Annotated in this window: 51 protein-coding genes, 2 pseudogenes and 1 riboswitch (2 of these 54 cut by a window edge); of the genes and pseudogenes, 29 read left to right on the top strand and 24 right to left on the bottom strand. The window is 62.6% G+C overall.

Annotation, left to right across the window (positions count from 1 at the left end; all coding sequences use genetic code 11):
- Positions 1-895: the 3' portion of a DHA2 family efflux MFS transporter permease subunit gene (locus P3T24_RS26335; protein WP_429439401.1), read on the top strand. Its footprint begins 593 nt before the window's first position; only the last 895 of its 1,488 coding nucleotides appear in the window; its start codon lies off the left edge, out of view; the stop codon is at positions 893-895.
- A gap of 80 nt (positions 896-975) precedes the next feature.
- Here the strand turns inward: P3T24_RS26335 and P3T24_RS26340 are convergent, their stop codons facing one another.
- A complete protein-coding gene (locus P3T24_RS26340) occupies positions 976-1,716 on the bottom strand; it encodes a FadR/GntR family transcriptional regulator (RefSeq protein ID WP_083611352.1) in 741 nt (246 codons plus the stop codon).
- 221 nt (positions 1,717-1,937) lie between these two features.
- Between P3T24_RS26340 and dgoD the strand changes: the two genes are divergently transcribed.
- From dgoD to P3T24_RS26360, 4 genes are all read left to right on the top strand, one after another.
- A complete protein-coding gene (gene dgoD / locus P3T24_RS26345; protein WP_429439277.1) occupies positions 1,938-3,086 on the top strand; it encodes a galactonate dehydratase in 1,149 nt (382 codons plus the stop codon).
- A gap of 156 nt (positions 3,087-3,242) precedes the next feature.
- A complete protein-coding gene (locus P3T24_RS26350) occupies positions 3,243-4,475 on the top strand; it encodes an MFS transporter (protein ID WP_429439404.1) in 1,233 nt (410 codons plus the stop codon).
- Between the two features lie 233 nt (positions 4,476-4,708).
- On the top strand, positions 4,709-5,011 hold the full coding sequence (locus P3T24_RS26355) for a hypothetical protein (RefSeq protein WP_074263423.1): 303 nt from the start codon (positions 4,709-4,711) through the stop codon (positions 5,009-5,011).
- A 111-nt stretch (positions 5,012-5,122) separates the two neighbouring features.
- Positions 5,123-5,335 (top strand): YodC family protein, encoded by a 213-nt coding sequence (locus tag P3T24_RS26360; RefSeq protein ID WP_074265931.1) that lies wholly within the window; start codon positions 5,123-5,125, stop codon positions 5,333-5,335.
- Between the two features lie 129 nt (positions 5,336-5,464).
- Here the strand turns inward: P3T24_RS26360 and P3T24_RS26365 are convergent, their stop codons facing one another.
- Positions 5,465-6,394 (bottom strand): CopD family protein, encoded by a 930-nt coding sequence (locus P3T24_RS26365; protein ID WP_429439280.1) that lies wholly within the window; start codon positions 6,392-6,394, stop codon positions 5,465-5,467.
- Positions 6,395-6,822: 428 nt separating this feature from the next.
- Between P3T24_RS26365 and P3T24_RS26370 the strand changes: the two genes are divergently transcribed.
- The 4 genes from P3T24_RS26370 to P3T24_RS26385 all read left to right on the top strand — a co-directional run bounded on the left by P3T24_RS26370 (position 6,823) and on the right by P3T24_RS26385 (position 11,410).
- Positions 6,823-7,554, top strand: a complete 732-nt coding sequence (locus tag P3T24_RS26370; protein ID WP_074263421.1) for a c-type cytochrome — start codon at positions 6,823-6,825, stop codon at positions 7,552-7,554.
- A 21-nt stretch (positions 7,555-7,575) separates the two neighbouring features.
- A complete protein-coding gene (locus P3T24_RS26375; protein ID WP_074263420.1) occupies positions 7,576-8,874 on the top strand; it encodes a c-type cytochrome in 1,299 nt (432 codons plus the stop codon).
- Between the two features lie 122 nt (positions 8,875-8,996).
- Positions 8,997-9,617 (top strand): PAQR family membrane homeostasis protein TrhA, encoded by a 621-nt coding sequence (gene trhA, locus P3T24_RS26380; RefSeq protein ID WP_074263419.1) that lies wholly within the window; start codon positions 8,997-8,999, stop codon positions 9,615-9,617.
- Between the two features lie 182 nt (positions 9,618-9,799).
- On the top strand, positions 9,800-11,410 hold the full coding sequence (locus P3T24_RS26385; RefSeq protein ID WP_429439283.1) for a DEAD/DEAH box helicase: 1,611 nt from the start codon (positions 9,800-9,802) through the stop codon (positions 11,408-11,410).
- 16 nt (positions 11,411-11,426) lie between these two features.
- Here the strand turns inward: P3T24_RS26385 and P3T24_RS26390 are convergent, their stop codons facing one another.
- From P3T24_RS26390 to P3T24_RS26405, 4 genes are all read right to left on the bottom strand, one after another.
- Positions 11,427-11,948, bottom strand: a complete 522-nt coding sequence (locus P3T24_RS26390) for a hypothetical protein (protein WP_429439285.1) — start codon at positions 11,946-11,948, stop codon at positions 11,427-11,429.
- Positions 11,949-12,108: 160 nt separating this feature from the next.
- Positions 12,109-12,936, bottom strand: coding sequence for a ferritin-like domain-containing protein (locus P3T24_RS26395; protein ID WP_074263416.1), 828 nt, complete (start codon positions 12,934-12,936; stop codon positions 12,109-12,111).
- A 342-nt stretch (positions 12,937-13,278) separates the two neighbouring features.
- On the bottom strand, positions 13,279-14,643 hold the full coding sequence (locus P3T24_RS26400; RefSeq protein ID WP_429439288.1) for an MFS transporter: 1,365 nt from the start codon (positions 14,641-14,643) through the stop codon (positions 13,279-13,281).
- Between the two features lie 96 nt (positions 14,644-14,739).
- The gene (locus P3T24_RS26405) at positions 14,740-16,377 is read right to left on the bottom strand and encodes a gamma-glutamyltransferase family protein (protein ID WP_429439290.1); all 1,638 of its coding nucleotides are present in this window, start codon (positions 16,375-16,377) and stop codon (positions 14,740-14,742) included.
- A 293-nt stretch (positions 16,378-16,670) separates the two neighbouring features.
- Here P3T24_RS26405 and P3T24_RS26410 point away from each other — a divergent pair, with 293 nt between their 5' ends.
- Together P3T24_RS26410 and P3T24_RS26415 are read left to right on the top strand one after the other, a co-directional pair.
- Positions 16,671-17,450 carry a DeoR/GlpR family DNA-binding transcription regulator gene (locus tag P3T24_RS26410; protein ID WP_429439293.1) on the top strand — a complete coding sequence of 260 codons (780 nt, stop codon included), beginning with the start codon at positions 16,671-16,673 and terminating at the stop codon, positions 17,448-17,450.
- Between the two features lie 357 nt (positions 17,451-17,807).
- Positions 17,808-18,005, top strand: coding sequence for a hypothetical protein (locus P3T24_RS26415; protein ID WP_166660794.1), 198 nt, complete (start codon positions 17,808-17,810; stop codon positions 18,003-18,005).
- 233 nt (positions 18,006-18,238) lie between these two features.
- Here P3T24_RS26415 and P3T24_RS26420 read toward each other — a convergent pair whose 3' ends face one another.
- Positions 18,239-18,613: a hypothetical protein gene (locus P3T24_RS26420; RefSeq protein ID WP_429286794.1), complete on the bottom strand. Its 375-nt coding sequence runs from the start codon at positions 18,611-18,613 to the stop codon at positions 18,239-18,241.
- Positions 18,614-18,790: 177 nt separating this feature from the next.
- On the opposite strand from P3T24_RS26420, the gene glpD reads away from it, so the two are divergent.
- From glpD to P3T24_RS26440, 4 genes are all read left to right on the top strand, one after another.
- The gene (glpD, locus tag P3T24_RS26425) at positions 18,791-20,356 is read left to right on the top strand and encodes a glycerol-3-phosphate dehydrogenase (RefSeq protein WP_429439407.1); all 1,566 of its coding nucleotides are present in this window, start codon (positions 18,791-18,793) and stop codon (positions 20,354-20,356) included.
- 250 nt (positions 20,357-20,606) lie between these two features.
- Positions 20,607-22,106, top strand: coding sequence for a glycerol kinase GlpK (glpK, locus tag P3T24_RS26430; protein WP_429286793.1), 1,500 nt, complete (start codon positions 20,607-20,609; stop codon positions 22,104-22,106).
- A 70-nt stretch (positions 22,107-22,176) separates the two neighbouring features.
- Positions 22,177-22,884 carry an MIP/aquaporin family protein gene (locus P3T24_RS26435; protein WP_074263408.1) on the top strand — a complete coding sequence of 236 codons (708 nt, stop codon included), beginning with the start codon at positions 22,177-22,179 and terminating at the stop codon, positions 22,882-22,884.
- A 117-nt stretch (positions 22,885-23,001) separates the two neighbouring features.
- Positions 23,002-23,688 (top strand): HAD family hydrolase, encoded by a 687-nt coding sequence (locus P3T24_RS26440; protein ID WP_074263407.1) that lies wholly within the window; start codon positions 23,002-23,004, stop codon positions 23,686-23,688.
- A 107-nt stretch (positions 23,689-23,795) separates the two neighbouring features.
- Here the strand turns inward: P3T24_RS26440 and ribB are convergent, their stop codons facing one another.
- The 3 genes from ribB to P3T24_RS26455 all read right to left on the bottom strand — a co-directional run bounded on the left by ribB (position 23,796) and on the right by P3T24_RS26455 (position 26,945).
- Complete coding sequence (gene ribB, locus P3T24_RS26445) at positions 23,796-24,515, bottom strand: 3,4-dihydroxy-2-butanone-4-phosphate synthase (protein WP_429409353.1); 720 nt, start codon at positions 24,513-24,515, stop codon at positions 23,796-23,798.
- A gap of 143 nt (positions 24,516-24,658) precedes the next feature.
- Positions 24,659-24,840, bottom strand: a riboswitch (FMN riboswitch).
- A gap of 99 nt (positions 24,841-24,939) precedes the next feature.
- A complete protein-coding gene (locus P3T24_RS26450; protein ID WP_429439296.1) occupies positions 24,940-25,623 on the bottom strand; it encodes a helix-turn-helix domain-containing protein in 684 nt (227 codons plus the stop codon).
- 146 nt (positions 25,624-25,769) lie between these two features.
- Positions 25,770-26,945 (bottom strand): MFS transporter, encoded by a 1,176-nt coding sequence (locus tag P3T24_RS26455; RefSeq protein WP_429439298.1) that lies wholly within the window; start codon positions 26,943-26,945, stop codon positions 25,770-25,772.
- A gap of 37 nt (positions 26,946-26,982) precedes the next feature.
- Here P3T24_RS26455 and P3T24_RS26460 point away from each other — a divergent pair, with 37 nt between their 5' ends.
- The 7 genes from P3T24_RS26460 to lnt all read left to right on the top strand — a co-directional run bounded on the left by P3T24_RS26460 (position 26,983) and on the right by lnt (position 34,102).
- Positions 26,983-27,186, top strand: coding sequence for a hypothetical protein (locus P3T24_RS26460; RefSeq protein WP_429439301.1), 204 nt, complete (start codon positions 26,983-26,985; stop codon positions 27,184-27,186).
- 310 nt (positions 27,187-27,496) lie between these two features.
- A complete protein-coding gene (gene miaB / locus P3T24_RS26465) occupies positions 27,497-28,870 on the top strand; it encodes a tRNA (N6-isopentenyl adenosine(37)-C2)-methylthiotransferase MiaB (RefSeq protein WP_429439302.1) in 1,374 nt (457 codons plus the stop codon).
- A gap of 34 nt (positions 28,871-28,904) precedes the next feature.
- Positions 28,905-29,975: a PhoH family protein gene (locus P3T24_RS26470; protein WP_074263402.1), complete on the top strand. Its 1,071-nt coding sequence runs from the start codon at positions 28,905-28,907 to the stop codon at positions 29,973-29,975.
- Between the two features lie 66 nt (positions 29,976-30,041).
- On the top strand, positions 30,042-30,503 hold the full coding sequence (gene ybeY, locus P3T24_RS26475) for an rRNA maturation RNase YbeY (protein ID WP_429439305.1): 462 nt from the start codon (positions 30,042-30,044) through the stop codon (positions 30,501-30,503).
- A 34-nt stretch (positions 30,504-30,537) separates the two neighbouring features.
- Complete coding sequence (locus P3T24_RS26480) at positions 30,538-31,209, top strand: gamma-glutamylcyclotransferase (RefSeq protein ID WP_429439308.1); 672 nt, start codon at positions 30,538-30,540, stop codon at positions 31,207-31,209.
- Between the two features lie 294 nt (positions 31,210-31,503).
- Positions 31,504-32,400, top strand: a complete 897-nt coding sequence (locus P3T24_RS26485) for an HlyC/CorC family transporter (protein WP_074263399.1) — start codon at positions 31,504-31,506, stop codon at positions 32,398-32,400.
- A 31-nt stretch (positions 32,401-32,431) separates the two neighbouring features.
- On the top strand, positions 32,432-34,102 hold the full coding sequence (gene lnt / locus P3T24_RS26490) for an apolipoprotein N-acyltransferase (RefSeq protein ID WP_429439310.1): 1,671 nt from the start codon (positions 32,432-32,434) through the stop codon (positions 34,100-34,102).
- Positions 34,103-34,383: 281 nt separating this feature from the next.
- Here the strand turns inward: lnt and P3T24_RS26495 are convergent.
- The 4 genes and pseudogenes from P3T24_RS26495 to P3T24_RS26510 all read right to left on the bottom strand — a co-directional run.
- Positions 34,384-34,545 (bottom strand): annotated as a pseudogene (locus P3T24_RS26495) (helix-turn-helix domain-containing protein); the annotation flags it as partial.
- A 67-nt stretch (positions 34,546-34,612) separates the two neighbouring features.
- Positions 34,613-34,741, bottom strand: a pseudogene (locus tag P3T24_RS26500) (RHS repeat-associated core domain-containing protein); the annotation flags it as partial.
- A 40-nt stretch (positions 34,742-34,781) separates the two neighbouring features.
- Positions 34,782-35,222 carry an Imm50 family immunity protein gene (locus P3T24_RS26505; RefSeq protein ID WP_429439313.1) on the bottom strand — a complete coding sequence of 147 codons (441 nt, stop codon included), beginning with the start codon at positions 35,220-35,222 and terminating at the stop codon, positions 34,782-34,784.
- Between the two features lie 193 nt (positions 35,223-35,415).
- Entirely contained in the window at positions 35,416-35,622 is a 207-nt protein-coding gene (locus P3T24_RS26510; protein ID WP_429439315.1) for a hypothetical protein, read from the bottom strand.
- 340 nt (positions 35,623-35,962) lie between these two features.
- Here P3T24_RS26510 and glyQ point away from each other — a divergent pair, with 340 nt between their 5' ends.
- From glyQ to P3T24_RS26535, 5 genes are read left to right on the top strand one after another with little or no spacing between them, the layout of a single operon-like run.
- Positions 35,963-36,970: a glycine--tRNA ligase subunit alpha gene (gene glyQ / locus P3T24_RS26515; protein WP_074263397.1), complete on the top strand. Its 1,008-nt coding sequence runs from the start codon at positions 35,963-35,965 to the stop codon at positions 36,968-36,970.
- 15 nt (positions 36,971-36,985) lie between these two features.
- Positions 36,986-39,091 carry a glycine--tRNA ligase subunit beta gene (gene glyS, locus P3T24_RS26520; RefSeq protein ID WP_429439318.1) on the top strand — a complete coding sequence of 702 codons (2,106 nt, stop codon included), beginning with the start codon at positions 36,986-36,988 and terminating at the stop codon, positions 39,089-39,091.
- Between the two features lie 57 nt (positions 39,092-39,148).
- The gene (gene gmhB, locus P3T24_RS26525) at positions 39,149-39,709 is read left to right on the top strand and encodes a D-glycero-beta-D-manno-heptose 1,7-bisphosphate 7-phosphatase (RefSeq protein WP_074263395.1); all 561 of its coding nucleotides are present in this window, start codon (positions 39,149-39,151) and stop codon (positions 39,707-39,709) included.
- Positions 39,710-39,748: 39 nt separating this feature from the next.
- A complete protein-coding gene (locus tag P3T24_RS26530; RefSeq protein WP_429439320.1) occupies positions 39,749-40,507 on the top strand; it encodes a lysophospholipid acyltransferase family protein in 759 nt (252 codons plus the stop codon).
- 59 nt (positions 40,508-40,566) lie between these two features.
- Entirely contained in the window at positions 40,567-41,430 is an 864-nt protein-coding gene (locus P3T24_RS26535; RefSeq protein ID WP_429407167.1) for a M48 family metallopeptidase, read from the top strand.
- A gap of 35 nt (positions 41,431-41,465) precedes the next feature.
- Here the strand turns inward: P3T24_RS26535 and P3T24_RS26540 are convergent, their stop codons facing one another.
- The 6 genes from P3T24_RS26540 to P3T24_RS26565 all read right to left on the bottom strand — a co-directional run bounded on the left by P3T24_RS26540 (position 41,466) and on the right by P3T24_RS26565 (position 47,879).
- Complete coding sequence (locus P3T24_RS26540; RefSeq protein ID WP_429439323.1) at positions 41,466-41,864, bottom strand: hypothetical protein; 399 nt, start codon at positions 41,862-41,864, stop codon at positions 41,466-41,468.
- Positions 41,865-41,929: 65 nt separating this feature from the next.
- The gene (gene gloA / locus P3T24_RS26545) at positions 41,930-42,316 is read right to left on the bottom strand and encodes a lactoylglutathione lyase (protein WP_074263391.1); all 387 of its coding nucleotides are present in this window, start codon (positions 42,314-42,316) and stop codon (positions 41,930-41,932) included.
- A gap of 124 nt (positions 42,317-42,440) precedes the next feature.
- Positions 42,441-44,123: a long-chain-fatty-acid--CoA ligase gene (locus P3T24_RS26550; RefSeq protein WP_429439325.1), complete on the bottom strand. Its 1,683-nt coding sequence runs from the start codon at positions 44,121-44,123 to the stop codon at positions 42,441-42,443.
- A 41-nt stretch (positions 44,124-44,164) separates the two neighbouring features.
- Positions 44,165-45,985 (bottom strand): alkyl sulfatase dimerization domain-containing protein, encoded by a 1,821-nt coding sequence (locus P3T24_RS26555; protein ID WP_429439328.1) that lies wholly within the window; start codon positions 45,983-45,985, stop codon positions 44,165-44,167.
- A gap of 95 nt (positions 45,986-46,080) precedes the next feature.
- Positions 46,081-46,761: a TetR/AcrR family transcriptional regulator gene (locus P3T24_RS26560; RefSeq protein WP_429407161.1), complete on the bottom strand. Its 681-nt coding sequence runs from the start codon at positions 46,759-46,761 to the stop codon at positions 46,081-46,083.
- A gap of 143 nt (positions 46,762-46,904) precedes the next feature.
- The gene (locus P3T24_RS26565; protein ID WP_429439331.1) at positions 46,905-47,879 is read right to left on the bottom strand and encodes a LysR family transcriptional regulator; all 975 of its coding nucleotides are present in this window, start codon (positions 47,877-47,879) and stop codon (positions 46,905-46,907) included.
- A 228-nt stretch (positions 47,880-48,107) separates the two neighbouring features.
- Between P3T24_RS26565 and P3T24_RS26570 the strand changes: the two genes are divergently transcribed.
- Positions 48,108-49,421: an MFS transporter gene (locus P3T24_RS26570; RefSeq protein ID WP_429439334.1), complete on the top strand. Its 1,314-nt coding sequence runs from the start codon at positions 48,108-48,110 to the stop codon at positions 49,419-49,421.
- Between the two features lie 213 nt (positions 49,422-49,634).
- The gene (locus tag P3T24_RS26575) at positions 49,635-52,706 is read left to right on the top strand and encodes an autotransporter outer membrane beta-barrel domain-containing protein (RefSeq protein ID WP_429439336.1); all 3,072 of its coding nucleotides are present in this window, start codon (positions 49,635-49,637) and stop codon (positions 52,704-52,706) included.
- A 72-nt stretch (positions 52,707-52,778) separates the two neighbouring features.
- Here the strand turns inward: P3T24_RS26575 and rsmA are convergent, their stop codons facing one another.
- The 4 genes in view from rsmA to P3T24_RS26595 are tightly spaced (at most 33 nt apart) and all read right to left on the bottom strand, a layout consistent with a single transcriptional unit that may run on beyond the window.
- A complete protein-coding gene (rsmA, locus tag P3T24_RS26580) occupies positions 52,779-53,615 on the bottom strand; it encodes a 16S rRNA (adenine(1518)-N(6)/adenine(1519)-N(6))-dimethyltransferase RsmA (protein WP_074263387.1) in 837 nt (278 codons plus the stop codon).
- A 33-nt stretch (positions 53,616-53,648) separates the two neighbouring features.
- Positions 53,649-54,683 (bottom strand): 4-hydroxythreonine-4-phosphate dehydrogenase PdxA, encoded by a 1,035-nt coding sequence (pdxA, locus tag P3T24_RS26585; protein ID WP_429439339.1) that lies wholly within the window; start codon positions 54,681-54,683, stop codon positions 53,649-53,651.
- Between the two features lie 5 nt (positions 54,684-54,688).
- Complete coding sequence (locus tag P3T24_RS26590; protein WP_429439342.1) at positions 54,689-56,131, bottom strand: peptidylprolyl isomerase; 1,443 nt, start codon at positions 56,129-56,131, stop codon at positions 54,689-54,691.
- Positions 56,132-56,153: 22 nt separating this feature from the next.
- Positions 56,154-57,671, bottom strand: the 3' portion of a protein-coding gene (locus P3T24_RS26595) for an LPS-assembly protein LptD (protein WP_429439343.1). Its footprint extends 849 nt past the window's final position; the window shows 1,518 of its 2,367 coding nt (coding positions 850-2,367); its start codon lies beyond the right edge, outside the window; the stop codon is at positions 56,154-56,156.

Here is a 57,671-nt window from a genome sequence, read left to right on the forward strand (position 1 = left end):
GATCGGTGCACTGCAGGCGATGCTCGATCGGGGCGAGCAACTCGACTGGTTCGGCTCGAATGAAATCGTCACTGAGGCGTTGCTTGCGTCCATCAGTTTTGCGTTCTTTCTGGTGCACACGGCGACAGTCGGCAAAACATCGTTCTTCAAGTCCGAGTTACTGAAAGACCCCAATTTCGCCACTGGCACGTTCTTTATCTTCGTGATCGGCGCGGTGATGTATGCCACGCGCGCGCTGCTGCCGCCGATGTTGCAGACGCTCATGAACTATCCGGTCGCGACGACCGGCCTGGTCACGGCGCCAAGCGGCGCTGGCACGATGATCGCCATGCTGTTCGCGGGGCGCCTGCTCAAACGGATCGACGCACGCCTGCTACTGCTCTCAGGATTCCTTATTTCTGCGTTCGCGCTGTGGCAGATGATGCACTACACGATCGTGCTCTCCGCGTCGGATATCGTATGGCCGGGCGTCATTCAGGGATTCGGGCTCGGCCTCGTCTTCGTGCCGCTGAGCGCGCTGACGTTTTCCACTCTCACGCCACAGCTGCGCGCAGATGGCACAGCCACGTATAGCCTGATGCGCAATATCGGCAGCAGTATCGGCATTTCGATCGTGCAGACGTTAATGACGCGCGGCACGCAAGTCGCGCATTCGGATCTCGCCGCGAACGTCAACCTCTTCAATCCACTCATGCGACCGATGCTCGAAAGCGGATCGGCGTACGACCTCGCGGCGATGAACGTTTCAATCACGCAGCAAGCGGCGATGATCGCGTATCTGAACGATTTCAAGCTGATGTTCGTGGCGACGCTGCTGGTCGTTCCGCTGTTGCTGCTGATTCGGCCGGCGCGCAAGGTGCCGGATGCGACGGTGGCGCACGCGGCGATGGATTGACGCGAGCCCGCGGTTTCGGAGGGTCGGCCCCGCGCTGATCGACGCGCGCCCGCAGCCACGAAGGATCAGCGACTCGCCGCTCAGCCTTCGATCCGCCGCCGCGTCACGCCGAGCAAACCCGCCATGGCCAGCTGCGCTGCTATGGCATCACGCGCGCGGATCGCTTCGAACACGGCAGTATGTTCAGCTAACGAGGCGTTATAGACCTCCGCCCGCTTCGCATTCAGTCGCAACTGCGCTTCCAGCGTGCGCTCGATCAGCGTGCCCAGCGGAATCAGCAATTCGTTGCTGCACGCGGCCAGCACGCTGATATGAAAGCGCAGATCGGCCCGCACCCATTCATCGACGTTACGCGCGGCCACCATCGCCGCATGCGCCGTTTCGAGTGCATCGAAAGTCTCCGGACTGTGCGAAGCGGCGGCCAACGCTGCGGCATAAGGCTCGATCATCTCGCGCATTTCCTGCAGCTTGAGCGCGAACGTCATCGGCTCCGCGACGCGCGAATACCAGTCGAGCACGTCGACATCCAGCAGATTCCACGCATGCCGCGGCCGCACCCGCGTGCCGACCCGCGGACGCGACTCGATCAGCCCTTTGGACGTCAGCGTGCGCAGCGCTTCGCGCAGCACCGTGCGGCTCACGCCGAATGTCTCCATCAACTCGGCTTCGCGCGGCAGGATGGTTTCCGGCGCATAGTCGCCGCGCAGAATGGCGGTGGCCAGTTGTTGGGCGACACGCCCGTGCAGATCGTGTTGGATAGGTGCTCTCCCCGCCGTCTTCCGGCGCTCTTTATGTTTGGAACGAACGCGATTATCCGGCATCCCAACGGTAAATCCAGCGCGCCCGGCGACCGTATGCTTGGCGTCAATAGTACTATTAATAGTACTTAAAGGCGATTTTGTTGTAGGATGTGACTCCTCAGATATCGCGCCGATGGACGCGTGCGCCTCAGCAAGCAGCGCCCACCGGTATTCGCCAGCCCATGACGGGCCTCGTTTGCAGACAACCCGTGCAGCCAGGCCGCCACCAGGAGACGCTCACCATGAAAATCACCAAGCTCGAAACCTTCATCGTCCCGCCGCGCTGGTGCTTCCTCAAGATCGAAACGGATGAGGGCATCGTCGGCTGGGGCGAACCGGTCGTCGAAGGCCGCGCGCATACCGTCGCGGCTGCGGTCGAAGAACTGTCGGACTATCTGATCGGCAAAGACCCGCTGCTGATCGAAGACCACTGGCAAGTGATGTACCGCGCGGGCTTCTACCGCGGCGGCCCGATCACGATGAGCGCGATCGCCGGCGTCGACCAGGCGCTGTGGGACATCAAGGGCAAGCACCACGGCGTACCGGTTCATGCGCTGCTCGGCGGCCAGGTGCGCGACAGGATCAAGGTGTACTCGTGGATCGGCGGCGACCGTCCGAGCGACGTCGCCAACAACGCGCGCGCCGTAGTCGAACGCGGCTTCAAGGCCGTGAAGATGAACGGTTCGGAAGAGCTGCAGATCATCGACACCTTCGACAAGGTGCTGGGCGTCATCAACAACGTCGCGGCAGTGCGGGAGGCGGTGGGTCCGAACATCGGCATCGGCGTGGACTTCCATGGCCGCGTGCACAAACCAATGGCGAAGGTGCTCGCCAAAGAGCTCGACCCGTACAAGCTGCTGTTCATCGAAGAGCCGGTGCTGTCGGAGAATGCCGAGGCATTGCGCGACATCGTCAACCAGACCAACACGCCGATCGCACTCGGCGAGCGTCTCTACTCGCGTTGGGACTTCAAGCACATTCTGGCGGGCGGTTACGTCGACATTATCCAGCCGGACGCCTCGCACGCGGGCGGTATCACCGAGTGCCGCAAGATTGCGTCGATGGCCGAAGCGTATGACGTCGCGCTCGCGCTGCACTGCCCGCTTGGCCCGATCGCGCTTGCCACCTGCCTGCAGATCGACGCGGTCAGCTATAACGCGTTCATCCAGGAACAGAGCCTGGGCATCCACTACAACCAGGGCAACGACCTGCTCGACTACATCAAGAATCCCGAGGTCTTCAAATACGAAGACGGCTTCGTGTCGATTCCGCAAGGCCCGGGGCTCGGTATCGAGGTCAACGAGGAGAAGGTCCGCGAGATGGCGAAGGTCGGTCACCGCTGGCGCAATCCGGTGTGGCGTCATACGGACGGCAGCGTCGCCGAATGGTAAGCCGCTGATCCGATGAAACGCCGCCTGCGGGCGGCGTTTTTGCTTCAGGCGAGATCTGAAGCACGAACCATAAACAGGCCACTGTAAAAAGGAGTCGTGGTGGAGACATCCACATTCGAAACCCAGGCGACCGGCAAACGCCACCGCCTGCTGGTCATGCTGTTCATCACCGTCGTCATTACCTATCTGGACCGCAGCAACCTGTCGATCGCGGCCACCGCCATCGCGCAGGATCTGCAGCTCGATCCGGCTCACATGGGGCTGGTGTTCTCGGCCTTCGGCTGGTCGTACGCCTTGCTGCAGATTCCCGGCGGCATGCTGGTGGACCGCGCGAGGCCCCGGCTGATGATGGCGCTGATCATCGGACTGTGGTCGATCGCCACCGTCCTGCAGGGCTTTGCCAGCGCCTTTGCGCTGCTGCTGTCGCTGCGAGTGCTGCTCGGCGTGCTCGAGGCGCCGGCCTATCCGACGCTCAACCGCATCGTCACCACCTGGTTCCCCGACAGCGAGCGCGCCCGCGCCATTGCCGTCTACACCTCCGGCCAGTATGTCGGCCTCGCCTTCCTGACGCCCGCGCTCGTCCTGACCCAACAGCACTTCGGCTGGCATGGCGTGTTCATCCTGACGGGGCTCATCGGCGTGGCGTGGGCGCTCGTCTGGTACACGCTCTATCGCGAGCCGTCCGAAGCAGCCGGGATCAACGAGGCGGAACTCGACACGATCCGTCGCGGCGGCGGCCTCGTCGAACTCAGCAGCGCCCGCGTGTCTCGCGCACGATACAACTCGGCCGACTGGCGTGCCGTGCTCGGTAACCGCAAACTCTGGGGCATCTATATCGGCCAGATCGCCGTGACTTCGACGCTGTGGTTCTTCCTGACGTGGTTTCCCACCTACCTCGTCAAATACCGCCACATGGACTTTCTCAAGGCCGGCTTCATGGCCGCCGTGCCGTTTCTCGCCGCCTTCGTCGGCATTCTGGCCTCCGGCCTGATCTCCGACACCATGATCCGCCGCGGCGTCTCGGCTACGGTCTCGCGCAAGGTGCCCATCGTCACGGGCTTGCTGTTGTCCACGGCGATTGTCGGCGCGAACTTTGTCGACAGTCCCTCGATGGTCATCCTCTTCATGGCCATCGCTTTTTTCGGCAGCGGCTTTTCGTCGATCACCTGGGTGCTTGTCTCATCCATGGCGAAAAAAGAACTGCTCGGACTCACCGGCGGCATGTTCAACCTGATGGGCAACCTGTCGTCGATCTGCGTGCCGATCGTAATCGGCCTGCTCGTCAAGGGCAACGACTTCGCGCCGGCGCTCGTTTTCATGAGCGCGGTCGGCGTGGTGGGCGCGCTGTCGTATCTGTTTCTGGTCGGCCGCATCGAACGGATCCGCTAGGCGGATGAGACACCTCCGGCGACGTTACGTGCGCTAGCGAACGCAAGAGTCTCAGTTACGTAACATCCCGGACCGAATCGCTTTAAAAGCGCCTTCCACGCACCTCCGCGCATCCCACCGACTCGCCTGAAAGCCTTTCCGGTAAAGGCTTTCAGCTCTCCCGCCGCAACTGCATTTCCCGCTTGGCCCACTCCTTGCTTTTTAGCAGTCAAAGACGATGCGAGAGGGCAATCATGGGCGAATTTCTTCCTGACTATTTGATCCGCGAACAAGCAGCCGTGGGTGCGCTGGTGGTGTTCGGCGTACTGCGGGTAATCGGTGCGGTCATGGCATTCCAACGCGGCTGGCGCATCTCGACGGTGGAGAAGTGTTTCATCGCTGCAGCGGTCATTTACTGCGCGCCGCAACTGTTCGATTTGCTGACCCAACTCTATGGCTCGCATGCCGCCGGCGCCGAGCTCGAAGGCAAGGCGAGTGGCTGCGCGATCGCGCTGTTCTGCGCGCCGATCCTCGGTCACAAGCTGGGCTACGAATAAGTCGCGCCGATTCAAAAATGAAACGGGCCAAATCCGCGGACGACTAAACGCCCGCACCGCCCGAAGCAGCCGACGCAACGAACTGATTGGAAGACCGAAGTGATGAAAGCGATGTTTCTACCAAAACGAACGACGTACCGCGGCGGCGATGTGCTGACGCTCAAATCGGGGGGCCGTCCGATGACCGCCACGTGGGTGGGGCCGGTCGTATTTGCACCGGGCACGTGGCTGATCTGCCAGTGGTTCGACGACGACGGCGAACTGCGTCAGGAGATGTTCCCTGAAACCATGCTGGAGCGAGTGCCGAAAGCGCTCGCCGCTTAACGGGCAGTACCGGGGCAACCGGCTCCTGCCGGGCGACCGCGTGTGTTCACGCCGCACAGGCTTGCTGTGCGGCGTTTTTTTACGTGGCGCCCACCGTGGACGAGTACTTCGCGCCCTCCGAGCGACCGCTCAGCCGAGCGGGACGAAGGCCGGCACGCTGTTCGACAACGCAGCGGCCGCAATGAACACGCCGATCATTGCCAACGCTTCGAGGTAAAGCACGTTGGTGAAGGTGTGAGCGTCCATCGTCGACGCGGTGCGGCGCAGCCGCGGCAGGGCCAGGAAGCGGTTCAGGCCGCCGAGCACGAGCGCCAGAGCAACCAGCGCCAGCTTGAGCGTCAGTACGTGTCCCCATGTGCTGATCTCGATTGCCTCGAACGATCCACCCGAGCCCCGCACGGTATTGAAGATCCCCGTCAGCAGCACGAACGCGACCGCAACCAGCGACACGTTCGAGATCTGCATAGCGGTACGGATCAACATACCGCGCGCGGTCGAAGTGCCCAACGCCGGCAACACCGCGAGGCCAGCCGTCACGACCAGTCCGCCCCATACGCTGGTGGCAAGCACATGCAACGTATGCACGCCGATGGCCGCGGACGCCGGACCGGCATCGGCCGCATGCCCGAGCGACGCCTTGCCGGCGGCGATCGCAATCACCGCGAGCCACAGCAGCGCATTACGCAGCGTGCTCGCGTGCGACGACATCGCGGTCAGCAGCAGCACCAGCGCGCCGATAAACGCAACGCTCCACGCATAGCCGATGTGCGTCTGCGAAAGCACGGTTGGGATGACGCTGAAGGCCTGCGGCAACGCACTGCCGCTCATCGCCGCGGACTGGTACAACAACCAGCCGAGGTCGGCGAGGACCAGCACGACACACGCCGTCAGCATCGAGCGCTGCGCACGCAACCAGGCCGGCCGCGCCGGCGAAACTTTGGCCTGGGCATCCTTTGCAAGCCACGCGCCGAGCAACGCTGAACCGACTGCAAACGCAAACGCGACGTTCATGAGCGCGGCCATGGCGACCTGCCCGATCCACAATCCGTCTACTCTCATTTGGCCGTAAACGCGTCAGTGTCGTGGGTGGGGAGGCCGTCGAGGGCAGGGCGGGAGAAATCGGATAGCTTCATGAAAGGCGAATGGCTTGTGGAAAATACAGAGGGAAGGGTTGCACGCGCCGCAGCAAGACAGCGGCGCCCCGGGAGTGTACGCTTCGATGGTCTGCATGCGTGTGGGTTCAACCTGGTTACACGCTCGCGCAGCGAAAGCACCAGTAAAGGACGCGGCAACCGATCCAGAAAAGCAGGTTAGATATAGCCAAAACGCACACTATGTCAAACTGTCTTAACGGCTTTTACAAGGAGGAACGGGGCTCGCCCGTGCCAAATAGTCACCATTACCCATCGATGATAGAATGCTGCGTCGCCGCAGCCCCACTGCCCCCAAGCCGAGCCGTCCGAAGCCCGGTCGGGTCCCCGAATCTGATGGAGTTACGCGTGTCTTCAAGACGCATTTTCCGCCCGCTGCTTGCCCTTCTGCTGATCGGCGCTGCAGGCGTCTATAGCGCTGCGAAAGCGCAGACTCAACCGACGACCCCGGACACGATGGAAGCGCGCGTGCAGGCCTGCGCGGCATGCCACGGCACACACGGTCAGGGCACGGACAACGACTACTTCCCACGCCTCGCGGGCAAGCCGGCTGACTATCTGTTCAACCAGCTGCAGAATTTCCGCGAAGGGCGCCGCAAGTATCCGCCCATGAACTACCTCGTCACGTACCTCTCGGACGACTACCTTCATCAGATCGCGACGTACTTCTCGCAGCAACGGCCGCCGTACCCGCCGCCGGGCAAGCCCACGGTGTCGTCGGATACGCTGGCGCGCGGCCAGGACATCGTGCTGCACGGCGACGCATCGCGGCAGATTCCGGCTTGCGCCGCCTGTCATGGCAAGGCGCTGACCGGTATGCAGCCGGCTATCCCGGGTCTTGTTGGTCTGCATGCTGATTACATCAGCGCGCAGCTGGGCGGCTGGCGTTCCGGTTCGCGTCATGCCATTGCGCCTGACTGCATGCACGAGATTGCTACCCGCTTGACCGATGATGACGTGAATGCCGTCGCTTCATGGTTGTCCACGCAGACGGCTCCGCAAAACCCCGTGCCGGCTCCGGCCCGCTCGATGAAGACTCCGCTTGCCTGCGGCAGCGAACCGCAATAAGGCACCGGGAGAGACAATCAAATGAAACGCAAGTCTTTGTTCGCCCTTTCGGCAGTTGTCGTGGCTGCGGCCGCTGCCCTCGTTCCCGTCCTGTGGTCGGGCGGCGACAACCTGCACAACGGCACCGCCATGGCCGCCACACCGGCCGACCAGGCGGAACTGATCAAGAAGGGCGAGTACCTCGCCCGCGCCGGCGACTGTATTGCCTGCCACACGGTGCGCGGCGGCAAGGAATTCGCCGGTGGCCTGCCCATGGCCACGCCGTTCGGCACGATGTTCACGCCGAACATCACGCCTGACGACCAGTACGGCATCGGCAAGTGGAGCCAGGACGACTTCTACCGCGCCATGCACACGGGCCGTTCGAAGGACGGCAGCCTGCTGTACCCGGGCTTCCCGTTCACGAGCTACACGAAGGTGTCGCGCGCCGACTCGGACGCGATCTACGCCTTCCTGCGCTCGGTTCCGCCGGTCAACGTGCCGAGCCGTCCGCACGAACTGAAATTCCCGTTCAACAACCGCAACCTGCTGATTGGCTGGCGCACGCTGTTCTTCCGTGAAGGCGAGTACAAGCCGGATCCGACCAAGTCGGTCGAATGGAACCGCGGCGCTTACCTGATCGAAGGCCTCGGCCACTGTGGCATGTGCCACACCTCGATCAACGCCATGGGCGGCCCGGTCAATTCGGCAGCCTTTGCGGGCGGCCTGATTCCGCTGCAGAACTGGTACGCACCGTCGCTGACGTCGAACAAGGAAGCGGGTCTGGGCGACTGGGACATCAAGGACATCCAGGCGCTGCTGAAGAACGGCGTGTCGCAACGCGGCGCGGTGTTCGGCCCGATGGCTGAAGTGGTTCACAACAGCTTGCAATACATGTCGGACGAGGACATCCAGGCGATGTCGACGTATCTGAAGACCATCCCGCAGAAGAGCGAAGCGCCGGAAAACCTGCAGCTGGAAACTTCGGCTCAGTTCGGCACGCAACTGCTGCAGCAAGGTCAGAAGGTATATACGGACAACTGCGCGAAGTGCCACGAGGCAAACGGTCTCGGCCAACCGCCGAATTTCCCGCCGCTTGCCAACAACCAGTCAATCCAGATGCCGTCGGCTGTGAACCCGATCCGCATGGTACTGAACGGCGGCTTCCCGCCGAGCACGGAGGGCAATCCGAAGCCGTATGGCATGCCGCCGTTCGCGCAGTCGCTGTCGAATCAGGAAGTCGCTGCTGTGGTCACCTATATCCGTATGTCGTGGGGTAACCACGGTACGGCGGTGTCGCCGCAACAGGTGTCGGATCTGCGCTCAGCGCCGCTCGACTAGGCGGCGCACGAGACAAGGAGGGCGCGGCTGGCGGGAAACCGCGGCCGCGCCCTTCGTTTTTTAGGACCAGGGTTAGCCAGTACGTGCACAATGGCGTATTGAACCCAGCAGGAGAAGATGTCGTGCATGTCGGTGAGCGTTTCAACAGCATTACCCACCTCGTCGGCGCTGTATTGTCGGTGGCGGGACTGGCTACGCTCGTCACGATGGGCGCGCTGCAGGGCGACGCGTACAAGGTCGTCAGCTTCAGCGTTTATGGCGCCATGCTGCTGGTGCTGTATGCTATCTCCACCCTGTACCACAGCGTGCGCAATCCGCGCTTCAAGGCGGTCCTGCAGAAATGCGATCATTCGGCGATCTACCTGCTGATCGCCGGCAGCTACACGCCGTTCACGCTGGTTACGCTGCGTGGACCGTGGGGCTGGTCCCTGTTCGGGGTGAGCTGGGGCCTTGCGGCCCTCGGTATCGTGCAGGAACTCACGCTCGGGCGACGCACCCGTAGCGTATCGATGGTGCTGTATGTCTTGATGGGATGGCTCGCGCTCGTTGCCATTCGTCCGCTGGTCGAAGCATTACCGGCTGCGGGCACCGCATGGCTCGTGGCCGGCGGGATCATCTACAGCGTCGGCATCTACTTCTTCATCAACGACGAGCGCATCCGGCACGGACATGGTATCTGGCACCTGTTCGTACTGGCGGGCAGTCTGTGTCAATTCGTCAGTGTTGCGCGCTACGTCGCGTGACACCCCACGGCGGCGAAGTGCAACTTAAAGCCAGTCAACGTGTCTTGATAGCGCGTTGAAGCATTCGGCACACGCTGGCGTGTGCCGCCGATTTCCCTGCGACCGGATCTGGGCTTTGGCCTCGAAGCGCGCCTTTTGGCCGCGCATTCGCCGTTCGCGATACTGCATTGCAAAGAGCTTTTATGTCTTTTGATTCCCTCGGCCTGTCCGAACCGCTGGTCCGTGCTGTTCACGAACTCGGCTACACCATTCCTACTCCGATCCAGTTGCAGGCCATCCCGGCCGTGCTCAACGGCGGCGACCTGCTTGCCGGCGCGCAGACCGGCACCGGCAAGACGGCCGGCTTCACGCTGCCGATCCTGCAACGTCTGAACACCATGCCGCCGGTCACCACGGCTGCAGGCAAGCGCGTGATTCGTGCGCTGATCCTCACGCCGACGCGTGAGCTCGCCGCGCAGGTCGAAGAAAGCGTGCGTGCGTATGGCAAGTACCTGAAGCTGAAGTCGACGGTGATGTTCGGCGGCGTCGGCATCAATCCGCAGATCGACGCGCTGCGTCGCGGTATCGATATCGTGGTGGCCACGCCTGGGCGTCTGCTCGATCATATGCAGCAGAAGACCATCGATCTGTCGCATCTCGAGATCCTCGTCCTCGACGAAGCCGACCGTATGCTCGACATGGGCTTCATCCACGACATCAAGCGTGTGCTCGCCAAGCTGCCGCCGAAGCGCCAGAACCTGCTGTTCTCCGCGACCTTTTCGGACGAGATCAAGACGCTCGCCGACAACCTGCTGAATTCGCCGGCGCTGATCGAAGTCGCGCGCCGCAACACGACGGCCGAGCTCGTGGCGCAGAAGATTCACCCGGTGGATCGCGACAAGAAGCGCGAGTTGCTCACGCACCTGATCAAGGAACACAACTGGTTTCAGGTGCTGGTGTTCACACGTACCAAGCACGGCGCCAATCGTCTGGCTGAGCAGTTGACCAAGGACGGTATCAGCGCGCTTGCGATTCACGGCAACAAGAGCCAGTCGGCTCGTACCCGCGCGCTTGCCGAGTTCAAGACCAACACGCTGCAGGTGCTGGTGGCGACCGATATCGCCGCACGTGGCATCGACATCGACCAGTTGCCGCACGTGGTCAACTACGATCTGCCGAACGTGCCGGAAGACTATGTGCACCGCATCGGCCGTACGGGCCGGGCCGGGGCATCGGGCGAAGCGGTGTCGCTGGTGTGCGTCGATGAACTGCAACTGCTCAAGGACATCGAGAAGCTGATCAAGCGCGCCGTGCCGCAAGAAGTGATCGCCGGGTTCGAGCCAGATCCGACGGCCAAGCCGGAGCCGATCCTGCGTCGTGGTCAGGGCGGCGGCGGTGGCGGTGGCCGTCAACCGCGTCAGGGCCAGGGCGCGCCTCGCGGCGACGGCGCCCGGCGCGATGGCGGCGCGGCCAAGCCGGCGTCGCAACGTTCGGGACAGCGCGCAGCCGGTGGACAGCAACAGCCGAAGCCGCAGGGAGCGAAACCGCAAGCCGCCAAGCCGGCTGGCTCGCCCACGCAACCGCAGGTGCGCAAGGACAACCCGCGCCACGAAACCACGCGTCATCACGGTAAGCCGGCAGCTGCTACGCATGACGGCGCCGGTGCGACACATGCGCCGCGCAGCAAGCCGCAGGCGCAAGCCAAGCCGCAAGGTGGCAATCCTGGCGCATTGCTGGGCGGCGCCAAGCCGCGCGGCAGCGCGCCGCGCAGTGGCTCGCAACCGCCGCGTAACGGCGGCCAGCGCGGGCGTTAAGCCACTCTGACGCTGTTCAAGGCCCGCGCACCGCGGCAGCCTGCTTCAGGTGCTCGATCTGCTGTTCCCAGCGATCGAGCACCGCCGCTCCCCCCTCTTCCAGTTCGAACGTAATGCCGCCCGTCAGGCGTGCATACGGCACCCGTTGCGCCTCACCGGTATCGATCGAGCCGATGAAGTACGCGAGGCCGCTCGCATCGCCGGCCACCGGCTGCAATGCCTCGAACCGCAACTGCACCTGATAAAACACCGCCTCGTAGACAAACGTCAGCGCCGCACGGCCGCCGCGTGCCAGCACGCCCGCGGCCCGCGATTGCGGCCATAACGCGAGGCACAAGGTACGGGCGTCGGGTGCGTACAACTCGCCCACACCCAGCAGTGAGGTCCGTACGTGGCCATTCGCGTCTGCGGTCAACAACGACGCTGTAAAACCAATCTTGCCCGCGAGCGATGTGCCATCGAACAACGCCCGCACCGCCGCCGGCCATTCGTCGAACGCGGTTTGTTCGAGTGGGTGTCTGGATACAGAATCGGTCATCGCCGGACTCCGGTTGATCATTCGTCGTGAATCGAAATGGCCGCCCTGCAAAGACGAATGGCCCGCGCAGGCGGGCCATTTCGTTCTACTCTCGTTTATTACTTCAGATGGTTACGCAGGCCTCGACGAGCGAGCCGCGCCACCTTCCCAGCCTCGATCCTCAACGGAAGAATACATGCTGGGTGATCTTCGCGAGCGGATAGTGAACGCCGGGTTGAATCCGCGCGGGCAGATCGAGCGGCTTCAGCAGCATCTTCACGCACATGTCGGCCGACAGATTACGGCGCACGAGCGCATTGATGCGTGCCGCACGTTCGCGGTTATAGCCCGAATCGTTCACGCGTTCCGGATAGCGGACCGCAAACACGTGGCGTAGCGCGATCTCCGAGTCTTCGTTCTTGATCTCCAGCACACGGCGCATCAGCGCACCGAGCACAGCGAGACGACCGTTGCCTTCGATCTTGTTGTACTTCTTGAAAAACTTGAAGAAGTGCTTGTAGTGACGGACTTCGTCAGTGCGAATAAGGTCGGTGATCTCCTTGAGCACTGGTTCATCCGAGCATTCGCCAATCGCGCGATACAGCGTCGCCGTACCGGTTTCAACCACGCAGCGTGCAACCATTTCGAGCGCGCGCGTCTTCTCGAAGTCTTCGACGGAACAGGTTTTCGAGTACTCCTCGAAGAAATTACGGAAGGCCGTGTCCCAGTCGAATTCCGGCCACACGTATGCGATATAGGTCTTCAGTGCGCGGCCGTGCTGCATTTCTTCCGGCTCCCACTCGTTATTGAGCCACGCCGACACTTCAGGATCGCCGTTGAAGAAGGTACTCAGGTTACTTGTATAGAGATCTGTACCACTTTCGATAAACGAAGACGCGCACAACAGAAGCAGCAGATCTTCGTTGGCCACGGCCCGCTGCCGGTCAATCCGGCTGAGGTCGATGTCCTCAATCCGCCAAGGCATCACGTGGTTAAGCTCAGTGTGCATTTGTTCCTTACTCCGAAAGCTGTATCGACTTCGGGAGCGTGCCTGGAAGCACTCGCGTTTGCCAGGCCGCTCTCGTTCCGATACAGCGCCTTGAATTAGAGTTAACCCCTTATGTCTTGCATCTTAGCTGGTGTTCCGCAACTCTGCAGACAACACAGCACAGACCATGCCCATGTCCAGCAGTTCCGGAGGCACGATAGGCGAATTGTTCCAAAGCAAAACAAGGCCGGCGCAGCGCACAAAAAAGGCAGCCCACTGGGGGCTGCCTGAGCTTGAATCAACGGCCGGTAAGCGGGGGGGTGGCAATGCCTCAGAGCACGCGGAGGCGCCGCCCGGCAAGCCTTAGGAGGAATACAGCAGGGCTTTGTCGCGCCCGGCATGGCGCCTGCGCCACGCGACGATCACCAGCGACAACCCGGAAAGCAGCGCCGCAATCAGCACGTAATAACTTGGCGCGAGCTTGTCGCCGGTCAAATGAATGAAGGTTTCGACGATCGTCGGTGAGAAGCCGCCGAAGATGGTCACGCCGATGCTGTAAGCGATCGAAAGGCCGGTCGAGCGCACATGGGTTGGGAAGATCTCGGACATCAGAGCCGGCATCGGACCGGAGTAAGCCGCCTTGAGGATGCCGGATGTGCCCTGCAGCAGCAACAGCCAGCCGACCGTAGGGTAGCTCTGAAGCAGTGCGAACATTGGATAGATCAGCAGGCCCATCAGGATCGATGTGCCCAGCATGATGCGGATCCGGCCGATGCGATCGGACCACGCGCCCATCACCGGCGACAGGATCAGCTGCAGCCCGCCATTGAGCACCACAGCGCCGAACGATACGGCCGCCGGCATGTGCAACTGTTTCACGGCGTACATGGGCATGTAGAGTTGCAGCACGTACACGCCTACCGTCGATTGGGCGACGATGCCGATCGCGAGAAGCAGGTTCACCCATTGGCTGCCGAACGACGCGGTTGGGTCAGCTGCTGCGGCGACGGCCGTATCGCGCTGCCGGCGCATCGCCAGAAACTCGGGCGTCTCATCCAGATGCGAGCGGATGTAATAGCCAATCGGCCCAATTAGCACACCGAACAGGAACGGAATACGCCAACCCCAGTTGCCCAGATGCTCGGGCGACATCCACGCGGTAAGCATCGAGCCGAACGCGGCCGCGAGAATCGCCGCAAGCCCCTGACTCGCGAACTGCCAGCTCGCGTAGTAGCCGCGCTTCGTGGGGCTATGCTCGACCATGAAGGCCGTCGCGCTGCCGAACTCGCCGCCCACGGCAAAACCTTGCACGAGCCGCGCGACCAGGATCAATACCGGCGCCGCAAGCCCGATCATGGCGTACGGCGGCATCACGGCCATCGTCAGGGTGCCGGCCATCATCAGTGTAATGGCCAGTGTCAGCGCCGCCTTGCGGCCTTTGCGGTCCCCGTAGATGCCGAGCACCACCGCGCCGATCGGGCGCATCAAAAAAGAGATGCCGAACGTGGCGATGGCGAGCAGCGTCGACAGCCACTCGTCGTGCATTGGAAAGAACTGCTTCGCGATAATGCCGGCGAAGTAGCCATAGACCGAAAAGTCAAACCATTCGAGCGCATTGCCGATCGAGGACGAAAAGATAATGCGCCGGACCATACCCTTCGACATCGGCGGGGCGGCGGAGTCGGGAGAAACCGCCGCGGCGGCAGCGGGCGAAGCGATATCGTTCATGATCGGCTCTACAGGAAGCGCGAGGCCGCCCAGGTTGGATCGTTACCTAAGGGACCTCGCGTGCAACGACACGCTTGAAGACTGACGCAGCTACGCTCAGAAGCCGGCTGCGAGGCCGTCGCGACGGCTGTCGCTCGCCGCCACATAGCCGCGGTCCGGATCGTTGCGATCGAGTTTCCAGATGTACTGGCCGGAGCCGAAGTCCATGTACGGATCGTCGACCGACTTGATCGTATGGCCGAGGTTTTCGAGCGCGCGCGCGGTGTTCGCGTCGAGCGTCGCTTCGATGTCGATGGTGAAGTCGCGGTTCACCTTCCAGCGGGGTGCATCGCAAGCAGCCTGCGGTTGCTGGCCGTAGTCGAGCATCCGTACGATGGATTGCAGATGGCCCTGCGGCTGCATATCGCCGCCCATCACGCCGAAGCTCATCACCGCTTCCTGCCTGCCGTCGACCTGTTGCGTGAGGAAGGCCGGAATGATCGTATGGAACGGCCGCTTGCCGCCTTCGACGACGTTCGGCGACTTCGGATCCATCGAAAAACCGCAGCCGCGGTTCTGCATGGAAATGCCGCTATCCGGCACGACGATGCCCGAGCCGAAGCCCATGTAGTTCGACTGGATGAAGCTCACCATCATGCCGTTCTCGTCGGCCGCCGACATATAGATCGTACCGCCCGCTTTCGGCATGCCGAAGTCGAACTGCGTGGCGCGCTTCGGATCGATCAGCCTGGCCCGCTCAGTGAGATACGCGTCGTCGAGCATCTGCTCGGGCGTCACGTCCATGGAACGCGGGTCCGCAACATAGCGGTAGACGTCGGCGAACGCCAGCTTCATTGCTTCGATCTGCAGGTGCTGCGATTCGACGTTGTCGAGCGCGAGCGAAGCCACATCGAACTTCTCGAGGATGCCGAGCGCGATCAGCGCAGCGATGCCCTGGCCGTTCGGCGGAATCTCATGCACCGTGTAGCCGCGATAGTCCTTGCCGATCGGCTCGACCCAATCCGCGCGGTAATTGCGCAGGTCGTTCGCGGTCATGGCGCCGCCGCACTCGCGCGAGAACGCGGCGATCCGCTCGGCGATTTCGCCTTCGTAGTAGGCGCGCGGACCCTGTTCGGCCAGCTTGCGCAACGTCTTCGCATGGCCGGGGAAGCGCACCAGCTCGCTCACTTCCGGCGCCCGGCCGCGCGGCATGAAGGTCTGCGCAAAGCCCGGCAGATCCTTCAGCTCCGGGATGGCCGCGGCCCACTTGTAGGCCACGATACTCGCCACCGCATGGCCGCGCTCGGCGATCTCGATGGCGGGTTCCATCAGATCGGCGAACGGCAGCGTGCCGAATTTCTCGTGCAAGGCTTCCCAGCCGGCGATCACCCCCGGTACCGTCACCGCATCCCAGCCGCGCTTGGGCTGCTTCGCGAGACCGTTTTCTTCACCGTACTTGCGCTTGAAGTAGTCCACGTTCCACGCCGCCGGCGACACGCCCGACGCGTTCAGCCCGTGCAGCTTCGCGCCATCCCACACCAGCGCGAACGCGTCGCTGCCCAGCCCGCAGGAGACGGGCTCCACGACCGTGATGGCCGCCGCAGCCGCGATCGCCGCGTCGACGGCATTGCCGCCCTTCCACAACATGCGCAGTCCGGCTTGGGCTGCGAGCGGATGCGAAGTCGAAACGATGTTGCGCGCGAACACGGGCAGACGCGGCGTCGGATAGGGGTTTTGCCAGTTGAAGCGGGTCATGTAGGAGACTCTCGGAAAGCGCGGCCCAGCGCAGAAGATCCGCCGGAACCACTAGAAACGCGTCACAAAGGAATCGTCGATTGCAGCGCGAACCGGCTGAAAAAACAAATTCATTTATCAAATGAATAAATGCAGAAATATGCTGAATATGTCGGCCGCGATCTTATGCATGTTGCGTAGGTTGGCGGACAACCCGGCACTTGGTCTTACAATAGCTCACCGTTTCCACCATTGCTCGCTCCAGGCGCTGGCTGCCTCACCCCGCGCCAACGCCAACACTTGACCCGAGACACATGACCCGAGACCCCCGCCTGACCCTCAACGCACGTCAACAGGAACTGCTCGAGTGGGTGCAACGCGACGGCTTCGTGACCGTGGATGACCTGGCTGCCCATTTCGACGTCACTCCGCAAACTATCCGGCGCGACGTGAACTGGCTGGCCGATATGAACCTGCTGCGTCGCTACCACGGCGGTGCGAGCCTGCCGACCAGTTCCGAAAACGTCTCGTACACCGCGAGGCAACGGATGTTCCACGACGAGAAGCGGCGCATCGCAGCGCTCGTCGCCACGCATATTCCCGATCAGGCATCCCTCTTTATCAACCTCGGCACGACCACGGAAGAGGTGGCGCGGGCGCTGAACCGCCATCGCGGGCTGCGCGTGATCACCAACAACCTCAACGTTGCCAGCATGATGAGCGGCTATCCGGAATCCGAGGTGCTGGTGACCGGCGGCATTGTGCGACCTTGGGACAAGGGGATCGTCGGCGAACTGGCGATCGACTTCATTCGCCAGTTCAAGGTAGATTTCGCGATCATCGGCACCTCGAGCATTGAAAGCGACGGCACGCTGCGCGATTTCGATACGCGTGAAGTGCGGGTGGCCGAGGCGATCATCGAGCACGCGCGCACTGTGTTTCTCGCCTCCGACCACTCCAAGTTCGGCCGCCCCGCGCTGGTCCGCCAGGGTCATCTGAACCAGATCGACGCGCTCTTCACCGACAAGGCGCCGCCCGCCGACATGACGGAGACGCTGACCAACGCGGGCACTCAGGTCTATATCGCGGAGTGACGCGCTGAGGGCGGCAATCCTCCGAACGCCGTATGGCCGAATCCGCCAGGCGCGCGACGCCACCGCGTTTTGATGCAGCGCACGCAAAACCTCGCGTGAAATCAAGGATTTGCCCGCCGATCCAGACCGCATCTACGGTCTCGAATTGTCAAATGGAAAATTTTCAGGGGACGATTTGGCGTTCAGCGTGCGGTTGACTACACTCCAGTTCCCCGACGCTATTTTCGTGCCGCGTCGGCGGTGAAACGCTGTTACTCCCGCCCGATCCTGTAGCGGATCGCGCTGCGCCCCGCCGCCTCGGCCGGCCAGCCAGTCGCCTCAAAGGCAGTCCGCATTACGCTTGACATGGAGAGAACGATGCTGAGTCCGCATGAATTCGCCACGTTGTTGCTCGTCAAGGATGCTCCCCACCAGGTTGACATGGATCGGGAGGAGCTGGATGCGCTGTTCGAACGACAGCTCGTGCAACTCGAGAAGCTCGCCTCCGGCCTCAAGCAATGGCGCGTCACCGACATCGGCGACACGGCAATCCGGGCCATCAAGCGTCTGTCCTAATGCCCCACCATGGCCATGCGCCGGTTTGCCCCGGCGCGTGATCTCCCAGCAAGGTGAATCCGACGGATATCGTCTGATGTTCGAATTCGAGCATTCGAATCGTCATGCACGTCTCTCCACCTCGCCTCATACGGCTGCGAAGTGACCACTCACAGTGCGTGTCCCACCTTGGAGATAGAGGCTGAGGCGCGTCTGATTGAGCGCCTCCGGGCTTAGCCGCACACAAACTCCTTTCAACCGCTGCGCAGCGTCGGATCGACCGCTGCCCGCCAGCTAACCGCCTTCGCGCGCTGGTCCAGAAAGAATGCCACCCACTGATTGCGCGCTTGCGGGTCGCTGCTCGAGCCGAGCGTCGTGTAGTTCTGCGCGATCGCGGTCTGGAACGAGCAGTAATCCGCCGTCGACACTTTGCCGCGCCGGTTGGCAACATACGCATCATAGAAAGTCGTATAAACCGACTGCGCGTCGTTGCCGTAGTTGACCGGCGCCGCATTGCACATCTGCTGCAGCGCCGCGAACGACGGCGCACCCATGCTGCCACTCAGGCTCGGCGTACCCACACATCCGGCCAGCAACGCCGCCGCTCCCGCTACCCAAAGTCTCCGCATGTCTCACCTCGATATGGCTATTGCTATGAGTATCGTCGGTGCCGCCGCGTTACGCTACTACCCAAGAAACCGGATCACGAAACTCGAACTTTACTTTTTCGATTTTGTTCATTAAAGTTCGAAAACGAACACTATCGGTTCGATAGCATTTCATCCATGACGCAGGGGACACAGCAGGTGACGCACGGCTCTAGATACGATTTGCTCGTGGTGGGCGGCGGGATCAACGGCGCCGGCATCGCACGCGACGCCGCGGGGCGCGGCCTGTCTGTCTTGCTCTGCGAACAGGACGACCTGGCGGCGCATACGTCGTCGGCGAGTACCAAACTGATCCACGGCGGTCTGCGCTATCTCGAGTACCGCGAATTCGGCCTCGTGCGCAAGGCGCTGCAGGAACGCGAGACCCTGCTGCGCGCCGCACCGCACATCATGTGGCCGCTGCGCTTCGTGATGCCGCACATGCCGAACCTGCGGCCGGCATGGATGATCCGCGCGGGCCTGTTCCTTTACGATCATCTCGCCCGGCGCGAACTGCTGCCGCCCTCGCGCGGCATCGACATGCGCCGCCATCCGGCCGGCGCACCGCTGATCGAATCGATCAAGCGCGGCTTCGTGTACTCGGACGGCTGGGTCAACGACGCGCGCCTCGTCGTGCTGAACGCGCTCGACGCGCAGGAACACGGCGCCACCATCCTCACGCGCACCAAGCTCATCAATGCCGTGCGCGCGGGCGGCGAATGGCACGCGCAACTGCGTCGCGACGACGGCACGCAACTGGACGTGCGCGCCTGCGCAATTGCAAATGCCGCCGGCCCATGGGTAGGCGAACTGCTGCACGGCGCGCTCGGCCGCGAAGCGAACCATAGCGTGCGCCTCGTCAAGGGCAGCCACATCGTCACGCCGCGCCTGTTCGAACACGATCACGCGTACATCTTCCAGAACCCGGACAAGCGGATCATCTTCGCGATTCCGTACGAGCACGACTACACACTGATCGGCACCACGGACATCGAATACCACGACGACCCGGCGAAGGTAGCGATCAACGCCGACGAGACGCAGTACCTTTGCGATTCGATCAACCGCTATTTCAAACAGCAGATTTCGCCGAAGGACGTGCGCTGGACCTACTCGGGCGTGCGTCCGCTGCTCGAGGAAGAAGGTGCGGACAATCCGTCCGCCGTCACGCGCGACTACCGGCTCGAACTCGATGCACCCGCAGGTGAAGCGCCGTTGCTGTCGGTGTTCGGCGGCAAGATCACGACGTTCCGCAAGCTCGCGGAAGAAGCCGTCGACGAACTCGGTCGCGCACTGCGGAATCCGGCTCCGGCCTGGACGGCCGGCGCAGCGCTGCCCGGCGGCGACATCCCGCAAGCGAATTTCGAGCGCTTCGTCACGCAGTTCAAGCAGCAGAACGCCTGGCTGCCCGCCGACCTCGCGTACCGCTACGGCCGGGCATACGGCACGCGCGCGAGGCACGTGATCGGTCAGGCACGCTCGCTCGAAGACCTCGGCCGCGCCTTCGCTCCAGGTCTGTACGAAGCCGAGCTGCGCTATCTGCGCGACGTCGAATGGGCTCGCAGCGCGCAAGACGTGTTGTGGCGCCGCTCGAAGCTCGGCCTGCATGTCGAGCCGGGCACACTGGAAAGCGTCACAAAGGACATCGACGGCTGGTTTGCCAGCGCTCCCGCGCCGCTCGCGCCCGCGGCACTCGGGCAAGCTCCGGCGAGTCAGCACGCATAGACACGGACAGGTATGGTCAAGCGCGTCAGCGCGCACCAGAACCAATAAGCACAACCAGGCACCGACAAGCGCATCACGCCCAACGCAGGCGTGATCAGTACAAGCCACCGATAACACCGTATTCCGGCATGCAGATCGAGATCGGCACACCGGAATGCACGAAGCCACGGCAGTTGCAGCAGCCCAGAACAACAAGCCGTTCCCATCGCCGGATGACCGTTCCGGCGACTCATAACATGGAGAAGAGACAATGCAGGATCAGTACATACTTGCGCTCGACCAGGGCACAACCAGCTCGCGCGCGATGCTTTTCGACCGTCAGGGCAACGTCGTCTCGACGGCTCAGAAGGAATTCCAGCAGATCTATCCGCGTCCGGGCTGGGTCGAACATGACCCGCAGGAAATCTGGTCAACCCAGGCAGGCGTAGCGGCCGAGGCTGTCACGCGTGCGGGGATGAACGGCACGTCGATCGCCGCTATCGGCATCACCAACCAGCGCGAGACGACGATTGTCTGGGACCGCGAAACCGGCCATCCGATCTACAACGCGATCGTCTGGCAAGACCGCCGCACCGCCGACTTCTGCGACGAACTGAAAGCCCAAGGTCTTGAAGAGAAAGTCCGTGCGAAGACTGGTCTGCCGATCGACTCGTATTTCTCGGCGACGAAAATCCGCTGGATTCTCGACAACGTCGAAGGTGCTCGCGAAAAAGCCAAGCAAGGGCGTCTCGCATTCGGCACCGTCGACAGTTGGCTGGTGTGGAATTTCACCAAGCACGGCCTGCACGTCACCGACGTCACTAACGCATCGCGCACGATGCTCTTCAACATCCACACGCTGCAATGGGACGACGAGCTGCTTCAGGCGCTCGATATTCCGCGCAGCATGCTGCCGGAAGTGCGTGCGTCATCGGAAGTGTACGGTCCGACCAAGACCACGGTGTTCGCCTCGAAGATCCCGCTCGCCGGCATTGCGGGCGACCAGCACGCCGCGCTGTTCGGCCAGATGTGCACGCGCTCGGGCATGGTGAAAAACACCTACGGCACAGGCTGCTTCCTCGTGATGAACACCGGCGACAAGCCGATCGAATCGAAGAACAACCTGGTCACGACGATTGCCTGGCAGATCGGCGATCAGGTCAACTACGCGCTCGAAGGCAGCATCTTTATCGCGGGCGCGGTGGTGCAGTGGCTGCGTGACGGGCTCGGCATCATCAGGAGTGCCGCAGACATCGAAACGCTCGCCCGCACTGTGCCGCATGGCGACGGTGTGTATCTCGTACCGGCCTTCGCGGGCCTCGGCGCTCCGCACTGGAACGCACGCGCACGCGGCACGCTGTTCGGCGTGACGCGCGGCACGACTTCGGCGCATATCGCGCGCGCTGCGCTCGATTCGATCGCCTATCAATCGCTCGACGTGCTGAAGGCGATGGAAGCCGACTCGGGCATCCGCATCGATGAACTGCGCGTCGACGGCGGCGCCTGCGCGAACAATCTGCTGATGCAGTTTCAGGCGGACATTCTCGGCGTCGACACCGTGCGCCCGAAGGTCAGCGAGACCACGGCGCTGGGCGCAGCGTATCTGGCGGGTCTCGCGGTTGGCTACTGGAAGGACGTGAACGAGCTGCAGAGCCAGTGGGCACTGGATCGCCGTTTCACGCCGGATATGGAGCCGCGCGAGGTCAAGGACAATCTGGCCGGCTGGCAACGCGCGGTCCGCGCCGCCAAAGCCTGGGCCGATACGCCTTGATTCACTAGCGCTACGAGGCCGTATCCGCGGCGGCCTCGGCAACTAACAAATATATTATGGAGAACATATCATGTCACCTTACATTGCCGAATTTATCGGCACAGCGATGCTCGTCCTGCTTGGCAACGGGGCGGTCGCGAACGTGTTGCTGGCACGCACCAAGGGCAAGGGCGCGGACCTGATCGTCATCGTTATGGGCTGGGCGATGGCGGTCTTCATCGCAGTCTTCATGACAGCATCGTTCAGCGGCGCCCACCTGAATCCGGTCGTGACGATCAGCCTCGCGCTGGCCGGCAAGTTCGCCTGGAGCAAGGTAGCCGGTTATATCGCCGCACAGATGCTGGGCGGGATGGCAGGTGCGGGACTCGTGTGGATGGCCTACCGGCAGCACTTCGAAAAGGAAGAGGATGCCGACATCAAGCTGGGTGTGTTCTGCACGGCGCCGGCTATCCGCAGCGCCCCGCATAACTTCCTGACCGAAATGATCTGCACGTTTGTGCTGATTCTTGGCGTGCTGTACCTGGCGTCGCCGCAAGTGGGCCTCGGTGCGCTGGATGCGTTGCCGGTCGGCCTGCTGGTTCTCGGTATCGGCATTTCGCTCGGCGGCCCGACGGGGTATGCGATGAGCCCGGCGCGCGATCTGTCGCCGCGTCTGATGCACGCATTGCTGCCGATCCCTAACAAGCGCGATAGCGACTGGCGCTATGCATGGGTGCCAGTGCTAGGCCCGCTCGCGGGCGGTGCGGCTGCCGCCTGGATCTACCTGCACGTGCATTGATCTCCGTACCGGACAGAAGCGGCCGGGGCGCGCAGACGGCGCCAAAGCACGTATCATGATGCTTTCGGTTTGCGCACGGCCCGAAACGTCCACGCGCCCCTCGCTCCCTGTTCCGGCATGCTCGATCATCTTATTTGCGATTGCGACGGCGTTCTCGTCGACAGCGAAGTTATCGCTGACCACGTCATCCTCGAAACGCTGTCCGCCACTTTCCCCGGCCTCGACTTCGCCAGCGTCATGCAAACGGCGTTCGGCCAGCAGACCTCGCGCTTTCTCCAAGGCATCGAGGCGTCGTTCGGCATCACCATGCCGAACGATTTTCTCGAGACGATCGACCATAACGTCGAGCTGGCGTTGAGCTCAAAGCTCACTGCCGTGGGCGGCGTGCGCGATGCGCTACAACGCGTGACGCTGCCGGCGGCGGTCGTATCGAATAGCCGCATGAAGCGGGTGCAGGCTTCGGTGAAGCGCGCCGGGTTGCAGCAGGTGTTCGGCGAGCGTGTTTTCAGCGCCGAACAGGTGGCGAGACCCAAGCCCTACCCCGATGTGTATCTGTTCGCGGCGCAGCAGTTGGGCGTGGAGCCGGCGAGGTGCCTGGTGGTCGAAGACAGCGTCGCCGGGTTGAATGCGGCGCGCGCAGCGGGCATGAAAACGATCGCCTTCGTCGGCGCGAGTCATATTCCCGATGGCTATGCCGATGCGCTACGCAAGATGGGCATCACGCGCATCATGGAGCATATGGATGAACTGCCAGCGCTTGTCGAAGCGGGTGTGCGCGGCGAGTTTGGGGACGTGCAGTCGTAAGAACAATGCGGGTAGTGAAGCGGGCCGCTGATCAACTATCTGTGCCGGACCCGCGCTCAACACACGCACGCCCGGCACGTCCCGCTCATCCTTCAATTACGCCGAACTCACACCTCGTCCGCGCAGCACTCACGCGCCGCAGCCAGCGCTTCACGGAATTCCACCAGTTCGGCAATCGTCAGCAACGGCAGATTGTGTCGCGCCGCGAAGCGCTCCACCTCCGCGCCGCGCGTCATCGTGCCGTCGGCGTTCATCAATTCGCATAGCACGCCGGCGGGCTTGAGGCCGGCGAGAATCGCCAGATCCACCGTGCCTTCCGTATGACCGCGCCGCGCGAGCACGCCGCCGGGCGTCGCGCGCAGCGGAAACACATGGCCGGGGCGGACAATGTCGGCCGGCTTCGCCGTATCGGCAATCGCCGCACGAATCGTCGTGACGCGATCGGCGGCGGAGACGCCCGTCGTCACGCCTTCACGCGCTTCGATCGATACCGTAAACGCAGTGCCGTGACGGCTCTCGTTGTTCACAGCCATGGGCGGCAGCTCAAGTGCACGGATCTTGTCGTCGGGCAGGCACAGGCAGACGATCCCGCTGCACTCGCGGATCAGCAGCGCCATCGTTTCGTTGGTGAGACGCTCGGCGGAGACGATCAGGTCGGCTTCGTTCTCGCGGTCGTGGTCATCCTGCAGGACAACGGCGCGGCCATCGCGCATGGCTTGCAACGCAGCGGCGATGCGCGGCGGAACCGGTTCGGTGGCAAGCAGCGGGAGATCGGCGAACGCATCTTCCGCGAACGTCGAAGGGGCAGGAAAAGTAGTCAAGGACATTTGAAACGCTCTCGCAAAAGTTGGGCGAAAAACGTTTCAGGGCATTGCAAACAGGCAGCACTCGCCCCGCCGGACGTTCGCACAGAACGCCCACACCCTGCCCAGACCACCGGGCAGCGCAACGGGAACTGACATGACTATCTGCACATCTTCTTCCATCCGGACTGTGACCGTCGGCTCTGGCATCGCACCAGATCTGCTGACCCCGCTGTACCTGTCGATTCTCCCGAAAGGTCACTAGCGGGCGCTCGCGGGCTCGCTGGAAGCGCGATTGCGCTGCCTGCATACCGCCGGTGGGGAATTTCACCCCGCCCTGAAGACGCACTGATTGCCGGAAAAACCGGCAGATTAAGCATACAACAGCCGCACGCGATCTGCAGCGCAGCGGCTATGAGCCAGAACGACGCCGCGAGGCGTCACTCCATCAAACCGGTGCCGCATGCCGCGCCGCATCGTGCGGCACGTCCCAGCGCGGCGGCGTTTCCGCATTCAACGTGACGCGAAATGCGCGCGCCTCGGTGTCGCCGGGGTTGCGCAGCGTGTGCGGCTGATCGGCGTCGAAGACGATCGCGTCGCCGGTAGCGAGCAACTGCCGCTGATCGTGAACGCTCACCTCCAGCGTGCCCTCGCTCACTACCAGATTGACCGTCGTCCCTGGCGCGCGACGCACGCCCGGTTCGGTATGCAGCGGCGCGATACGCAATTCGTGGAATTCTGCGGTGGCCGGTTCCGCGTCGGGATACAGCGGCCGCGCGGAATAGCGCCCGTTCGAGCTGACGAGGCGGGTCGCCCTGTCAGCCGGCAGATGCTCGAAGCCGTTGGTCGCATGGCGCCGCAAGAACGCGGCGACCGAGACTTTCAGTGCTGCCGCGACCTTGCACAGCACTTTAATCGACGGCACGCTGCGGGCCGACTCGATCTGCGCCAGCATGGCGCGCGATACCCCCGAAGCACGGGCCAGCGCGTCGAGCGACAGTTGCCGCTCGGCCCGCAAACGGGCCAGATTGACACCGACCAGATGTTCCAGCGCATCCAACGGCTCCGCGGCACGCGGCCCATCGTGTGCATCGAGCGCGTCATCGCGAACCAGCGCAAGCGGTGAATTCATGAGTGCCTCCAGTAGCGCCGCCAGATGGCGGAGCAAAGGGTTAGTGGAGGCAAGATAGCATTGCGATTCGCTACGCCCAACGAAGTTATCTTCACACTGTTATCAGTATTGCGGAGGACGGTTCCCGCAAAGCTTGTGCGAAATTGTCATATGGCTTCGCCACAGGCGACGCGCCGGGCCGCCGGGACATCCATGCGAGCCGCAATCCACGTCAACAGCAGCGCTGCCATCGACACCGCCGCGGCCACCCAGGGCAGCGCATCGAGCCCGAGGCCATGGCCGATGGCCAGCCCGCCAAGCCACGCGCCGCCGGCGTTTCCCACGTTGAACGCGCCGATGTTCAGCGTCGAGGCCAGATTCGGCGCGGCGCTCGCCTTTTCGACCACCCGCATCTGCAGTGGCGGCACCGTCGCGAAGGCAGCGATCCCCCAGACGAATATCGTCACCGCGGCGGCCACTTGTGAGTGACTGGTGCGCGTGAAGACGGCCATGACCACGGCGAGCGCCAGCAGAATCCCCATCAGCGAAGGCATCAGTGCGCGGTCCGCGAGCTTGCCCCCCATCGTGTTGCCGAGCGTCAAGCCGGCGCCGAACAGGACCAGAATCAGCGTCACGCCACGAGGCGAGAAACCACTTACCTGTTCGAGAATCGGCGCGATATAAGTGAACACGACGAACACGCCTCCGAATCCGACAACCGTCATCGCCAGCGCCATCCACACCTGGGGGTCCTTCAGGACGCGCACTTCGTGCATGAGGCCCACGGGCCCGGTGTCGTGCTTATTCGGCACCAGCGCTGCGATGCCTGCCAGCGAGGCTACGCCGAGTGCGGCGACGACCCAGAAAGCCATGCGCCAGCCAAACTCCTGGCCGATGAAGGTGCCGAGCGGCACGCCGAGCACATTGGCCAGCGTGAGGCCGGTGAACATCAGCGCAATCGCACTGGCGCGCTTTTCCTGCGGCACGAGCGACGCTGCGACCACCGCGCCAATGCCGAAGAATGAGCCGTGCGCAAACGACGTCACGACGCGCGCAATCATCAGCACCGTATAGCCCGACGCCACCGCGCACAGCACGTTGCCGACGATAAACACGCCCATCAGCAGTTGCAGCGCGAGCTTGCGCGGCATTTTGCTGGTGACCACCGCGAGCAGCGGCGCGCCGACTGCGACGCCAAGCGCATAACCGCTCACCAGCAGACCGGCCGACGGGATCGAAACGGACAGATCGCGCGCCACCTCGGGCAGCAATCCCATGATCACGAACTCGGTTGTGCCGATGGCAAAGGCGCTAATCGCTAGCGCGAGAAGGGGGATGGGCATCGCAAGACTCCAGATTTCAGTAAAGAGCGTGACGAACATGAAGCAAGGCCGTCACACATTCGACGACGACGACGCCCGGCGCGAGCGCGACAAACAGCCGGCATTCGCCGGCGAGCGGTACTTCGGCGAGCTAGTAGCGCGCTTCGGCCGTGAGCAACCGGCCGAGCAGCACCTGTCACTCGGCGGTGACAATCGTGGCGTCACCGAGATGCATGACCAGGGTCGGTTTCGAGCCGGATAAGGGATTTCGACAGACGCATTCTCTCTGGCCAGCACCGCTTTGATAATTGGTCTAGCCTTTGAATAATTCTCAAATTAATGTTGAAAATCACGTTACGCCTCGGCCCGTCCAGGTACCTGTTGTTCAGCCGTCACCGCCGGAAACCCGCCCGCAGTGACGGGCTATAATGCTGGATTACGCTGTCGACGTGCTGCCAGGTCTCCCTAAGACTGCGTCCGGCCTCGCGCCACGCCCCGAGCCGCGCACGTTTTCGCCTCTCTTCACTTTTTAACGACGCCCCCAGATAAACCACTGCGACCGGCGAAACTCGATGACCAAGAAAGTTTATGTAAAGACCCACGGCTGCCAGATGAACGAGTACGACTCCGACAAAATGGTCGACGTACTCGGTGCGGCTGAAGGCCTCGTCAAGACCGACACCCCGGAAGACGCGGACATCATTCTCTTCAACACCTGCTCGGTGCGCGAAAAAGCGCAGGAAAAGGTCTTCTCCGAACTCGGCCGCGCGCGCGAGCTGAAGGAAGCGAATCCGAACCTGATCATCGGCGTGGGCGGCTGCGTGGCGAGTCAGGAAGGCGCGTCGATCATTACCCGCGCCCCGTATGTGGATCTGGTGTTCGGCCCGCAGACCCTGCACCGTCTGCCGCAGATGATCGACAAGCGCCGCGAAAGCGGTCGAGCCCAGGTTGATATCTCGTTCCCGGAAATCGAAAAGTTCGACCATCTGCCGCCGGCCCGTGTCGACGGCCCAAGCGCCTTCGTCTCGATCATGGAAGGCTGCAGCAAGTACTGCAGCTACTGCGTCGTGCCGTACACGCGCGGTGAAGAAGTGTCGCGTCCGCTCGACGACGTGCTGACCGAAATCGCCGGTCTCGCCGATCAGGGCGTGCGCGAGGTTACGCTGCTCGGCCAGAACGTGAACGCCTATCGCGGCGCACTGACCATCGGCTCATCGGAGATTGCAGACTTCGCGACGCTGATCGAATACGTCGCGGACATCCCCGGCATCGAGCGCATCCGTTACACCACGTCGCATCCGAAGGAATTCACGCAGCGCCTGATCGATACGTACGCCAAGGTGCCGAAGCTGGTGAGCCATCTGCATCTGCCGGTGCAGCACGGCTCGGACCGCATCCTGATGGCCATGAAGCGCGGCTACACCGTGCTCGAATACAAATCGGTGATCCGCAAGCTGCGTGCGATCCGCCCGGACCTGTCGCTCTCTACCGATATGATCGTCGGCTTCCCCGGCGAGACCGAGGAAGATTTCGACAAGATGATGACGCTGATTCACGAGATGAAGTACGACACCAGCTTCTCGTTTATCTACAGCCCACGCCCCGGCACGCCGGCGGCGAACCTGCACGACGAGACGCCGCGCGAAGTGAAGCTCAAACGGCTGCAACATTTGCAGGCGACGATCGAGGAAAACGTCGCGCGCATCAGCGAGTCGATGGTGGGCAAGGTCGAGCGTATTCTGGTCGAACGCCCGGCGCGCAAAGACCCGAACGAACTCGCCGGCCGCACCGAAAACAACCGCGTGGTGAATTTCCCGGCGCCGTTGGCATCGCACGCGCGGCTGACTGGCCAGATGGTGGACGTGAAAATCGTACAAGCGTACCCACATTCGCTACGTGGCGAGCTCGTACTGGTTCACGACGACGCGCCCACAACCACCCATTAAGCGTACTGACTACCGACAGGATCGATCCAACGCCTTGAAGACCTCTCAGCAGCATCTGGAATTCACCGCACCGCGCGAAGATAACGCGCGGCTCGCCAACCTCTGCGGACCGCTCGACGAAAATCTGCGGCAGATCGAGCAGGCGCTCGACGTCACGCTGCAACGCCGCGGTCACCGTATCTCGATCCGCGGCCGGGGCGCGAAGCTCGCGCTCACCGCCCTCGAAAATTTCTACAACAACGCGCGCGATCCGCTGTCCGTGGACGATATCCAGCTTGCGCTGGTCGAAGCACGTCATCCGCCGCGCAAAAGCAGCAACGGCGCCAACGGTGGCGAGGGCCCGGACGCGCGCTTTCGCCACGACCCGGATCATCCGTTCGACGAACCGGCCGATACCGGCGAAGAAGACCTCGAAGCGCTCGGCCCGAAGCTGTACACGCGGCGTGCCGATCTGCGCGGCCGTACCCCGGCGCAACGTGAATATCTGAAGCAGATCATCGCGCACGACGTGACCTTCGGCATCGGGCCGGCCGGCACGGGCAAGACGTATCTGGCGGTGGCCTGCGCGGTGGATGCGCTGGAACGTGACCAGGTCAAGCGCATTGTGCTGACGCGTCCGGCAGTGGAAGCGGGCGAGCGCCTGGGCTTCCTGCCGGGCGATCTTGCGCAGAAGGTCGACCCGTATCTGCGTCCGCTGTACGACGCGCTGTACGATCTGCTCGGCTTCGACAAAACCGCCAAGATGTTCGAGCGGCAGATGATCGAAATCGCGCCGCTCGCCTACATGCGTGGCCGCACGCTGAATCACGCGTTTATCATCCTCGACGAGGCGCAGAACACCACGCCCGAACAGATGAAAATGTTCCTGACGCGGATCGGCTTCGGCTCGAAGGCTGTGGTCACGGGCGACACGACCCAGGTCGACTTGCCGCGCGGCCACAAGAGCGGTCTGATCGAGGCACAGCAGGTGTTGTCGGACGTGCGCGGGATTGCCATGACGCGCTTTACCAGTGCTGACGTGGTGCGGCATCCGCTGGTGGCGCGCATCGTGGAGGCTTACGACGCGCACTCGCAGAAAAACGCCAATCCCGCCGACGCACGTTGAACCGGCCATGCCGTCACGTATTGAACGCCGCCTTCACCCGTTAAGCACGCAATAAAGCCCAGACGCATGAGCCGCACCCCGAAACTGACGTTGAACGTGCAATTCCCCGCCGCCAAGGCCTGGCCGGAGCACAAGGCGATTCTGCCGCGTGCGACGGTCGCCGGCTGGGTGAAGGCGGCTCTCTTCGCCGACGCGGAACTGACCGTGCGCTTCGTCGATGCCGAAGAGGGCCGCACGCTGAACCGCACCTATCGCGGCAAGGACTACTCGACCAATGTGCTTACCTTCGCTTACGCCGAATCGGAAGACGATCCGGTGACAGGCGATCTGATCCTGTGCTGTCCGGTGGTCGAGAAGGAAGCCGCCGAACAGGGCAAGACGCTGGCCGAGCACTATGCGCACCTTTTGGTGCACGGCACACTGCACGCGCAGGGCTACGATCACGAGGTCGAGGAAGAAGCGCAGGAAATGGAGGCGATCGAGACCGAGATCCTCGCCGCGCTCGGCTTCCGCGATCCCTATCAATAGACCCAAAACCGCACCAGGCCCATAGGCCATTCCCGTGAGCGCCCCCTACCCCGTACCCGACGACCGACCGCCCTGCCCCGGCTATCCGCCCGAGCTGGGCGAATCGCGTCTGCTGACGGACGAGGAATTGCGCGCCTCACTCGACTGCACGCTGCGCGACTGGGACCGGAAAAGCGATCTGTGGCTGTTCGGCTATGGCTCGCTGATCTGGAATCCGGGCATGCCGACGGTCGAAGCGACGCGCTCCAAGGTACACGGCTATCACCGCGGCCTGTACCTGTGGTCACGGGTGAACCGCGGTACGCCGGAACAACCGGGCCTCGTGCTGGCACTCGACCGAGGCGGCTCGTGCACCGGCATTGCCTTCCGGCTGGCCGCCGAGGGCGCGATGCCGCATCTGGAAGCGCTCTGGCGGCGGGAAATGGCGATGGGTTCGTACCGGCCCGCCTGGTTGCCGTGCAATCTCGCCGACGGCCGGCGCGTCGAGGCGCTCGCCTTCGTGATGCGCCGCGACGTGCCGTCCTACACCGGCAAACTGGCCGACGAGGTCGTGCAGACCGTGTTCGGCTGCGCCTGCGGGCGCTACGGCACAACGCTTGACTACGTCAGCCGCACGGTCACCGCGCTGCGCGAGAGCGGCATGCCGGACCGCGCTCTGGAAGCGCTGCTGGCCCGTTGCCGCGAAGCGCAGAGCGACGGCGGCTGAATTGCCGAACGGTCGCGAACGGCCGTTCACCTGGATCGCGCGCACCTCACCGCGAGCCCTGGGGTCGTGGCCCGGAACGTCTGAACCTCCAATTGGCCTTACACTGAGCTTGCGTCACGGATTTTTGCTCCACTGCCCTTTGAGCGGCGTTATCCGTTAGCATTGAACCAGGCCCTGCGCATGCGGTGCGCCCCGTTGTCCCCTGGCGAGGCCGCCGGGACACGGTCCTGCCATGTGCGTGGTGTATCCTTAACGCTCTGCAACAGCGCGCCCAGTCTTGCCGGGCGCACCACCATGAACGACACGTATCCCAGTCGACACCGAACTAGCGACAAACCACAGGAAAAACGCTCCCTGCTTGAGCGTCTGACCGACTTCATCTCGCCCGAGCCCGAATCCCGCGGCGAACTTCTGGAAATCCTGCAGGACGCGCACGAGCGCAACCTGATCGACGCAGATTCGCTGTCGATGATCGAGGGCGTTTTCCAGGTCTCCGAACTCTGCGCGCGCGACATCATGATTCCGCGCGCCCAGATGGACGCGATCAACATTGCGGAAACACCGGCGGAATTCATTCCTTTCCTGCTGGAAAAAGCGCACTCGCGCTATCCGGTCTTCGAAGGCAACCGCGACAACATCATCGGCGTGCTGCTCGCCAAAGACCTGCTGCGCTACTACGCGGAAGAAGAGTTCGACGTGCGCGGCATGCTGCGCCCCGCCGTGTTCATTCCGGAGTCCAAGCGCCTGAACGTGCTGCTGCATGACTTCCGCGTGAACCACAATCACATTGCGATCGTCGTCGATGAATACGGCGGCGTCGCGGGCCTCATCACAATTGAAGACGTGCTGGAGCAGATCGTCGGCGACATCGAGGACGAATACGATTTCGACGAGGAAAGCGGCAACATCATCGCCTCGCCGGACGGCCGCTACCGCGTGCGTGCGCTGACAGAAATCGAGCAGTTCAACGAAGCGTTCAACACGCACTACTCCGACGACGAAGTCGACACGATCGGCGGGCTCGTCACGCATCACTTCGGGCGCGTGCCGCATCGCGGCGAGAAGGTGCGCATCGACGACCTGATCTTCGAGATCCTGCGCGGCGACGCGCGGCAGATTCACATGCTGCTGGTACGCCGCGATCCGCTCGCCGGCCAGCGCGAGCGCGACGCGCAGCACGTGCAGACCTGATCTCTTTCTTCCTAAAAACGACCGCGCAATAATGGCCGACCCGATTACTTCCCGTCTGCGCCGTGGCGTGACGTCCACGGCGGCGCAAGCGCCGGGCCGGACGTTGCCGCGGTGGCACTACCTCGTCGCACTCGTGGCCGGTGCCGCGAACACGCTCTCATTCGCGCCGACGCCGCACGGCGGCTGGCTCGAAGTGGCGATCTTCGCGTTTTTCTTCGCGTGGCTCACGCGGACCACGGGATGGAAAAGCGCTGCGTTGACGGGCGGTGCGTTTGGCTTCGGCAACTTCGTCACGGGCGTGTGGTGGCTGTACGTCAGCATGCACGACTACGGCGGGATGTCGCCGCCGCTGGCCGCAGCGGCGCTGGTGCTGTTTTCGCTGTATCTCGCGGTGTATCCGGCTCTGGCTGCGGGGGTGTGGTCGTTTTGCGCTGGGCATGCGCAAAACGGCACGCTCGACGACAAACCGTTTTCTCCTACTTGGCATGGCGCGTTTGCATTCGCCAGTGCGTTGGCGGTCAGCGAGTGGTTGCGCGGCTATGTGTTCACGGGGTTTCCTTGGCTCGCCAGCGGCTATCCGCAGGTCGACGGGCCGCTTGCAGGATTTGCACCAGTGGCGGGTGTGTACGGCGTGGGCTGGATGTTGGCGCTGGTTGCTGCGTTGATCGTGCAGGCGGTGGTGCGTGTGCGTGAGCCTGCAGAGTTGCGTAAGAGCGCGACGCGCGTGGCTCGGGTTGCGCCTGCCGCTGTTGTCGCCGTAGCGTTGCTCGTCGCAGGCATGCTGCTGCCGTTGGCCACGTGGACGGTGCCGGCTAACGCGCCGCTTAAAGTGCGGCTGCTGCAAGGCAACGTGAAGCAGGAGATGAAATTCGAGCAGGCCGGCATGGTTGCCGCCATCAACGAATATCAGCAGATGATTACCGCAAAGCCGGCGGACCTGGTCGTGACGCCGGAGACGGCGATTCCGGTGCTGATCCAGGAATTGCCGGTGCCGTTTGCTACCGCGGTTCGCAACTTCGTCGATTCGACCGGCACGTCGATCCTGTTCGGGGCGATTGGCGGCACCATCACGCCGGAAGGACGACTTGTCGACTACACGAACAGTACGTTCGGCATCACGCCGGGCTCGCACGAGTTGTACCGCTACGACAAACATCATCTGGTGCCGTTCGGCGAATTCGCGCCGTGGGGTTTCCGCTGGTTTGTGAACCTGATGAATATTCCGCTTGGCGATTTCTCGCGCGGGGCGCCGGTGCAGAAGCCGTTCATGGTGCATAACCAGCCGGTTTCGGTTGATATCTGCTACGAGGATATTTTTGGCGAGGAGATCGCGAGGTCGATTCGGGAGAGCGATACGCCGGCTGGAGTGTTGGTTAACTCTACTAACCTTGCCTGGTTTGGTGACACGATCGCGCTGGATCAGCATCTGCAAATTGCACGGATGCGCTCGCTGGAGACGGGGCGGCCGATGTTGCGGGCTACTAACACTGGAATGACCGCTGCGATCGATGCGCACGGGAACGTGGTCGCGCGGCTGACGCCTTTTACAGTTGGGTCGATTGATGTGACCGTGCAAGGGACGTCGGGGAATACGCCGTATGTGGCGAGTGGAAATAATACTGTGCTGGCGGTTTCGCTCTTTTTGCTGGCGTTTGGGTTTGCGTTTGGGCCGGGGATACGGCGAAGGAACGGAGGTGGCTAGAGAAGGTGGCGCTCTGGTTTAAAGGGCGCCATTTTTTTGCCTGGATACGGTCGGAGTTTTGGCCAAGCACAAGGGGTGAATTTACACGACCTCATAAATCACACCATTAATTAGTAATGCTATATTAATGACTGCTCTGTCGCGTGTCATGCTGCGTTGACTGCGGAAAGGGATGATCGAGGCGACTGCTTGCTTCCGCAACCCGGTTACGGAGAAACCTGGTTGCGGCTAGACAAAGCGCCGCAAATTTGCGGCCCTTTGTTACTTACACTCCCAAGAGATCAACCGAAAATCTCAAGCCCGTTCTTTTGCACAAGCTGGAGCATACGCGCTGCGATTCCGCTTAGATTCTTATCGCCTTGCTCCCATTTCCGCACAGTGGACACGGCGGTATTGAGATAAATCGCGAACACGCTCTGACTGACATTCACATCCTTGCGGAGGATGAACGATAAAGCCACCCCGCGGCCCACCCGTAATGGGCATGAGTTTAGACTCGCCAAACGGGTCCGCGAACTGCACCGGGTTCCCACCCACATAAGCATACGCGTTCGTCTGACCACTCGCCCAGCCAATCGGATCCTCACTGATAAACCTGCCGGTCGCCGGACTGTAATACCGACCCCGGTAGTAATGCATCGGTAATGCAATGTTCCTAGCCAGTTTGCCGGGACGGATGCTACGTCGTAGCCGAAACAACGGGTGCCCGATATGGCGCTATACGAGTAATCTCGGCAGATACGCACGCAAGAAAAATACTTACACCGCTATTGGGATCAAGTTCGAAGAGAAGGAGGTTGTCGTCTGTCCTCGTGAAACAAACGTCGCATACCCAGTTATCTTGAACGAAGGCATCCATCGATATGTCGGCAATTTTTATGTCGAAGAGAGTCAGCGTGACCGTGCAGTCTGGTCCCCGTGCGATCCAGTTTGGGTCATCTTGCCCCCAGTGACGCAACTCGATCGTAAGATCGACGGCTCCGGTGGCACGTTTTCCATGCTCCATCTTGATAGACAGAACATGCGCATCGTGGAAGGCAGGCCAGTAGCCGAATACATTCTTCAACAAGATAGAGTTGCCTACCTCGCCCCACCCAAAGTCAATAGCTTCGCTCGTCATGTAGCCCCATTCGCCGACGGAGTTAGCGCACTCCATTTCACCAGGAATTGCGATCGGTCGCGGCAACGTTGTCACGACCGATCACAAAATTCAACCCCACCTCACTAATCCGGTAGCAAATCTTAAGGGATCGGACAAAGTGGCGGCCTTTCGTCCCGGTCAAAATTCGGACCCGCGTTATGACCGTGCGGCATCATCCCACCATGAGAATGGCTACCGTGATATTGCCCGCCGCGTCGTAATCGTAGTACGCCGTATTTCCTGAGACCGTCACGGATACCAGACGACCCAACGCGTCGTAGCCGTACGTAATGTCATCGGCATGGGATAGCGAAGAAAACAGCAGCACGCACGCCACAATGCAACCGCCGGCCAGACCCCGACTGATGCCTGATTTCACGCAACCCAATGACCCAGACGCAGTCCACCCGCGGGTACCGCCAGTAGTCTTCAATATCTCACCTCAAAGAAAAAGTAAGGTTTTCTAAATGTTTTAGAAAGATATCGAATGCCGATTTGGCTTGCTATCAGGCCGTTCTGAGATTGCGTAGGAGAGTCCGCACATCAACGCCGGTCAGCCCTCGCCTCTCGCAGCAATCACTGCCGCCCCCGGACGCCCACCCCCAAAAACCCTCACCCCCCGCCCTTTCCGTTAAAATCTACCGTTTAGCACTTTGCTCCACGGCCGCCTCGCGCGCCCCGGCGCCAGCGGCGCGGCCTCCATGCCCGAAAGGCACTTCATGCTCACGTTTCAGCAAATCATCCTGACGCTGCAATCCTACTGGGACAAGCAGGGTTGCGCGCTGCTCCAGCCGATCGATATGGAAGTCGGCGCGGGCACCTCCCACGTCCACACGTTCCTGCGCGCGGTCGGCCCGGAACCGTGGCGCGCGGCCTACGTGCAGCCGTCGCGCCGTCCGAAGGACGGCCGCTACGGCGAGAACCCGAACCGTCTGCAGCACTACTATCAGTACCAGGTGGTGTTGAAGCCGGCGCCGGAAAATATCCTCGATCTGTACCTCGGCTCGCTCGAAGCGCTCGGTTTCGATCTGAAGCAGAACGACGTGCGCTTCGTGGAAGACGACTGGGAAAACCCGACGCTCGGCGCGTGGGGTCTCGGCTGGGAAGTCTGGCTGAACGGCATGGAAGTCACCCAGTTCACCTACTTCCAGCAAGTGGGCGGTCTGGACTGCAAGCCGGTCCTCGGCGAAATCACCTACGGGCTCGAACGCCTTGCCATGTATCTGCAGAAGGTCGAGAACGTCTACGACCTGGTGTGGACCGAGTGGGAAGAGCAAGGCCCGAACGGCCCGGAGATGCGGCGCCTCTCCTACGGCGACGTGTATCACCAGAACGAAGTCGAGCAGTCCACCTACAACTTCGAATACGCGAACACCGATCTCCTGTTCACGTTCTTCAACAGCTACGAGGCGGAAGCGAAGCGCATGATGGAAGTGCCGCTCGCACTGCCGGCGTACGAACTCGTGCTGAAGGCCGGCCACACGTTCAACCTGCTCGACGCGCGCGGCGCGATCTCGGTGACCGAGCGGGCGGCGTATATCGGCCGCATTCGTAACCTGTCGCGCCAGGTGGCGCAGGCTTATTACGAATCGCGCGAGAAGCTCGGCTTCCCGATGCTCGGCAATCCGGTGCACGGTGTGCCCGGCCTCACGACTGACGAACAGGACGCCGCGATGCCCGCCTGGGCGCCGCCGCTCAAAGTCGAACGCAAGATCGACGCGGACTGACGAGAATACCAACAGATGACTCATCCCCAACACGCCACCCTCCTCGTCGAACTGCTGACTGAGGAATTGCCGCCCAAGGCGCTCGCGCGTCTCGGTGACGCCTTCGCCGAAGGGATCGCTCAACGCCTCGCCGCGCGCGACCTGATCGAAGGCGAACTGTCGTTCGAACGCTATGCCACGCCGCGCCGTCTCGCCGTCACGATCAGGAATGTTCGCGACGTTGCGCCGGAAAAGCACGTGAGGGAAAAAGTGCTGCCGGTGTCTGTTGCGCTCGATAAAGACGGCCAGCCGACCGCGCCGCTCGCCAAGAAACTCGCCGCGCTAGGCTTCGCCGATTTCTCGGTGAGCGATCTCGAGCGTGCATCGGACGGCAAGGCCGAAGCGTTCTTCCTGCGCTATACCGCCCCCGGCGCGACGCTCGCCGAAGGCCTGCAAGCTGCATTGGATGAAACGCTGACCGTCTCGAAGCTGCCGATTCCCAAAGTGATGACATACCAGCGTCCGGACGGCACCAACATCCAGTTCGTGCGCCCCGCGCAGCGGCTCACCGCCCTGCACGGCGAACAGGTCGTGCCGGTTACAGCACTCGGCATCGACTCCGACGACACCACGCTCGGCCATCGCTTCCTGTCCGAAGGCTTCGTGCAGATCCAGCACGCCGACACGTACGCCGAGACGCTGCGTCACAAGGGCCACGTGGTCGCGAGCTTCGCGGATCGCAAGGAAACCATCCGCACGCACCTGCTCGCACAAGCCGAGGGAGATCAGGTCGTGATGCCTGAAGCGTTGCTCGACGAAGTGACCTCGCTGGTCGAATGGCCGGTGGTGTACACCTGCCGTTTCGAGGACGAGTTCCTGCAAGTGCCGCAGGAATGTCTGATCCTGACCATGCAGACGAACCAGAAATACTTCGCGCTGACCGATGCCAACGGCAAGCTGCGCTCGCGCTTCCTGATTGTTTCGAACATCGAAACCGCGACGCCGGGCGACATCATCGAAGGCAATGAGCGCGTGGTACGTCCGCGTCTGGCCGATGCGAAGTTCTTCTTCGAGCAGGACAAGAAGAAACCGCTCGCCGACCGTGTGCCGCTGCTCGCCAACGTCGTGTATCACAACAAGCTCGGCTCAGCGCTGCAACGCGTCGAACGCGTCGAAGCGCTGGCTGGTGCAATCGCCACATTGATCGGTGCGGATGTCGCGCTCGCCAGGCGTGCCGCCTTGCTCGCCAAGGCCGACCTGATCACTGACATGGTCGGCGAATTCCCCGAGCTGCAAGGCACGATGGGAACGTACTACGCGCGCCACGACGGCGAGCCGGAAGAAGTCGCGCTGGCCTGCTCGGAACACTATCAGCCGCGCTTCTCCGGCGACGCGTTGCCGGCCACGGCAACCGGCACGGTCGTCGCGCTGGCAGACAAGCTCGAAACGCTGGTAGGCATCTGGGGCATCGGTCTGCAACCGACCGGCGAGAAAGACCCGTTCGCACTGCGCCGTCATGCGCTCGGCGTGCTGCGGATCCTCGTCGAAAAGCAGTTGCCGATCGACCTCGTCGAACTGCTGCGCACCACCTACGCGCAGTTCGCCGCCGTGCCGAACGTCGCCGATTCGACCCAGGCCATCTACGATTTCTGCATGGACCGTCTGCGCGGCCTGCTGCGCGAGCGTGGCTACTCCGCCGGTGAAATCGACGCCGTGCTGGCGCTGAACCCGACGCGCCTCGATGACATCGTCGCGCGTCTCGATGCAGTGCGCGAGTTCTCTGCTCTCAACGAAGCAGCGTCGCTCGCCGCGGCAAACAAGCGTATTTCGAATATCCTGAAGAAGTCGGACGGCGCGCCGGCGGGCGGTGTGCAAGTTAATCTGCTGCAGGAAGCGGCGGAAAAAGCCTTGTACGCGCAGCTCGAACAAGTGGCGCCGCGCGTCCAGTCGCAACTGGCGGCACATGATTACACGGGTGCGCTGACAGCGCTTGCTGCGTTGCGCGAACCGGTCGACACTTTCTTCAACGACGTGATGGTCAACGCTGAAGACCCAGCGTTGCGGGCTAACCGTCTGGCCTTGCTCGGCGCACTGCATCAGCAGATGAATTGCGTCGCTGACATTTCCAGACTCGCAGCCTGATCGCCGGACAATCGCTGAACAACCGACAAACAAGCTGCGCAACCAGGCGCCCGCGCTATGCCGACCAACCCTAAAAAAGTCGTTGTCCTCGACCGCGATGGCGTGATCAACGTCGATTCGGACGCGTTCATCAAGTCGCCGGACGAGTGGGTCGCGCTGCCCGGCAGTCTCGAAGCGATTGCCCGGCTCAACCAGGCCGGTTATCGCGTCGCGATCGCAACGAACCAGTCAGGCATCGGGCGCGGGCTGTTCGACATGAACGCGCTCAACGCGATGCATCTGAAAATGCACCGCATGGCAGCAGCGGTCGGCGGACGCATCGACGCAGTATTCTTCTGCCCGCACACGGCAGGGGACCACTGCGAGTGCCGTAAGCCGAAGCCCGGCATGCTGAAGACGATCGCCGAACGGTTCGAAGCCGATCCCAAGGTAACGCCAGTCGTCGGCGATTCGTTGCGCGACCTGCAGGCGGGCGCCGCACTCGGTTTCCAGACGCATCTGGTGCTGACCGGCAAGGGACGCCAGACGCTCGACGCGGGCGGCCTTCCCGAAGGCACCAAGGTTCATGACGATCTGCGCGCCTTCGCGCTAGACTTTCTTGCCACAGAACAAGCCTGACGCGAACCGAGCGCGTCCCTAATACTGACTCCCCCGCCGATGCGCTTCCTCCGTTCTCTGCTGCTGCTGATCTTCCTCGTGGTCTACACGATCCCGTACGCGATTGCCTGCTTCATCGCGTTCCCGTTCATGCGCGCCGAGCGCCGCTACTGGATGGCGGCCGGCTGGTGCAGCTCGACGCTCGCTGTGGTGCGCCGCCTGAACGGCATCGACTACCGCATCGAAGGCTTCGAGAATCTGCCTGACGGTCCGGCCGTGCTGCTATCGAAGCATCAGTCTGCATGGGAGACCGTGGCGTTCCCGGCATTGATGCCGCGTCCGCTGTGCTACGTCTTCAAACGCGAGCTTCTCTATGTACCGTTTTTTGGGTGGGCGCTCGGCCTGCTGAAGATGGTGCATATCAACCGCAAGGACGGCAAATACGCGTTCGAGTCGGTCATCAAGCAGGGCAAGACGCGCATGGACGAAGGCGCGTGGGTCATCATGTTTCCGGAGGGCACACGCACGCGCACCGGAACGCAAGGCAAATACAAAACCGGCGGTGCACGTTTCGCGGTGGCGACCGGTGCGCCGGTCGTGCCGATTGCTCACAACGCCGGACGTGTGTGGCCACGCAACTCGTTTCTCAAATATGCGGGTATAGTCACAGTGTCGATCGGCAAACCGATCGACACGAAGGGGCTCACGCCCGATGAAGTGAACACGCGCGTCGAAACGTGGATCGAAGCTGAGATGCGTCGCATCGATCCCGCCGCGTACGGTGCTGCGGACAGCACTTCCGCCGCCGCACAATTCTGACGCGCCCACGCCCTCGAAGGCGTATTTGCGCCGGGGCGTATTGCCCGAAGCCGAAACCGATGCAGAAGTCTCCTACGCCGCAGCCCGCTGCGGCGCTCGATAGCCGGCAACTCGATCTGCCGCTCTTTGCAGAGCCGGCCCTCCCGCCGTCCACGCCGCCTTCGTCGCAGAAGCCGGACACGCCGCGCGCGCCCGACGGCACGAAACTGCGCAGCCTGACACTGGGCGCGCAGACGCTTCATTACCAGCTCAAACGCTCATCGCGACGCTCGATCGGTTTTGCAATCGACAGCAGCGGTCTGATGATCACCGCACCACGTTGGGTCACGCTGGCCGACATCGAAACCGCCATCACCGAAAAGCAGCGCTGGATTTTCTCGAAGCTGATCGAATGGCAAACCCGTGTCGAGCAGCGCGCGCTGCCGCAGGTCGACTGGAAAGACGGCGCCCAGGTGCCGTATCTGGGTCAGCCGGTGCGCGTGATGCTCGGTGCGCCGCAGGGCACGCTCGCCTTCGATGCGACACAGGCGGCGCTTGCGCTGCCACTGCCGTTGCAGGCCGACCCGCAGCAGATCAAGGACCGCGTGCAAGGCTGGCTGCAAGGCGAAGCCAAGCGCCTGTTCGGCGAGCGGCTCGCGATCTACGCAGAAAAGCTGGGGGTAAATTATCGCGCCTACGCACTTTCGTCAGCGGCGACGCGTTGGGGCAGCTGTTCGAGCGACGGCAAGATCCGCCTCAACTGGCGGCTGATTCACTTCCCGTTGTCGATCATCGACTACGTGGTAGCACACGAACTCGCCCATTTGCGTGAGATGAACCACAGCCCGCGCTTCTGGGAGACGGTGGAATCGATTTTCCCGGAGTTCCGCGAAGCGCGGCAGACGCTCAAGCATCATCCACCCGAGTTGTTGCCGACGCTTTAAAGGTGATGCGACCTCGCTGTCCACAAGGCGCTCACTCACTCCGCGCAGAACGTTTCCTGCAGATGCCGCCACTGCACCTTGCCGTGCGCGTCGATTTCCAGCACCGCCGTCGAGCGCCGCACGTTGCGGTTGTGCTCGCCGTCGGACTGCCGTTCGATGTACGTCACCACTGCGCCGGATGGATACCGGGCGATGAACGCACTTTCCGTAATCTCGATTGCGAAGTTCGGCCGCTGTCCAGCATGCTCCTCGAAAATCTCGCGCAGTGTCGGCCAGTCCAGCGTCGCACCGTTCGGCAAAATCATCGAAAATTGCGGAGAGAAGTGCGCCATCAAGTGGTCCAGCGCACCGGGCCCGGCTGTGCCGGCGTACCAGGCCTGAACCTCGGCGTTCACAGCCTGGATCTCATCAAAGAAGGGATTCGAGTCGCTCATCGTTCCTATCTGTGGTAGCCACCGGTTCGCGCAATTCACTCCGCTGCGCGCGGCTCACGCAAAGCTTATTTCTTCTTCTGAATGAACTCGATCTTGTAGCCGTCCGGATCGGTCACGAACGCGATCACGGTCGTGCCGTGTTTCATCGGACCCGCTTCGCGCACCACCGTGCCGCCTTGTGCCTTGATCTTGTCGCAGGCTGCGTATGCGTCATCGACCTCGACTGCGAGGTGACCGAACGCGTCGCCCAGGTCATACGATTCCGTGTCCCAGTTGTGGGTGAGTTCGATGGCGGTGGCAACGCTCTCATCCTCATAGCCGACGAACGCCAGCGTGAACTTGCCCTCCGGATAATCGTGGCGGCGCAGCAATTTCATGCCGAGCAATTCGGTGTAGAACTTGATCGAACGGTCCAGATTGCCCACGCGGAGCATGGTGTGAAGAAGGCGCATCGTGTACTCCTGTTGCTTGATGTCGAGGACGTAAATGTACCCGGAATCGCGCGATGCTGCTGAGAGCGGCGCAGTGTGGCGGCGTGCCTTGTGCTGCTTCGCCACGACCCCGGCCGCAGTGCTTTTACCCCTTCTTTTGAGCCTCATCACGCAAGGCCCGGCGCAGGATCTTGCCGACATTTGTCTTCGGCAGTTCGGTCCGAAACTCGATGATCTTGGGCCGCTTGTAGCCGGTTAGCTGCTCCTTGCAGAAACTGAAAATGTCCGTTTCGCTGAGCGAGGGATCGCGCTTGACGACAAACAGCTTGACCGCCTCGCCGGTGTGCTCGTCCGGCACGCCTACCGCGACGACTTCGAACACACCCGGGTGCTTCGCCACGACGTCCTCGATCTCGTTCGGATAGACATTAAACCCCGACACCAGAATCATGTCCTTCTTGCGATCGACGATCTTCACGAAACCGGCTTCGTTCATCAGCCCGACGTCACCCGATTTGAAGAAGCCATCCGCCGTCATCGCGCGCGCTGTTTCGTCAGGCCGGTTCCAGTAGCCGGCCATCACCTGCGGACCGCGAATGCAGATTTCACCGGGCTGGCCGAGCGGCACTTCGTTGCCGGCGTCGTCGCGGATCGACACCTCGGTCGACGGCAGCGGCAAGCCGACCGTGCCGTTAAACGCGGTCGCGGTGGGCGGATTGGTAGTTGCGCACGGCGAGGTTTCGGACAAGCCATATCCTTCGACGATAGGCACGCCCGTCGCTGCCTGCCAGCGTTGCGCGACTGCTTGCTGCACGGCCATACCACCGCCTGTGGACTGCACGAGCTTCGAGAAATCGAGCGTTGAGAATGCCGGGTCGTTGAGCAGCGCGTTATACATCGTGTTTACGCCGGGAAACGAATTGATCGCGTAGCCGCGCAACGTCTCGATCATGCCGGAGATGTCGCGTGGATTCGGTATCAGGATGCCCATGCCGCCGCAGCGCATCGTCAACAACGCGCAGATGGTGAGGCCGAAGATGTGATACAGCGGCAACGCGACAACGGTGATGTACTGGCCGATGTCGGTGCGATCGCGGTAGATCGGTTCACGCCACACCTCGGACTGCACCACGTTCGCCACCAGATTGCGGTGCAGTAGCGTCGCGCCCTTCGACACGCCCGTCGTGCCGCCGGTGTATTGCAGGACCGCTACCTCGTCCGCCACGATCTGCACGGGTGTGAAACCCGACTCCGTGCCGTGAGCGATTGCGTCGCTCAGGCTGACTCGGGAGTGCGACTGAGAATGCAAGCGCGTCGCGTCGTCATCGGCACCTGGTTCGCCTGCGACAGACAGCGATGCTCCCATCATCTCCGCAACCGAGGTCACGACTACGTGCCGCACCGCAGTGTGTGCCTGCACGGCCTGCAACGTGGCGGCAAACGTATCGAGAATCACGATCGCCTCCGCTCCACTATCGTTCAACTGATATTCGAGCTCACGCGCCGTATAAAGCGGATTCACGTTAACAACGACACAGCCGGCACGCAGAATCGCCGCCATCGTCACGGGATACTGCAACAGGTTCGGCAACATCACGGCGATCCGTGTGCCGCGCGCAAGCCCCTGCGCCTGAAACCAGGCGGCAAGGTGGCGCGATTGCCGGTCCAGTTCCGCGTAGGTCAGCTTGCGTCCCATGCAGATAAACGCGCAGGCATCCGCATACTCGCGAAAGCTGCGTTCGAGCAGATCCGCCACGGAACCGTATTGCGTGGCGTCGATCTCCGCCGGCACGCCAGGCGGATATGACTTCAGCCAGATCTTTTCCATCTCCCAGATTCCTCCTTGTGCCCACTTCGCCGCGCTGGCGGCTAGCGGCCGGCGAGCGCCGGCATACGCCGCGCCGGCTGATCGAAGCTATTGAAGAATGCGCTCAATTGCTCGCGCGTGCCATGCTCGAGCGCAACCGTTCCGCTTTCCAGTCCAGCCGGCAAGCGTGTGGCGATATCGCGAAGCAGGTCATACAAGGTCTTCGTATCGAGCGCGAGCTGCAACTGGACCGCTGCAGGTGCCTGCTCATGCACCTGCAAGATGCCGCGCCGCAACTCCAGCGCGTAGCTCTCCTTGCGATCGGTCATTCGGAATACGAGCGTGACGTGCAGGTCGGCACAGCGGGCGGGATCGATGCAGACACTCAAACGCTGGAATACATTGCGTAGCGGTTGTGCCCGCAACACGTCACTCGAGGCAAGGCTCGCGCTGCCGGCAAATGGCAACGCCTCATACGCACGCTCCAGTTCACGCGCTGCGCTCAGATACCAGTTGCGCCAGTTGGTGTTCACCGTGAGGTAGCCCAGTTCACGCAAGGCCGTAGCCTTGATGCTGCGGGCATCGGCGTCGTCCACGTCGAGGCGGACCAGCAGCGTCACCAGTTCCGCGGCCCAGCGCCAGTCTCTGTCGCCGAGCGCAATTCGCGCGGCGGCGCGCACCTGCTCTGCACCGCCCATCATCGCGATCATGCGGCGCGTGCGCTCGCTGCGCGGCAACGGGTCGAGGGAAGCCGGATCGCCGTCGAACCAGCCTAGTTGCCCCGAGTAAACCTGGCGCACCGAATGTTTGACCGTGCCGTAGTACTCGCCGAGCCATGCATGCCGCGCAAGATGCGGTGGCAACGCAGGAATCGCTTCGGCAAGTTCATCGGGCGTCATGCCGAAGTTCATGTGACGAATCGTCTGATCGTGGATGAACTGGATCGCGTCGCGATACACGGTCAATACATCGTCGACGGCTGCCGTGCCCGAAACCGGACGACCATGCGCCGGCACCATGTGCGCAGCGCCGAAACTGCGCATCATGTCGATGGTCTGATACCAGCGCACGGGGTCACGGTAGCGTGTGCCGCGCAACGTATGCACGTTTGCCAGACACTCGCCCTGGATCACTTCAGCAGAGAGCAGCACGCCGAGTTCGGGCAGCCACATCACGATTTCATCGTCCGCTTCCGACGGCGCATAGCGAAACTCGAAACGCACGCCGGCCAGCACGATGTCGAGCCGCTCGTCGAAGACGCGCGTCGGTGCGAAGAAGCTTGCCGGTTCGGCGATCAGCACCGGACCGATCCCCGCGTTGACCTTGCCGGTCGCGCCAGCGGGCAGCAGCGTGCCAAAGCTGTAAGCTGAACGCGTGGCGAGAATCGGCGCCACCAGATTCGCGTTGTTGATCACCGTGTCCATCAGCGTGCGATGCGCGATGATTTCCACTCGCCCCGCTTCGAGTGCCGCTTCGTCGACAAACGCGCGAACGCCACCGGTATGGTCCGTGTGGTTGTGGGTGTAGACGACGGCCTTCACGGGCAGCGTAGCGTGCCGCGGATCGATTGCGCAAAAGTCTTCGTAGATGCGCTTCGCCGCCGATACCGCTTCGGTTGCATCGACCACTACGATCCCATCGTCGCCTACCACGAAGATGATATTGGCAATCGCGTAACCGACCGCGCAATACACCCGCTCGGCCACCCGATAAATGCGCTGGGCCATGCGGCGCGAGTGTTCCGTGAGGCGCGGCGGTACGGTGGGCGCTGCAATTGCGAAGGCCAGGTTGACGCCCGCATCGAAAGCAACGTCGAGCGGATCGCCGACATGCGGCGCATCAAAGGCAGGATTGCGAACCATCTCGGGGCAACATTGGGTCATACAGTGTCTCCTTGGATAAAAGCTGGCTACGCGAGGCAATTGCCAGCCCCATCAATCAGAACCGGAATTCTTGTTCCGTTTTTAGGGTAAAAAAATCAGCTGTCCGGCAGCGTGAGACAGCGGCGAAACGCCGTCTGCAGATACGGACGCAGCCGCCGGCTCGCGAGCGAGAGCGGCCCTGGATCGTTCAGGATGCTGTTGACCAGCAGACCGTTGATCATCTGCAGCGACGCGCGCACCTCGAAGTCGAGTTCGGCCGCGTCGGCCACCGGCGCGCCGCGTGCCGCGAGCAGCGCATCGACGAGGTGCGGCACGAGCAACGCCAGCACTTCGCGATTGGCCTCCTTGGCCGCATCCCAACTGGGCTTGAGCTGTGAGGAGCGCAACAGCGAAGCGTGGTACAGGCCACGATTGCGTCGGAACACCATGACGTAAAACGCCACCACGGCATCGGCAATCGCGCTCGCGTCGCTGGAGCGCCATACGGGCTCACGCTCGAGCATGTCGCGCACGTAAGCGAGACCTTCGGCCATCACCTGGTCCTGCACGACTTCGAAGAAGGCATCCTTGTTGTCGAAACGGCGATAGAACGCGCCGATCGACGTACCTGCACGATCGACGATATCGTTGATGGACAGACTGTCGAGGTTGCCGCTCGCCTCGATCAACTCGCGCCCGGCTTGCAGCATTTTCACGAGGCCGAGCTGGCTGCGGCTCTGGCGCGGCGCCGCGATAGCGGAGGAAGATTTGCGCTTGTGCGCAGGCGTGCTTGTCATGCGGCTTTCAACTTCGTATTGAGGCGTGGAACGCGAGATGCCCGGCAAGCGGCGTCAGAAAGACGCTGGCAAACCGGCCGACTCGACAAACCGGAATCCGGATTCCGAATCGTGGTGGATGGACCAGGCTTTGTCAACCAGCCTCAGGGTAAATCCTGAGCTAGCGGCTGTGCGGGATGCAGCAGTTCATGCGCGGCTCGATTGGCCTCGACCATGATCTGTTCGGTCAGCACCAGCGCCGAGCTTGCAGCAGGCGACGGCGTGCGTTCCGCAAGGGAAACAAGCGCGAACTCGAGACTCAGGCGCGGTGGGCTAGTCAGCGCGATGCGCGCGAGCCACCCTGCTTCGAGATCGCGTCGCACCGCCGCCCCAGTGGCGAACAACACCGCATCCGTCTGCGCGACGACGTTCTTGAGCACGGCAACGTCGTTGCATTCCACCTGCAGAGGAATATGCTCATGCGCCCGATACTTCAGCAGCCGGTGCAGCGCGTCCTTCATAAACGCGGGCACGGTCACCGACACCAGTGGAAACTCGCGCAACGCAACCATCGGTACGGGTCCGCCTTGCAGCAGCGGATGTCCTGGCCGCACGAACCAGCCACCTTCGTGACGCGGCAAGCGATGCAGGGCGATGTCCGGCGTCGCGGGCAGCACGCGGCGATCCATGACGAGAAAGTCGACCTGCTCGGCGCGCAGTTTGGCGAGTAGCGCTTCGCCGTCACCATCGCCCAATTCAATCGAAACCTTGATCTTCGGAAAGCGCCGCGAGAATTCGACCAGCAGATCGGGCAGCAGCACGACGGCTGCGTAAGGGCCAAGACCGATATGCACCTCGCCCAGTTCATGAGCCTTGAGTAACTCGACGTCGCGAAAGAGACAGCGCGTCTCGAACAGCACGCGGCGCGCACGCTCGACGAGCAACCGGCCAGCCGCCGTCATCGCGACACCGCGTGCGGCCCGGTCGAACAGTTTCATGCCCAGCTCATCTTCGAGCGCCTGAATGCTGCGGCTCAATGCGGGCTGGCTCAGATGCACGCGCTCCGCCGCGCGCGCGAAACTGCCTTCTTCCGCGAGTGCGATCAGGTGAGTCAGCCGGCGGGAGTTGATCTCATGCATGTTTTGCAAGTTTCCGATAAGCAGATTGCACTTGAATAATTCTCTTATACCACCTCAAATGGGCAAAATTCCGCGGCTGCCAGCAGACTGGCCATCCGGACGGCAACAGGACCGCTCAGGTCACACGCGTCGTACAGAACATCTTGGAGACAGGGTTTGCCCATCTCGCCGCGCCCCGCGTTGTCCATCAGCGGCGGCCGGTCGACGGCACACCCTCAGGAGTATTGAATGCTCGAAGCACATAGTTCCACCTTGACCGACGCGCCTGCGGTCGCGGCACCGGTAGATCGCGCCACGGGCCGGCGCTGGCTCATCGTCGGATCGCTGTTCCTGTTCATGCTGATCAACTTCGCCGACAAGGCTGTGCTCGGTCTGGTGGCGATCCCGATGATGCACGACATGGGACTGTCGCACGAGCAGTTCGGCCTCGTCGGCAGTGCGTTCTTTTTGCTGTTTTCGCTCTCAGGCATCGCGATTGGCCTCATCGCCGATCGTGTCAGCATGAAATGGCTGCTGGCTGCGCTCGCACTGACGTGGGCTTGCGCGCAGTTGCCGCTTGCCTGGCCAAGTAGTTTCGCAGTCCTGCTGCTGTGCCGTGTCCTGCTGGGCGCGGGTGAAGGCCCGGCATCGCCGCTCGCGCTGCACGTCGTCTATACGTGGTTCGACGATCGCGAACGCAGCCTGCCCACCACGATTGTTCAACAAGGTGCAACGGCCGGCGTGATTGTTGCGGGACCGCTTCTCACCTATATCTCGCAACGCTGGCACTGGCATGCCACTTTCCTCACGCTCGGGATAGTAGGCGCCGCTTGGACTGTGCTTTGGCTTTGTGTCGGCAAGACGGGCAATCAGCATTCGCGCCGCGCGCGGCCCATCGCAACGGCAAAGAATGTGCAGACGCGCGTCCCCTGGCGGACGCTGCTTTCAGATCACACGGTGATTGGCGTGATGCTGCAATGCTTCGTTGCCTACGCGGTGGTCGCGATCGGCTTCACGTGGGTGCCGGCGTATCTGCGCCTCGGGTTGGGCTTCCCGGCCACCCAGGCGGGATGGCTGTTCGCAGCGCAGGTGGCGGTGCAGATTCCGGTTGGGATCGCGCTGGCGATTTACTCGCATCGCCTGCTCAAGCGCGGCGTGCCAACGCGGCGTGCGCGTGGCACGCTGATCAGCTCAGCCTGCGTGATAAGCGGTATCGCGTACGGCGTACTCTTCCTGGACGTGCCGCCGTTCGTCAAGGTTGCGGTGATGGGGCTGGCCAGTGCGCTCGCTATCCAGAATTTCACGTTCGGCCCGATGCTGATCGCCGAGGTCGCTCCAGACGCTCAGCGTGGTGGCTTGCTCGCGATCACCACCTCGATCACCACTACCGCCGGGCTGATTGGCCCGGTCGCAATGGGCAGACTGCTGGGCGCAGCCGGCGATGCGCATGGCTATGAGATCGGTTTCGTCATCAACGGTGCGCTGTTGCTGGCCGTTGGCGCAGCCGGCTTCGCGCTGCTCGATCCGCAGCGCTCGCGTCGCCGCCTGCAGATCCAGTCCTGATGGCGTACGGCAGGTCGCGCTCACGCCTGCCTCTCACCTCACCTTTAGGCCACACCATTCGCCGCACTCGCACATTGCGTCGCAGCGGCGCGTTGAGTATTCTGTGACACACAACGTGCGGAATCCTATCGAAAGCTCGGGGCCCAACGAGGTGATCGAGCGACGAAGCAATCCCCATGGGCATCGACGCTGTCCGCCCTGGGAGGAGGATTTATGCGTCGAGCGTATCCGCCGTTGGTGCCGAGCCGGACTTTTGAGGCAATCTCTTCAGCGCTGGGGGTGCTGGTCCTGCTAAGGCTGCAGCCAGCGCTCGCGGCCTGTGACAACTCCACGCCAGCAACTGGGCAAACCGTCACGTGCAGCGGCACGACCTCGCCCAATCCCACCACCACGCCGGTCGCGGCGACAAGCGGTAGCACGAACGTAACAGTCAACGTTGCAGCGGGCGCGGAACTCGACGTAAGCGGGGACAACGGCATCCTTGTGTACAGCCACAGCACGGTCACGAACCTCGGCACTATCCGGGTGACAGGCGATACCTTCGACGGCATCTCGGCACAAGGTACGGGCGCCGGTCAAAACGTGCTGACCAACCGCGGCTTGATCGTGACAACCGGCACCGAATCGGAAGGCATGTTCAACGGCGTTGCCGCCGTGACGATGCTCAACGACACGGGGGGCGTCATCCAGACGAGCGGCGGCGACGCGGACGCGATGCACGACTACGCCAGCCCAGGTGGCGGCACCCTGACCAACAACGGCCAGCTTTCCACCAGCGGGAGCGGCTCCGCTGGTATGGCCGCGGAAACGAACAACGACACACTCGTCAACAACGGCACGATCACGACGACAGGGGACGGCGCGCCTGGCATGTACACCAACGGCAACGCGGTCAGCGGGCCAGGCAACAACATCATCACGAACGCCGGCACGATCAGCGCATCGGGTGCGGACTCGGACGGCATCGTCTCGAACGACAGTTCGCCGGGCGTCATCACCAACAAGGGTTCGATAACCGTAAGCGGCTCAAACAGCCTCGGCGCCTTTATCTCAGGCAGCGTCACGTTCAATAATGAAGCCAACGCAAGCATCGTCAGCAAGCAGGGCAACGGCATCGATGCGAATGGTGGCGGCACGTTCAACAACGCCGGTACCATCTCCGCGCAGTTCGTCACGCTCTCGTTTGTCGGCGCGGGCGCGACCATCAACAACACCGGCACGCTTGAGTCCGCCACTACCGAGGTCATCGCGGCCACTGGCGCGATCGACATGACGATCAACAATACCGGCACCATCGCGGGCGGCAACGGCCGCGCGATCTACACCGATACCGGCAACGACACGCTCAACTGGAGCGCAGGCACGATCACAGGATTTATCCGGCTCGGCACGGGTCACGATACCGCGACGCTCACGGGCCTGACCGACACCAATCTCAACGGTGTGCCACTGCTTGCAGGCGGCAACGTCTCGAGTGTTCTCAACTTCGACGACACTCAGGCGAGCGGACTGAGCCGCTTCACGAACTGGTCGGCCATCAACGCCACGAACGGCAGCCAGCTCACGCTCGACAACAACGGACTGACGCTCGGCAACAGCGGCACGCAGACAGGCACGCTCGCCATCGATTCGACCAGCACCCTGTTCGCGGGCGGCCTGGGTGATCCTGCGATTACGCCTGCGGTGAGTGGGCAACTCGTCACCGTCAACAACGCTGGAACGATCGACCTCACCAACGGCGGCACCAGCACGAGCGATGCGCTGGTGGTCAACGGCAACTACGTGGGGCTCAACGGCAAGCTTCTGTTGCAGAGCGTGCTCAACGGCGACGGCTCTCCCAGCGACAAGCTGGTGATCGTGCAAGGCACCGGGTCGGGAAAGACGACGCTGGGGATTACGAACGTCGGCGGTGTCGGCGCGGCGACGCTCACGAACGGCATTCTGGTCGTGCAGGCGACGAACGGCGCGACGACCGCAGCAGGCGCGTTCACCTTGCCAAAGCCGCTGCTGGCTGGCGCTTATACCTATTACCTGTTCAAAGGCGGGGTAAGCGCCGGGACAGCCGACAACTGGTATCTGCGTTCGAGTCTCGCGGCGGCTCCGACGCCGACGCCGACGCCGACGCCTACACCTACACCTACACCTACACCTACACCTACACCTACACCTACACCTACACCTACACCTACACCTACACCTACACCTACACCTACACCAACGCCCACACCGACACCTACGCCCACCCCATCGCAGACCCTGCAGGGTCCCCAGGCGGCCTCCGGCACGCCTCCCCTACCCGCTCCTCCACCAGCGGGCTCAGCGGCCACACCGCTCTACCGGATGGAGGTGCCGGTCTACGCAGAGGTCCCCGAACTTGCGCGCGAACTCGGCATCGATCAGGTCGGCACGTTCCACGACCGCGAGGGCGCGCAATCGCTGTTGACCGAAACCGGCGCCGTGCCCGCCTCATGGACACGCGTCTGGGGCGAACATGCCACGCTGAGCAACGGCGGCGCGGTCAATCCGGAATTCAGCGGCACGATAGGCGGCATCCAGGTCGGCCAGGATCTCTACGCCAGCGCGACGCCCGGCGGTCAGCGCGACCACTATGGCCTGATCCTCGGTTTTGCACGCGCAGAAGGCGACGTGAGCGGCCTCGCCCTCGGCTTTCCGAATCTGGCTGCGGGACGCCTGTCGATCGACGCCTACAGCGCCGGCGGCTACTGGACCCACATCTGCCCTGGCGGCTGGTACACCGACGCGGTTCTGATGGGCAGTTCGCTAACCATCAGCCCTATGTCCTACGACAATATCGGCGCCACCACGCATGGCTATGCCGAGGACGCATCGTTCGAGGCCGGACTGCCGATTCCGCTGCCAGCCCATTTGAGCATCGAGCCACAAGCCCAGCTGATCTGGCAGCACACCTCAATAGACGATCTCAACGACGGCATCTCGAGCGTATCGTTTCATTCCGCGAACGGTCTGATCGGCCGGCTGGGGATTCGGCTAGAAGGCAAGTTTGAAGGTGGTGGGGCAATCTGGGAGCCGTACTTGCGCGCCAATCTGTGGCGCTACTTCAACGGCACCGACGAGGTGAGCTTCGCGGGCAGCACCGTGATCCCGACCAGCGTGCCGGCGACCGCAGCCGAGTTCGGCCTGGGCATCGCCGCGCATTTGAGCGCGCGTGGCAGCGTGTATGCCGCGGCAGGCTATACGACCAACGTGAACGGCGCGCACCGGAGCGTCGTGGAAGGCAATGTGGGGGTGCGCTGGAGCTGGTAAAGCTTGATAGGACTACTGCACCCGGATATCGCAACGCTGCTGGTTCTCGCAGGCATCGCGCTCGTCAAAGCGTCAACGGGACGCCGCCACGATCTGCGCAACCTGCACATACTCGGCGACCGACACATCCTCGGCACGCCGCTGCAGATCGAAGCCGAGCGCCTCGAAATCCACCGTGTCGCGATACGCGCCCAGCGTATTGCGCAGCATCTTGCGACGTTGCGAGAACGCGGCGGTTACGACCTCGCCGAGCACGCGTTCGTCGACCTTCGGCAATTCGTGTGGCTCGAACGGAATCATCCGCACGATCGCCGAATCGACCTTGGGCGGCGGCTGGAAGGCTTCGGGTGGCACATCGAGCTGTTTGTCGATCACGTAGCGGTACTGCAGCATCACCGAGAGGCGGCTGAATGCCTTGTTACCCGGCTCCGCCACCATCCGCTCGACCACTTCGTTCTGCAACATGAAGTGCTGATCGATCACGCAATGCGCGAACGAAGTCAGGTGGAACAGCAGCGGGCTCGAAATGTTGTACGGCAGGTTGCCGACGATGCGCAGCGTCGGTTTGCTCTCGGGCACGCCCGGCCCCACGGGCAACGCCAGCGAACCGAAGTCGAAGTCGAGCGCATCGCCCGAGTGCAGTTCGAGCAGATCGCCAAACTTCTTCTTTAGCCGCACGATCAGATCGCGATCGAGTTCGACCGCATGCAACGGCGCCTCCGGCGTGGCGAGGCGTTCGATCAGCGGCTCGGTGAGCGCGCCCAGACCCGGTCCGATTTCGACCATGCGCTCGCCGCGTTGCGGCCGGATCACGTCGACGATCGAATCGATCACACCCGTGTCGACCAGAAAGTTCTGTCCGAAACGCTTGCGCGCGAAATGGCCCTGGTGCTGTCTGCTGGTGGACATCGAATGACGCTACAAAAAGGTACGGAAAAAAAATCAGGCGGCGCGACGGTGGCGCGCCATCGAGACTGCAGTGTCGATGGCGGCAATCAGACTACCCGCATCCGCGCGGCCGGTGCCTGCGAGGTCGAGCGCCGTGCCGTGATCGACGGACGTGCGGATGATCGGCAGCCCGAGCGTGACATTGATGCCTTCGCCGAAGGTCGCGTACTTCAGAACTGGCAGACCCTGATCGTGGAACATCGCGAGCACGCAATCGGCTTCGGTCAGGTAACGCGGCTGGAATAGCGTATCGGCCGGATAGGGGCCGCGGGCATCGATGCCTTCGTCGTTCGCCAGCTTCAGGGCCGGCGCGATTACATCGATTTCCTCGTGCCCCAGATAACCGTTTTCGCCCGCATGCGGGTTCAGGCCGGTCACGAGAATACGTGGCGCCGGCAGGCCGAAATGGTGACGCAGGTCGTGGTCGATGATCCGCAGCGTGCCAAGGATACTGTCGACCGTCAGTGCCGCCGAGACATCTTTCAGCGGCAGATGAGTCGTAGCCAGCGCAACGCGCAGCGGCCGCGGGCCGGTGCCGGCCAGCATCATCACCACGTGCGGCGTGTGGGTGCGCTCGGCCAGATATTCGGTGTGGCCGGTGAACGGCACACCGGCGTCGTTGATGGTGCTCTTTTGCAGCGGTGCGGTGACGATCGCGTCGAACTGGCCGCTCACCGCGCCGTCGATCGCGCTATCCAGCAGGTTCAGCACGTAACGGCCATTCGCGGCGTTAAGCTTGCCCGCCTGCGACGGCACGCCGAGCGGCTGATGCTGCACGCGGACCCGATGGTGACCAGCGTGACCCTGCCCATGACTGGGTCCCAATAACGCTGCCCAATCCACGCCAACTGCCTTGGCGCGCGCCGCGAGCAGGTCCGCGTCTCCAAGCACGGTGAACTGTGCATCGGGCCAATGGGCTGCCGCCCCCGCCAGCGCCTGCGCAGTCAGCTCGGGACCGACGCCGGCGGGTTCGCCGGTTGTGATCGCGATCTGCAGCGGGACGTGAGACGGTTGGGCAGCGCTCGTCATGATGCTTACTGCAGGTTCGGCTTGCCGATCTTCACATCGACATACGCCGTATCGCGCAATTCACGCAGCCAGTCCGCATAGGCTTGCTCTGCCTTGCGTTGACCGATGGCCTGGCGCGCCAGATCCATCTGCTGGGCAACCGAGCCTTCGGCGTCGCGGCGGCCCAGCACCTGAATCAGGTGATAGCCGTACTCGCTGCGCACCGGATCGCTGACCTGGCCGTCCTGCAAGCTGTTCATGGCACGCTCGAATTCCGGCACGGTTTCGCCCGGACTGATCCAGCCGAGGTCGCCGCCTTGCGCAGCCGAACCGTCCTGCGAATAGGTGCGGGCGAACTTGGCGAAGTCGCCGCCTTCCGAGATCTCACGCTTGATTTCGAGCAGCTTTTGACGGGCCTGCGGCTCCGACATGCCGTCGCCGACGCGCAGCAGGATGTGGCGCACATGCGTCTGCGTGAGGTGGGTCGAATCGGCGCTCGCTGCACCCTGGCTTGCGCGGCGCTCAACGAGGCGCATCACCTCGAAACCATCCGCGGTGCGGATCAGATCGGGGTTCACCTGGCCCGGACGCAGCGTCGCCGCCGCCTTCACGAACTCAGGCGGCAGTTGCGAGGTGGACTGGAAGCCCATGTCACCGCCCTTCGAAGCATCCGCTGCCTGCGAATTCGACTTGGCGAGCCTCTCGAACTTCGAGTCGCCGCTGGTCGCCTGCTGCAGGATCCCCTGGGCCTTCTGCTCGGCGGCGACGATGTCGGCCTCCGTCGCATTGGCCGGCACCTTGATCAGAATATGTTCGAGATGCAGATCGCTCGTCAGCCCGACGTTCGGTCCACGCTGGCTGGCAATGTAGTTCGCCACTTCGGCGTCCGACACCGTCACCTTGCTGTCCACTTCCTTTTCGCGCAGACGCGACAGGGTCAGTTCCGTGCGGGCGTCGTTCGTGAAGGTGGCCCAGGGCACGCCTTGCGCCTCGATCTTCGAGCGGTACACGTCGAGCGGCAGATTGTTGGCCGCCGCAAGCCGTTCGAGCGTCTTCTGCACCGCTGCGTCGTCGACGGTGATGCCGTCTTCCTTGGCGCGCTGCAACTGGATGCGCTCCAGCACCATCTGGTTCAACACCTGCTGACGCAACTGGTCGATCGGCGGAACCGGCGCGTTTTGCTGCTGCAGACGCCGTGCGATCAGGCCAAGGCGCTCATCGAGCTCGCGCTGCGTGATGACGCCGTCATTGACCACCGCGGCGATCGTATCGACCGTTTGGCCATTGCTGGAGGCCGCCTGCGTCGGCTGCCCGCCTGCGTTGGGTAGATCCTGCGCCTGTGCTGGCGCAACCGACAGGAAAGAGGCCACAAGGGCCAGACTGGCCGCAAGCGATGGCAAGCGAAGCGTTTTCATGATTCCCACAGATACTCCAATGATGTCGGGCGCGCCCCGCCCGTCTTTGCGCATTTTATAGACGATCAAACGACCGTCAGTCGTAGTTGGTAAAACGCGCCTCCGGCGCCGGAGGCGGCGGCAGCGGCGTATAGCCCGGCACGGCCCCGCGGAACGCGGCAATCAAGCCGTTGTCCACACTCGACAGACCCTTGAACGTGATTTGCGCAAGGAAACGCGTTCCCTGCTCCGGTAGCCCAAGGGTGTTGACCCCGTCTGCATAACGCTGAATCCCGACGCCCAGCACCCAGCAGTCCGCATCGTACTGCAGGCCAACCAGGCTATCGACGATCGCCCGTCCCTGCAGATCGTAGTTCAGGCGCGCCACACTATACACGTGGTGCGTGAGCGGCCACTGTGCCGAAATGGTGATCTGGCTGACCGGCGTGTAATCCAGCGTCGTATCGGCACGCGTGTAACGATAGGCGACGTTAAGCACCTTGCCCGATTCCGGACTGAATCCGAAGCCGACACTGGCCTGCGTCAGCTGGTTATTGTCGGCATTATATTGGACCGCGGTTTCCGACGCGAAACCGCCCCCAATCTTCAACGACATGCCGGCAATCAGGTCCGAATGGGTCGCCTGCGCCGGTGTCTGCGTTTGCAGCAGCGTGACGCGCTGGTCCTGGAAGTAATACTGTTGTGCGAGCACGAAGCGCGCACGTTCGTCACCCGTCGCCGCGTCGATGAAACGCGTGGTAAGGGCTGCGGTCAGCCGGTTCGCGTCGGCGATCCGGTCGTCGCCGACGAACGTATTCGGCGTGAAGATTTCCGCGAGCCCGAAATCCGCGTCGGCCGTATCGAACAGCGGCGCGAAGGTCTGGTTGTGATACGGCGTGTACACGTAGTACAGGCGCGGCTCGAGGGTCTGGATGTAATCCTGGCCGAACAGCCGCACTGAGCGCTCGAAAATCAGCCCCGTGTCGAACGAAAAGGTCGGAACCGACTCGGTGAAATCCTTCGGCTGTCCGACCGGCGCACCCGTCCCGATGTTGCTCAGGTTGTACGACGCGAAGTGGTACTGCACCTTCGGCGTAACGAAGTAGCCAGGACCCACGACCGAGTACGACAGGTACGGGTCGAAGGTGATCCGGTCGCCTTCGGTCGAATCCGCCGTGGTGATGCGAAACCGCGAGAAATCGCCGGTCGCGCCGTAATCGAAACCGCCGACGTTGTACTGGTTGTACTTGACGTTCAGTTCCGGCTCACGTCCGTATGGCGCCACCGAAGGCGTGATCGTCTGCCAGTTCTGCTCGCGCGCCAGCACCGACCACGGGCCGTTGTTGTACGTCAGCCCCGCTTCCTGCTGGTAGAGCAGCTGCGTGCCGTTGAGAATATTGCTGGAGGTCGAGCCAAGGTCTTCCGGAAAGGAATTATCCGAAACCTTGTTGTAATAAACGTAGCCGCCGAAGCCGTTACCGAAGTTCTGGTTGTGCTGGAGGAACAGCGCCCAACGGTTCGTCCTCGTGATGTTGTCGTCGGGCAGATACGTGCCGGTGATCGAGCCCGAGTAATCCGGCGAAAGATAGCGGAAGGTCGCATTCTGCTCCAGACC

This window comes from Paraburkholderia sp. GAS33 (assembly GCF_050436645.1).
Taxonomy (GTDB): domain Bacteria; phylum Pseudomonadota; class Gammaproteobacteria; order Burkholderiales; family Burkholderiaceae; genus Paraburkholderia; species Paraburkholderia phenazinium_B.

Bases quoted from the DNA above. Each gene is read 5' to 3' on its own strand.
- P3T24_RS26340 (WP_083611352.1), bottom strand. From the start codon at position 1,716: ATGCCGGATAATCGCGTTCGTTCCAAACATAAAGAGCGCCGGAAGACG.
- dgoD (WP_429439277.1), top strand. From the start codon at position 1,938: ATGAAAATCACCAAGCTCGAAACCTTCATCGTCCCGCCGCGCTGGTGC.
- P3T24_RS26350 (WP_429439404.1), top strand. From the start codon at position 3,243: ATGCTGTTCATCACCGTCGTCATTACCTATCTGGACCGCAGCAACCTG.
- P3T24_RS26355 (WP_074263423.1), top strand. From the start codon at position 4,709: ATGGGCGAATTTCTTCCTGACTATTTGATCCGCGAACAAGCAGCCGTG.
- P3T24_RS26360 (WP_074265931.1), top strand. From the start codon at position 5,123: ATGTTTCTACCAAAACGAACGACGTACCGCGGCGGCGATGTGCTGACG.
- P3T24_RS26365 (WP_429439280.1), bottom strand. From the start codon at position 6,394: ATGAGAGTAGACGGATTGTGGATCGGGCAGGTCGCCATGGCCGCGCTC.
- P3T24_RS26370 (WP_074263421.1), top strand. From the start codon at position 6,823: ATGGAGTTACGCGTGTCTTCAAGACGCATTTTCCGCCCGCTGCTTGCC.
- P3T24_RS26375 (WP_074263420.1), top strand. From the start codon at position 7,576: ATGAAACGCAAGTCTTTGTTCGCCCTTTCGGCAGTTGTCGTGGCTGCG.
- P3T24_RS26385 (WP_429439283.1), top strand. From the start codon at position 9,800: ATGTCTTTTGATTCCCTCGGCCTGTCCGAACCGCTGGTCCGTGCTGTT.
- P3T24_RS26390 (WP_429439285.1), bottom strand. From the start codon at position 11,948: ATGACCGATTCTGTATCCAGACACCCACTCGAACAAACCGCGTTCGAC.
- P3T24_RS26395 (WP_074263416.1), bottom strand. From the start codon at position 12,936: ATGCACACTGAGCTTAACCACGTGATGCCTTGGCGGATTGAGGACATC.
- P3T24_RS26400 (WP_429439288.1), bottom strand. From the start codon at position 14,643: ATGAACGATATCGCTTCGCCCGCTGCCGCCGCGGCGGTTTCTCCCGAC.
- P3T24_RS26405 (WP_429439290.1), bottom strand. From the start codon at position 16,377: ATGACCCGCTTCAACTGGCAAAACCCCTATCCGACGCCGCGTCTGCCC.
- P3T24_RS26410 (WP_429439293.1), top strand. From the start codon at position 16,671: ATGACCCGAGACCCCCGCCTGACCCTCAACGCACGTCAACAGGAACTG.
- P3T24_RS26415 (WP_166660794.1), top strand. From the start codon at position 17,808: ATGCTGAGTCCGCATGAATTCGCCACGTTGTTGCTCGTCAAGGATGCT.
- P3T24_RS26420 (WP_429286794.1), bottom strand. From the start codon at position 18,613: ATGCGGAGACTTTGGGTAGCGGGAGCGGCGGCGTTGCTGGCCGGATGT.
- glpK (WP_429286793.1), top strand. From the start codon at position 20,607: ATGCAGGATCAGTACATACTTGCGCTCGACCAGGGCACAACCAGCTCG.
- P3T24_RS26435 (WP_074263408.1), top strand. From the start codon at position 22,177: ATGTCACCTTACATTGCCGAATTTATCGGCACAGCGATGCTCGTCCTG.
- P3T24_RS26440 (WP_074263407.1), top strand. From the start codon at position 23,002: ATGCTCGATCATCTTATTTGCGATTGCGACGGCGTTCTCGTCGACAGC.
- ribB (WP_429409353.1), bottom strand. From the start codon at position 24,515: ATGTCCTTGACTACTTTTCCTGCCCCTTCGACGTTCGCGGAAGATGCG.
- P3T24_RS26450 (WP_429439296.1), bottom strand. From the start codon at position 25,623: ATGAATTCACCGCTTGCGCTGGTTCGCGATGACGCGCTCGATGCACAC.
- P3T24_RS26455 (WP_429439298.1), bottom strand. From the start codon at position 26,945: ATGCCCATCCCCCTTCTCGCGCTAGCGATTAGCGCCTTTGCCATCGGC.
- P3T24_RS26460 (WP_429439301.1), top strand. From the start codon at position 26,983: ATGAAGCAAGGCCGTCACACATTCGACGACGACGACGCCCGGCGCGAG.
- miaB (WP_429439302.1), top strand. From the start codon at position 27,497: ATGACCAAGAAAGTTTATGTAAAGACCCACGGCTGCCAGATGAACGAG.
- ybeY (WP_429439305.1), top strand. From the start codon at position 30,042: ATGAGCCGCACCCCGAAACTGACGTTGAACGTGCAATTCCCCGCCGCC.
- P3T24_RS26485 (WP_074263399.1), top strand. From the start codon at position 31,504: ATGAACGACACGTATCCCAGTCGACACCGAACTAGCGACAAACCACAG.
- lnt (WP_429439310.1), top strand. From the start codon at position 32,432: ATGGCCGACCCGATTACTTCCCGTCTGCGCCGTGGCGTGACGTCCACG.
- P3T24_RS26505 (WP_429439313.1), bottom strand. From the start codon at position 35,222: ATGACGAGCGAAGCTATTGACTTTGGGTGGGGCGAGGTAGGCAACTCT.
- glyQ (WP_074263397.1), top strand. From the start codon at position 35,963: ATGCTCACGTTTCAGCAAATCATCCTGACGCTGCAATCCTACTGGGAC.
- glyS (WP_429439318.1), top strand. From the start codon at position 36,986: ATGACTCATCCCCAACACGCCACCCTCCTCGTCGAACTGCTGACTGAG.
- gmhB (WP_074263395.1), top strand. From the start codon at position 39,149: ATGCCGACCAACCCTAAAAAAGTCGTTGTCCTCGACCGCGATGGCGTG.
- P3T24_RS26530 (WP_429439320.1), top strand. From the start codon at position 39,749: ATGCGCTTCCTCCGTTCTCTGCTGCTGCTGATCTTCCTCGTGGTCTAC.
- P3T24_RS26535 (WP_429407167.1), top strand. From the start codon at position 40,567: ATGCAGAAGTCTCCTACGCCGCAGCCCGCTGCGGCGCTCGATAGCCGG.
- P3T24_RS26540 (WP_429439323.1), bottom strand. From the start codon at position 41,864: ATGAGCGACTCGAATCCCTTCTTTGATGAGATCCAGGCTGTGAACGCC.
- gloA (WP_074263391.1), bottom strand. From the start codon at position 42,316: ATGCGCCTTCTTCACACCATGCTCCGCGTGGGCAATCTGGACCGTTCG.
- P3T24_RS26550 (WP_429439325.1), bottom strand. From the start codon at position 44,123: ATGGAAAAGATCTGGCTGAAGTCATATCCGCCTGGCGTGCCGGCGGAG.
- P3T24_RS26555 (WP_429439328.1), bottom strand. From the start codon at position 45,985: ATGACCCAATGTTGCCCCGAGATGGTTCGCAATCCTGCCTTTGATGCG.
- P3T24_RS26560 (WP_429407161.1), bottom strand. From the start codon at position 46,761: ATGACAAGCACGCCTGCGCACAAGCGCAAATCTTCCTCCGCTATCGCG.
- P3T24_RS26565 (WP_429439331.1), bottom strand. From the start codon at position 47,879: ATGCATGAGATCAACTCCCGCCGGCTGACTCACCTGATCGCACTCGCG.
- P3T24_RS26570 (WP_429439334.1), top strand. From the start codon at position 48,108: ATGCTCGAAGCACATAGTTCCACCTTGACCGACGCGCCTGCGGTCGCG.
- P3T24_RS26575 (WP_429439336.1), top strand. From the start codon at position 49,635: ATGCGTCGAGCGTATCCGCCGTTGGTGCCGAGCCGGACTTTTGAGGCA.
- rsmA (WP_074263387.1), bottom strand. From the start codon at position 53,615: ATGTCCACCAGCAGACAGCACCAGGGCCATTTCGCGCGCAAGCGTTTC.
- pdxA (WP_429439339.1), bottom strand. From the start codon at position 54,683: ATGACGAGCGCTGCCCAACCGTCTCACGTCCCGCTGCAGATCGCGATC.
- P3T24_RS26590 (WP_429439342.1), bottom strand. From the start codon at position 56,131: ATGCGCAAAGACGGGCGGGGCGCGCCCGACATCATTGGAGTATCTGTG.